This window comes from Kitasatospora sp. NPDC127035, assembly GCF_042726075.1.
GTDB lineage: Bacteria > Actinomycetota > Actinomycetes > Streptomycetales > Streptomycetaceae > Kitasatospora.
Window position 1 is genome coordinate 1 of the sequence record NZ_JBHXDN010000082.1, and the last position, 42571, is coordinate 42571.

At 75.1% G+C, this 42571-nt stretch carries 34 protein-coding genes and 1 pseudogene; 13 read left to right on the top strand and 22 right to left on the bottom strand.

The window, feature by feature from the left end; genetic code table 11:
• Nucleotides 1-167: 167 nt before the first annotated feature.
• From ACFWIC_RS35605 to ACFWIC_RS35640, 8 genes are all read right to left on the bottom strand, one after another.
• Entirely contained in the window at nucleotides 168-410 is a 243-nt protein-coding gene (locus ACFWIC_RS35605) for a hypothetical protein (protein ID WP_380363707.1), read from the bottom strand.
• A 96-nt stretch (nucleotides 411-506) separates the two neighbouring features.
• Nucleotides 507-2327 carry a carbamoyltransferase gene (locus ACFWIC_RS35610; protein WP_355408049.1) on the bottom strand — a complete coding sequence of 607 codons (1821 nt, stop codon included), beginning with the start codon at nucleotides 2325-2327 and terminating at the stop codon, nucleotides 507-509.
• Between the two features lie 11 nt (nucleotides 2328-2338).
• Nucleotides 2339-4699, bottom strand: a complete 2361-nt coding sequence (locus tag ACFWIC_RS35615; protein WP_380521079.1) for an iron-containing redox enzyme family protein — start codon at nucleotides 4697-4699, stop codon at nucleotides 2339-2341.
• 157 nt (nucleotides 4700-4856) lie between these two features.
• Nucleotides 4857-5891 (bottom strand): IopA, encoded by a 1035-nt coding sequence (locus tag ACFWIC_RS35620; protein ID WP_380521081.1) that lies wholly within the window; start codon nucleotides 5889-5891, stop codon nucleotides 4857-4859.
• Between the two features lie 171 nt (nucleotides 5892-6062).
• Nucleotides 6063-7325 carry a sensor histidine kinase gene (locus tag ACFWIC_RS35625; protein WP_380521084.1) on the bottom strand — a complete coding sequence of 421 codons (1263 nt, stop codon included), beginning with the start codon at nucleotides 7323-7325 and terminating at the stop codon, nucleotides 6063-6065.
• A gap of 302 nt (nucleotides 7326-7627) precedes the next feature.
• Nucleotides 7628-8278, bottom strand: coding sequence for a hypothetical protein (locus ACFWIC_RS35630; RefSeq protein ID WP_380521086.1), 651 nt, complete (start codon nucleotides 8276-8278; stop codon nucleotides 7628-7630).
• A gap of 53 nt (nucleotides 8279-8331) precedes the next feature.
• Nucleotides 8332-8550 carry a hypothetical protein gene (locus ACFWIC_RS35635; protein ID WP_380521087.1) on the bottom strand — a complete coding sequence of 73 codons (219 nt, stop codon included), beginning with the start codon at nucleotides 8548-8550 and terminating at the stop codon, nucleotides 8332-8334.
• A gap of 411 nt (nucleotides 8551-8961) precedes the next feature.
• The gene (locus ACFWIC_RS35640) at nucleotides 8962-10077 is read right to left on the bottom strand and encodes a GlxA family transcriptional regulator (RefSeq protein ID WP_380521088.1); all 1116 of its coding nucleotides are present in this window, start codon (nucleotides 10075-10077) and stop codon (nucleotides 8962-8964) included.
• A gap of 156 nt (nucleotides 10078-10233) precedes the next feature.
• On the opposite strand from ACFWIC_RS35640, the gene ACFWIC_RS35645 reads away from it, so the two are divergent.
• Nucleotides 10234-11061 carry a S1 family peptidase gene (locus tag ACFWIC_RS35645; protein ID WP_380363323.1) on the top strand — a complete coding sequence of 276 codons (828 nt, stop codon included), beginning with the start codon at nucleotides 10234-10236 and terminating at the stop codon, nucleotides 11059-11061.
• A 180-nt stretch (nucleotides 11062-11241) separates the two neighbouring features.
• On the top strand, nucleotides 11242-12219 hold the full coding sequence (locus ACFWIC_RS35650; protein ID WP_380521090.1) for a GlxA family transcriptional regulator: 978 nt from the start codon (nucleotides 11242-11244) through the stop codon (nucleotides 12217-12219).
• 264 nt (nucleotides 12220-12483) lie between these two features.
• Here the strand turns inward: ACFWIC_RS35650 and ACFWIC_RS35655 are convergent, their stop codons facing one another.
• A complete protein-coding gene (locus ACFWIC_RS35655) occupies nucleotides 12484-13713 on the bottom strand; it encodes an LLM class flavin-dependent oxidoreductase (RefSeq protein WP_380521092.1) in 1230 nt (409 codons plus the stop codon).
• Nucleotides 13710-15062 carry an NtaA/DmoA family FMN-dependent monooxygenase gene (locus ACFWIC_RS35660; protein ID WP_380521093.1) on the bottom strand — a complete coding sequence of 451 codons (1353 nt, stop codon included), beginning with the start codon at nucleotides 15060-15062 and terminating at the stop codon, nucleotides 13710-13712. The genes ACFWIC_RS35655 and ACFWIC_RS35660 overlap by 4 nt, the downstream gene beginning before the upstream one ends.
• A gap of 302 nt (nucleotides 15063-15364) precedes the next feature.
• Between ACFWIC_RS35660 and ACFWIC_RS35665 the strand changes: the two genes are divergently transcribed.
• Entirely contained in the window at nucleotides 15365-15802 is a 438-nt protein-coding gene (locus ACFWIC_RS35665; RefSeq protein ID WP_329950199.1) for a hypothetical protein, read from the top strand.
• A gap of 174 nt (nucleotides 15803-15976) precedes the next feature.
• Here ACFWIC_RS35665 and ACFWIC_RS35670 read toward each other — a convergent pair whose 3' ends face one another.
• The 3 genes from ACFWIC_RS35670 to ACFWIC_RS35680 all read right to left on the bottom strand — a co-directional run bounded on the left by ACFWIC_RS35670 (nucleotide 15977) and on the right by ACFWIC_RS35680 (nucleotide 19833).
• Nucleotides 15977-16129, bottom strand: coding sequence for a hypothetical protein (locus ACFWIC_RS35670; RefSeq protein WP_329878077.1), 153 nt, complete (start codon nucleotides 16127-16129; stop codon nucleotides 15977-15979).
• Between the two features lie 236 nt (nucleotides 16130-16365).
• Nucleotides 16366-19323: an AAA family ATPase gene (locus ACFWIC_RS35675; protein WP_380521095.1), complete on the bottom strand. Its 2958-nt coding sequence runs from the start codon at nucleotides 19321-19323 to the stop codon at nucleotides 16366-16368.
• Nucleotides 19324-19434: 111 nt separating this feature from the next.
• The gene (locus ACFWIC_RS35680) at nucleotides 19435-19833 is read right to left on the bottom strand and encodes a hypothetical protein (RefSeq protein WP_329950201.1); all 399 of its coding nucleotides are present in this window, start codon (nucleotides 19831-19833) and stop codon (nucleotides 19435-19437) included.
• A gap of 499 nt (nucleotides 19834-20332) precedes the next feature.
• Between ACFWIC_RS35680 and ACFWIC_RS35685 the strand changes: the two genes are divergently transcribed.
• Nucleotides 20333-20827, top strand: a complete 495-nt coding sequence (locus ACFWIC_RS35685; protein ID WP_380521097.1) for a hypothetical protein — start codon at nucleotides 20333-20335, stop codon at nucleotides 20825-20827.
• Between the two features lie 117 nt (nucleotides 20828-20944).
• Here ACFWIC_RS35685 and ACFWIC_RS35690 read toward each other — a convergent pair whose 3' ends face one another.
• Nucleotides 20945-21928 carry a phosphotransferase gene (locus ACFWIC_RS35690; RefSeq protein WP_380521099.1) on the bottom strand — a complete coding sequence of 328 codons (984 nt, stop codon included), beginning with the start codon at nucleotides 21926-21928 and terminating at the stop codon, nucleotides 20945-20947.
• Nucleotides 21929-22419: 491 nt separating this feature from the next.
• Between ACFWIC_RS35690 and ACFWIC_RS35695 the strand changes: the two genes are divergently transcribed.
• The 7 genes from ACFWIC_RS35695 to ACFWIC_RS35725 all read left to right on the top strand — a co-directional run bounded on the left by ACFWIC_RS35695 (nucleotide 22420) and on the right by ACFWIC_RS35725 (nucleotide 33871).
• Nucleotides 22420-25236, top strand: a complete 2817-nt coding sequence (locus ACFWIC_RS35695) for a BTAD domain-containing putative transcriptional regulator (RefSeq protein WP_380521101.1) — start codon at nucleotides 22420-22422, stop codon at nucleotides 25234-25236.
• A 231-nt stretch (nucleotides 25237-25467) separates the two neighbouring features.
• Complete coding sequence (locus tag ACFWIC_RS35700; RefSeq protein ID WP_380521102.1) at nucleotides 25468-28266, top strand: BTAD domain-containing putative transcriptional regulator; 2799 nt, start codon at nucleotides 25468-25470, stop codon at nucleotides 28264-28266.
• A gap of 199 nt (nucleotides 28267-28465) precedes the next feature.
• Nucleotides 28466-29527, top strand: a complete 1062-nt coding sequence (locus ACFWIC_RS35705; protein ID WP_329950206.1) for a phosphatidylinositol-specific phospholipase C domain-containing protein — start codon at nucleotides 28466-28468, stop codon at nucleotides 29525-29527.
• Nucleotides 29528-29925: 398 nt separating this feature from the next.
• On the top strand, nucleotides 29926-30894 hold the full coding sequence (locus ACFWIC_RS35710; protein WP_380521104.1) for a hypothetical protein: 969 nt from the start codon (nucleotides 29926-29928) through the stop codon (nucleotides 30892-30894).
• Nucleotides 30895-30978: 84 nt separating this feature from the next.
• Nucleotides 30979-31812 carry a hypothetical protein gene (locus tag ACFWIC_RS35715; protein WP_380521106.1) on the top strand — a complete coding sequence of 278 codons (834 nt, stop codon included), beginning with the start codon at nucleotides 30979-30981 and terminating at the stop codon, nucleotides 31810-31812.
• Nucleotides 31809-32723: a hypothetical protein gene (locus tag ACFWIC_RS35720; RefSeq protein ID WP_380521108.1), complete on the top strand. Its 915-nt coding sequence runs from the start codon at nucleotides 31809-31811 to the stop codon at nucleotides 32721-32723. The genes ACFWIC_RS35715 and ACFWIC_RS35720 overlap by 4 nt, the downstream gene beginning before the upstream one ends.
• A complete protein-coding gene (locus tag ACFWIC_RS35725) occupies nucleotides 32720-33871 on the top strand; it encodes a hypothetical protein (RefSeq protein ID WP_380521110.1) in 1152 nt (383 codons plus the stop codon). Before ACFWIC_RS35720 ends, ACFWIC_RS35725 begins: the two co-directional genes overlap by 4 nt.
• A gap of 76 nt (nucleotides 33872-33947) precedes the next feature.
• Here the strand turns inward: ACFWIC_RS35725 and ACFWIC_RS35730 are convergent, their stop codons facing one another.
• Nucleotides 33948-34490, bottom strand: coding sequence for a hypothetical protein (locus ACFWIC_RS35730; protein ID WP_380521112.1), 543 nt, complete (start codon nucleotides 34488-34490; stop codon nucleotides 33948-33950).
• A 492-nt stretch (nucleotides 34491-34982) separates the two neighbouring features.
• Between ACFWIC_RS35730 and rox the strand changes: the two genes are divergently transcribed.
• On the top strand, nucleotides 34983-36419 hold the full coding sequence (gene rox, locus ACFWIC_RS35735; protein WP_380521121.1) for a rifampin monooxygenase: 1437 nt from the start codon (nucleotides 34983-34985) through the stop codon (nucleotides 36417-36419).
• Nucleotides 36420-36491: 72 nt separating this feature from the next.
• Here rox and ACFWIC_RS35740 read toward each other — a convergent pair.
• A pseudogene (locus tag ACFWIC_RS35740) lies at nucleotides 36492-36605 on the bottom strand (carboxymuconolactone decarboxylase family protein); the annotation flags it as partial.
• Between the two features lie 199 nt (nucleotides 36606-36804).
• Between ACFWIC_RS35740 and ACFWIC_RS35745 the strand changes: the two are divergent.
• A complete protein-coding gene (locus ACFWIC_RS35745; protein ID WP_380521114.1) occupies nucleotides 36805-36984 on the top strand; it encodes a hypothetical protein in 180 nt (59 codons plus the stop codon).
• A 61-nt stretch (nucleotides 36985-37045) separates the two neighbouring features.
• On the opposite strand, the gene ACFWIC_RS35750 is transcribed toward ACFWIC_RS35745, so the two are convergent.
• The 6 genes from ACFWIC_RS35750 to ACFWIC_RS35775 form a co-directional block, all read right to left on the bottom strand.
• Complete coding sequence (locus ACFWIC_RS35750) at nucleotides 37046-37732, bottom strand: ribonuclease H (RefSeq protein WP_380521116.1); 687 nt, start codon at nucleotides 37730-37732, stop codon at nucleotides 37046-37048.
• Nucleotides 37733-37883: 151 nt separating this feature from the next.
• Nucleotides 37884-38486 (bottom strand): restriction endonuclease, encoded by a 603-nt coding sequence (locus ACFWIC_RS35755; protein ID WP_380363886.1) that lies wholly within the window; start codon nucleotides 38484-38486, stop codon nucleotides 37884-37886.
• A 141-nt stretch (nucleotides 38487-38627) separates the two neighbouring features.
• Nucleotides 38628-38828 (bottom strand): hypothetical protein, encoded by a 201-nt coding sequence (locus tag ACFWIC_RS35760; protein ID WP_329883774.1) that lies wholly within the window; start codon nucleotides 38826-38828, stop codon nucleotides 38628-38630.
• Between the two features lie 292 nt (nucleotides 38829-39120).
• On the bottom strand, nucleotides 39121-40035 hold the full coding sequence (locus tag ACFWIC_RS35765) for a GNAT family N-acetyltransferase (protein ID WP_380363883.1): 915 nt from the start codon (nucleotides 40033-40035) through the stop codon (nucleotides 39121-39123).
• A gap of 165 nt (nucleotides 40036-40200) precedes the next feature.
• Nucleotides 40201-41991, bottom strand: a complete 1791-nt coding sequence (locus ACFWIC_RS35770; RefSeq protein ID WP_380521119.1) for an ABC transporter ATP-binding protein — start codon at nucleotides 41989-41991, stop codon at nucleotides 40201-40203.
• A gap of 204 nt (nucleotides 41992-42195) precedes the next feature.
• Entirely contained in the window at nucleotides 42196-42333 is a 138-nt protein-coding gene (locus ACFWIC_RS35775) for a SapB/AmfS family lanthipeptide (RefSeq protein WP_329883777.1), read from the bottom strand.
• Nucleotides 42334-42571 lie beyond the last annotated feature (238 nt).

The window sequence follows — 42571 nt, forward strand, 5'->3', positions numbered from 1 at the left end:
GCCGGGTTCGAGTTCACCAGCACCACCCGCAGACCCTCGGCCCGCAACACCCGGCACGCCTGCGTACCCGAGTAGTCGAACTCCGCCGCCTGACCAATCACGATCGGGCCGGAACCGATCACCAGAACGGACTTGATGTCACTGCGCTTAGGCACGCCGGCCCTCCGTCACGAGGTGATCCAGTAGCTGGCGGCGGACCGGTCCACGGCGCGGTCGAGCGGGTCGCGGACCAGCCGGGCGACCAGCCCCACCGGTGTGAACACCAGCAGGTAGACGAGCAGGAGCAGCAACTGCAGGCCGGTCCGGCGCGCGGCGTCCAGGCGTTCGCCGTCGGTGCGTGCGGTCCTGCGGGCTTCGGCGCCGTGAGGTTCGGTGCTGGGACGTGCGGTGCTGGGACGTGCGGTGCCCATCGGGGTCGTCCTTCCGGAGTCCGGGAGTCGGGTGGTGCGGAGGAGGGTGGTCGGGGCCGGGCGGGTGGTCGGGGGTCGGACGGCGGGGGCGGGTGGTCAGTCGAGCGGGATCTCGTCGCGCCAGTCGCCCTCCTCGGTCCAGGCCGGCTGGTCGGCCTTGGCGAGCAGGAAGCCGCCGATCGCCAGGGTGTCGATGTCGGTGCGCATGAAGCAGCGGTAGGCGTCCTCGGGGGTGGCCACGATGGGCTCGCCGCGCACGTTGAAGGAGGTGTTGACCAGGACGGGGCAGCCGGTCCGCTCCTTGAAGTCGCCGAGCAGCCGGTGCAGCCGGGGGTCGGCCTGCGCGGTCACCGTCTGGATCCGCGCGGAGTGGTCGACGTGGGTGACGGCGGGGATGGTGGAGCGGGCGGTCCTCAGCCGGTCCAGGCCCCGGGCGTCCCCGTCCGACTCCAGCCGCTGCTGTTCGGCCACCTGGGCGACCACCAGCATGTACGGGCTGGGCTGGGAGAGCTTGAAGTACTCCTCCGCGTCCTCGGCCAGGACGATCGGCGCGAACGGACGGAACGACTCCCGGAACTTGATCTTCTGGTTCATCACCGACTGCATCGCCGGGTTCCGGGGGTCGCCCAGGATCGAACGCCCGCCGAGTGCCCGGGGGCCGAACTCCATCCGGCCCTGGAACCAGCCCACCACCTTGCCGTCGGCGAGCTGGTCCGCGACCCGCCGGGACAGCTCCTCGGAGCTCAGCCGGGTGTAGGGGATGGCGTGGGCGTCGAAGTACGCCCCGATCCGCCGGTCGTCGAAGCCCGGGCCGAGCCGGGAGGAGCGCATCGCGTCCCGGCCCTGCCGCGGGTGGCGGCGCGGGGCGCGCTGGGCCAGCAGGGCGGCCCCGAGGGCACCGCCGGCGTCCCCGGCGGCGGGCTGGATCCAGACCTCGTCGAAGATCCCCTCCTCGACGATCCGGCCGTTCGCCACGCAGTTGAGCGCGACGCCCCCGGCCAGGCAGAGCCGGCGCTCGCCGGTCCGCTCGCGGGCGGTGCGGGCCAGCCGGACCATCACCTCCTCGGTCACCTGCTGGACGGACGCGGCGAGGTCGAACTCCCGCTCGGTGAGCGCGGCTTCGGGCTCCCGGCGAGGACCGCCGAACAGCTCCTCGAACCGGCGCCCGGTCATCACGTGGCCGTGCAGGAACTCGAACCAGTCGGTGTCGAGGTGGAACGAACCGTCCGGCTTCAGGTCGATCAGCCGCTCCCGGATCAGCCGTGCGTAGACCGGCTTCCCGTACGGGGCGAGGCCCATCAGCTTGTACTCGCCGGAGTCCACCTTGAAGCCGCAGAAGTAGGTGAAGGCCGAGTACAGCAGACCGAGCGAGTGCGGGAACCGCAGCTCGGCGAGCGGTCGCAGGCCGTCCCCGGTGCCGTGCCAGAGCGAGGTGGTGGCCCACTCGCCGACGCCGTCGACGCAGAGCACCGCGGCGGACTCGTACGGGCTCGGGAGGAAGGCGGAGGCGGCGTGCGACTCGTGGTGCCCGAACCGCCGGACCGGGGGGACGTCGCCCAGCCCCAGCCCGCGCAGTTCCTTGCGCACGGTGTCCAGGGTTCGGGCCTTCCACCCGAGCCAGGCGGGCATGACCTCCCGGAAGGAGCTCCAGGTGTGCGGCGCGGTCGCCGCGTACGTGGCGAGCACCCGGCGGAACTTGCGGGCCGGGTCCTCGTAGTAGGCGATCGCGTCGACGTCGTCCAGCGTCATCCCGGCCTCGTCGAGGCAGTACCGGACGGCCTGCGCGGGGAAGGCCGGGTCCTGCCGCCGCCGGCTGAACCGCTCCTCCTGGGCGGCGGCCGCGATGCCGTCCGCGCCGACCAGCGCGGCGGCGCTGTCGTGGTAGTAGGCCGCGATGCCAAGCACTGTGGTGGCCACCGGTCAGCTCCTCAATTCCTCTTCTTCAACGTGACGTTCAGTGCCGCGTACAGGTCGGGCACGGTGCCCTCCGGGGGGTTGAGGGACCGGTACCCGGCCCGGACGCGCTCCCAGACGGTGCTCTCCTGCTGCGGGCCGACCACACCGGGGAGGTCGGCCATGTAACTGTCGATCGCGTCCGCGGCCCAGGCGGAGTGGCCGGTGGCGACGTTGTCGATGGTGTTGTGCAGGTCCACGAACTGGGTGCTGAAACCGTGGTGCCGCAGGGCCGCCCGCGCGCTCCGGTAGCTGCCGCCGACACCGGAGAGCTCCATGGCGAGGTTGAGGCCGAGGATCTCCGGCTGGAAGCGCTGCGGGAAGCGGGAGACGCTCAGCCAGTAGACCGGCAGGGCGAAGGAGTCGTCCCGGAGCCCGGGCCACCCGGCGAACCCGGCGGAGTCGGTGGGCGGCAGTTCGACGCCCATCGTGGCGAGCAGGTCCCGGTAGATCTTCGGGTGGTTCAACTCCCTTTCGCCGTTCCCGAGTTCGTCCCAGTATGTGCGAAAGAGGAACTGGCCGCAGCGGGAGGAGGCCAGCCGGTAGTCGGTGAACCCCTGCAACCAGCCGCCGTCGATCATGATCAGTGGTGCCAACTGGAGCGTGGAGTCGATGAGTTCCTCCCGGCTCGGGATCGGCACGCGGTTCTCGGTGAACTCCGTGCCGTGCCGGTCGTGCGCCTGGTCCAGCCACTCCCGCAGGCCGTTCTCGCCCGCCCAGGCGGCCGGCAGCTGCTGAGGGGCGCGGTCGAGGCCGTAGCGGGCCCGGGCCAGCCAGCGGCGGGCGTAGTCGTACGCGTACCGCCGCAGGCCGGGGGTGTCCTTGCGGGCGAGCAGCGCGCGGTACGCCGCCCGGACGTCGAGCCGGGGGAGCGGGGCGCCGTCGGGGGCGGACGGCGCCGGGGCCGGACGCTCCTGGTGCAGGTACCAGGAACGCTGGGCCCGGTGCAGGGCCCGGCGGTCGTCCGGTCGGCCGGGGCCGTCGCCGTCCGTCGCCGCGTCGCCCGCCGCAGCGCCCTCGGCCGCACCGCCGTCGACCGAACTGCCGTCGACCGAACTGCTCGCCGCCCTGACGCCGTTCGCCCCGGGGGCGCCGTCGGTCGGCAGACCGGCGATCCAGCGGCGCAGGACGGCGATCTCGGCCGGTGTGAAGATCCGGAACATCGGACCCTTGGGACCGATCAGGCCGCGCAGCAGCGGGCTGGCGTCGGGCCTGCCCGGCCGGACCAGCGGGCTGGCCGCCAGCGCGTCGAGGAACGGGCCGGGCCCGCTGCCGACGTCCGCGAACCACGCGCCGAGCGGCCGGCCCGCGAGCTTGAACCGGGAGTGGTAGACGGCGGCCTGCCGGGCCCGGGTGCAGATCATCCGCCACACCTCGTAGTCCGGGTGCCGGGAGATCAGCGCCTCGTCGAGCAACGCGTCGCACCAGCGCCGCAGTTCACCGAGGGCCCAGTGGAAGCCCCGGCGCAGCCGCTCCGCACCGGCCGGCCCGTTCTCCGCCAGGTACTGGCGGGCGGCGGCGGCCGACAGGTCCAGCGCGGTGGCCGTCGGCTCGCCGCGCGCGGCGCCGAGGTCCAGGGCCAGGACGTCGTCCCGGTCCAGGACCTCGGGTCCGAGCCCCGCGAGCGGGGGCGGCAGGCCGACCGACCGCAGACAGAGGTCGGCACCCAGCAGTTCGGGCAGGAAGGCGCCGGGCTGCCGGCTCATGGCGAGCAGCAGCGCGGGCAGCCGGAAGCTGAAGCCCTCGACCCGCTCGTTGGCGGCGAGCCGGATCCGGGCGATCGGCTCCTCGATCCGGTGCCGGTGCAGGACGCGGCTGTAGTCGGAGCCCCGGTCCGCCTCCGGGTAGCCGACGCCGACGTCTGCGGCGTACAGGGTGAGCACCCGCAGGGCGAGCTCGGTCTCCGCGTTGCCCGAGCTGGACAGCCACTGGAGCCACGCACCGGCGGACAGGGCCAGTGGCGCGCAGTTCAGCAGGACGCACCGGACGGCCGCGCCGTTGTCCGGCCCGCCGGTCGGGCGGACGTCCGGTCCGTCGTGCGGGCGGACGTCAGGTCCGGACAGGACCTTGCGGAACCGTTCGCCGACCTCGGCCGCCCAGGTACGGGCGAGCCCGGTCAGCTCCTCGAAGTCCGCTTGCCCGTCGGTGGGTTGATCGCCGGCGGGTTGTTCGCGGGCAGGTTGTCCGGTGCGCCGGCCCTCCGGGCCGGCGGCGGCGAGCGCCGCCCGCACCGGTTCCAGGTCCGCCGGCCGGAGCGGCAGGTCCCCCTCGGGGTCGAGCGCGCGCAGGTACAGGATGCGGTGGTCGGGCTCGGGCTGGACGGCTGTGTTCCTCATGGCGTACCGCGCACCTCCGTTCGGGCGTGGGGATCAGAACATCGGGTAGATGGAGCTGTCGTTGCGGCGCTTGCGACGGCGGCGGCGGAACAGCGCGACGATCTTCCGGAACATCGGTCGGCTCCCTACTGCTGAGGTGGTCGGCGGGTGGTGCGGCTCAGAGGTCGAGCGCGGTGCGCATGAGCTCGGCGGTCACCTGGTGGCCCCGGTCGGTGAGGTGGACCTGGTCGACGAAGAGCCACTCACCGGCGGCCGGTGACGCCGCGATCGCCGCGTTGGCGTCGAGGAACGGAACCCCGAGTTCCTGGGAGACGGCCGCCAGGCGCTCGGCGTACGCGCGGTGCACGGCCGGGTCGAGGACCGGGGCGAAGAGGTTCCACATGCCCGCGCGCTCGTTGCCCGCTTCCGCGATGAGTGCCCGCTCCTCGGCCGTGAACGGCTTGCGGGTCCAGGCGGCGGTGGGCTGCAGCACGTAGTGGAGCCGCGCTCCGAGCGGGGTCACCAGGTCGGCGAGCGCCCGCAGGTCGCGGGCCACGTGCCGGACGGCGGTGTCGATCCGCTCGGCGGGGTCGGGCACGGCGGTCCCGCCGTCCGCAGGCTCGTCCTGCCGGCCGAGCCGTTTGGCGACCCGGCCGAGCCGGCCCCGGGCCCACCCCGGCTGGCCCAGCCGCTGCCCGAGGTCGGGCGTGCCGAGCTGGCCGAAGAAGTCGCCCGAGAAGAAGAACTGCGGGTAGTCGTCGTCGGCCTGCGGCAGACCGGCCACCACGAGGTTGTTGAGCCCCGAGAAGACCAGGACGTCGCGCACCGCCGGCAGCCGGTGCCGGTGCAGCAGGAAGAGGAGGACCTCCTGCGTGGAGTTGAAGGCCGGCGCCGCCAGGTTGAGCCAGGGCCGGGCGCGCGGGCCCCGGGCGAGCAGCGAGGGGATCGTCCAGGCGTCACCGCCGGCCCCGAAGCCGAAGGCGGGGGAGGCGCCCAGGACGACCCCCACCGGTTCCTCGGGAACCGTCCCGTGCAGGGAGACCGGCCCGGCGGTCCCGTGGGAGACGCGGAACCCTCCGGCGTCGGTGTTCACCGTCGAGGAGCGGTAGCCCGTCCGGTTGAAGAACGTCACGTGCGGCAGCCAGCGCATCTCGCCGGTCGCGAAGTCCTCGTACTGCCTGATCTGCGGCGTCAGCCGGTGCTGCGCTTCCACTGCGGCGCCTCCGATGTACCGGTGGGTCTCTTCGACCACCGAGTCTTCGAGGCGTGCCTCGAATGCCGCTCGAACCCCGTCGGAGCCCTGTCCCGGAGCCCTGTGCCGGGCCCGGCACAGGGCCCGCCCGCCCCGGGCGCAGGGCGGTCCGGGGCGGGCGTCGGTCCAGGGTCAGGCGGCGGCCTGACAGGGGTCCTCGGCCGAGCCGGCGGACCCGGCAGAGCCGGTGGACCCGGTCGAACCGTCGGCCCCGGTGCCGGCCGTCCCCGGGTGCACCGGGCACTCGGCGTACAGCCAGAACCAGTCGCCGCAGCTGGTCGTGGTGACGGTCCCGCCGCTCAGCGCGAGCCGCGCGCGGAGGTTGTTCAGCCCGATGCCGCGCCGCACGGAGGCGGTCTCCGGTGAGGCCCGGACCCCGTTGTTGGCCACCGACAGATGGACCCGGCCGGCCCGCTCCGCGATGATGACCGTGCACCGGGTGGCGTCGCTGTGGCGGAGCAGGTTGGTGACGGCCTCCCGCATCACGATCGACAGGTTGGTGCCCACCTGTTCGTCGAGCCGTTGTGGCGGCTGCCCGTCGATTCTGAGGCTGACCCCGGCGGTCTCCAGGGTCCCGCGCACCACTCTCAGCTCCCGGGCCAACGACATGGCCTGCGGCCCGGTGGCCACCGCACGTACGTCGGCCAGTGCCTGACGGGCGATCAGAAGAGTGTCCCGGAGCTCGGACTGGGCCCGGCCGTCGTCGGTGCCGACCAGGCGCTGGATCAGCTCGATCTTCAGGGTGATCGCCGAGAGGCTGTACCCGAGGAGGTCGTGCAGGTCCCGGGAGAACCGCAGCCGCTCGCTGGAGACGGCGATCCAGGCCGCCCGCTGCCGGGCCTCGTGCTGGCGGTGCACGAGGTCGCACAGTGCGCTCAGGCCGTAGGTGAGCAACCCGACTGCCAGCGAAGACAGTTCGAGGTACATCGGCGCGAGCCCGTCGTGCTGGCGCGTGGAGAGCGCCAGCAGGGCGACGTTCACGAGCGCGTACAGCGCCCAGGCCAGCGGTCTGCCGCGCAGCGCGATGAGGATCGCGCCGCCGAGGAAACCGCTCAGGCTGCCCGAGAGGACATCGGTGAGCGGCAGGGTCAGGAAGGTCAGGACGGCCTGGAGGCTGAGCAGCCAGGCGGTGTGCTTGCGCGGCGCTCGGAGCGCCCGGGGGTGGCAGTTGTAGAGCTGGAGGAGGAAGCAGCAGGTCACGATCAGCAGGGCGCTCACCAGCCCTGGTCTGTCGTGGGTGCGCTTCGCGAGATTGACGGCTCCGATGATGCTGAGCCCGAAGGTGACCGCTCCTACGAGTGCGTAGGCGAACCGTGGCGGCATGGTCTCGCCGTGGGGTTCTTCGGTGACCGGTGCGGAGACAAAACGGTGGGGACTCTTTGTGGGGATGTTCATGCCCTCGCCCTTGATCGGTGTACGGCGAGTTCATACACGGGGTGCCTGGGTGTCATGCACAGGGCGGCCAAGTTGGCCGAAACGCTGACGGGTTCGGCGGACCGGTCAACACCCCGGTCCGCCGAACCCGCGGCACCGCGCCCGACACGGGTCACGTCCGCCCCAGGTCGATGCCGGGAGACCGGCTCCTCCCGAAGGGGGGACAGGTCGCCCGTGAGCTCGGTCGGCACCCGGACTTCGGCCGCCCACAACAGGCCGAAGAGCACCGCACAGGCGATCGCCGCGTCCTTGCGGGGGCGGGCTCAGAACTCGTCCGGCAGGCACTCCTCGTGCAGTGCCCCGCCGAAGGCGTGGCGGGCGTGCTCGCGCATCCGCGGGCCGTAGGTGCGGTCGTCCGCCAGGTCGGAGTAGCCCTCGCCCCGGAGGGTGATCAGCCCGGCGGTGTCGGCCAGGTAGACGTCCAGCCCCGGGTACATCAGCATGATGCACGGGATGTCGTCGACGTCGAGGGCGAACACCGGGTACTCGCCGTGCGCGTCGGGCTCGCCGGTCGCCAGGACACGGCGCGAGTCGGATCCGCCGGGGAGCAGGAAGCATTCGTCGAAGCGGTCCGACAGCGCGGCGAAGCAGGAGCCCCACGGCTCGCCGAACTCCTCGTCGGCGAGTTTCCCCATCGGGCGCGGAGTGAAGTCGCCCTCCGGTCCGAACCAGTCGAACCGGCGCAGCAGGCTCGTGTCGTAGGCCAGCCAGCGCCGCAGGCTGGGCGGGAGCGGGCGCCCGCTGGGGAAGGTGATCCCGGCCAGGACGTCGGCCGGCAGCGGCTCCGGAGCGCCCGTGAGCCAGGGGCCGACCCAGGGGCTGTAGCCGAGGACGAGCCGGTGCGGATCGGCCTCGACGGAGGCGACGACGCGGTCGGTCAGTGCGGTGCCGTGGTCGGCGGTCGGGGAGGTCATCGGTCTCGGCGTCCTGTCCGTGGGTGGCCGGGTGCTGCTCGGTCGCGCCGAATCTACGACCGGCCTCTGACAGTTCGGCGGTCGGGGACGGGCGGCCGGACGCCGGTGCGGGGTCGGACGGAGTCGGCGTAGCGGTGGCCGGCGAAGGCCCGGACCGCGTCGGGGACGGCCACGCCCCGGTCCGGCAGCCGGTCCAGGCGCAGCAGCAGCGCGGACACCTGGTGGCCGGCCCGGAGATGGGTCCGCCGGATCCCGAGTTCGGCGCCCGGCACCGCGTACACGGTGAGCCACGGGCGCCGCGTCCGGCCCGGCAGCGGACCGCAGGTTACGGCGGAGAGCTGTTCCCGGCGCACGAACACCTCCTGACCCCCCGCTCCCGCACCGCGAGGCCGGCCGGGCCCACCCGGAGCCGCAGCGGACGCCGCCGACGCCGGAAGGAGCGCACCGACATCCAGCACCCGAGGACCGCGAGGAGCGGCCGGACGTCGACCAGCTGGTCCGGCCGGGTCACCCCGTCGCGCCTCAGGTACGCGACCGTGAACACCAGGACGACGGCGGTGACGGCCGGCGTCAGGAGGGTGAACGACGGGCCTCGGGTGGGGTTGTGCGGCGCGGTGCGGCACGGAACGGCGCGGTGGGCAGGGCGCGGCAGTACGGAAACCCGGCCCGTCGCGCCCGGGCACTCAGGGGCGGTGCGGCACGCGTTCCCCGGGGGCGTCGGGCCCGACGCTCCCGGCCGCCCCCTCCTGCGACCACGTCAGGGTGGCGACGACGGAGCGGAACGCGTTGCGGTAGACGCTCGGGCTGCTGCCCGTGTACCGCTGGAAGTGATGGCGGAGGTTGGCGGGCGTCCCCAGCCCCGTACGGGCGGCGATCCGGGCCACCGGCTCGTCCCCGCGCTCCAGGAGGCGCTGCGCCCGCTGGATGCGGGCGCGCAGGAGGTACTGGAGCGGCGGCAGGCCGGTCTCCGCCCGGAACCGGCGGGTCAGACCGCGGACGGTGAGCCCGGCGTGCCGGGCGATGTCGTCCAGGGTGAGCGGGCGGTCGAGGTGGGCCTCCATCCACCGAAGGGTCGGCCCGAGACCGGACCCGGCCGGTCCGGGCGTCCCCGGTACCCCACGCGCGGTCACCGGGTCCGGGCAGTCCGTGCCGTCGGTGCCGTCCGCGCCCGCCGGCCCGGTGACCGCGCCGCCGCCCGCCGGCCCGGCCGGGCCGTGCAGCTCCAGGAAGACCTGCCGCTCCGTCTCGATAGCGACGGGTACACCGTGGTCGAGGGTGATCAGGCGGAGGCAGAGGTCGAGGCCGCCGAGCACCCCGGCCGCGCTGTAGAACGGGTCGGCCTCCACCACCGCCCCCTGCGGGTCGACCTCGACCCGGGGGTGGCGTGCTGCGAGTTCCGCCGCGTGCCGCCGCCCGGTGGAGGCCCGGCGGCCGTCCAGCAGCCCGGCCGCGGCGAGGGTGAACGTTCCTGTGCCGACCGACCCGATCCGGCAGCCCCGGGCGGCCGCGGCCCGCAACGCCTCGGCCACCCCGGTCGGCGGCTCGTCCAGGTAGCCGTCGTGCCCGGGCACCAGCACGGTGTCGCCGGTCCCCAGCTCCGCCAGACCCTCCGGACCCCACGGGGTGTCCAGCCCGAACGGGGCCGCGCCGCCGGTGCCGCGGAACCCCGGCGCCGCGCAGTACCGCACCTCGTAGTCCACCTGCGGGTGGCAGCGGGCGGCCGTGCCGAAACAGATCCCCGGTGCGGTGAGCTGGTGGCCCGGCACACCGTCGAGCGCGAGGACGGCGATCACTGGCATGTCCAGAATTTAGCCCAGGGTGACACCGGTGCTGCTGTCGGCCCCCGGCGCCGGCGCGAAGGATGGAGCACACGGCGCCGCAGGCCAGAGGCCTTCCGGCAGCCGGTTCCGACCATCCCGCGGCGCGCGTCGGCGCGCCTGACGAACGGATCCCCTGTGTCCAAGCCGAGTACCCGCCTGCGCCGTGCGGCGCGCACCGTCGCCGTCGCGCTGGCCGTGGCGGCCAGCGCCGCGACCATGACCGGCCCGGCCGAAGCCGTCGTCAACGGGCAGAACGCCGAAGGGCGTTACCCGTTCATGGCGTCGATCCCGATCACCGTCCCCGACCTGAAGTTCGACGACGGCGTCTGCGGTGCGACCCTGATCCACCCCCGCTGGGTGCTGACGGCCGCCCACTGCGTCGACACCCGGCTCGTGAAGCCCGACGGCATCGTGCGCATCGCCTCCGACCGCCGCACCTCCGGCGGCACGGTGCGCGGCATCGAGCGGGCCGTGACCCACCCCGGCTACGCGCTGGGCGTCGACGGCGCACCGAACGAGAACGACCTCGCGCTCGTCCGGCTCGACCGGCCCGCCCCGCAGACGCCGATCCGGCTGGCCGACCGGCCGGCCCCGCCCGGAACGCCCACCCGGATCCTCGGCTTCGGCACCGTCGTCGACACCACGGACATCACCCGGGCCGCGTTCGCGAACCGGCTCCAGCAGCTCGACACCCGCCGGGGCGCCGTCGACGAGTGCTCGCCCGGCCGGGCGGGGCTGACCCGCCTGTGCACCGTCAGTCGGGTGCCGGGGGCGATGGCCTGCATCGGGGACTCCGGCGGCCCGCAGATCCAGCGCGGCCGGGGCGGACGCTGGGAGCTGGTCGGCGCCACGTCCGGGGACGGCGACACCGACCCCACCTGCTCGACCGGCCCCGGGCTCTACAGCAGCGTGCCGGCCTACGCGGGCTGGATCCGGTCGACCATCCGCACCTACGAGGGCTGACCCGCCGCCCGCCCCACCCCGCCGCCCGCTCCTGCTCGCCGCCAGCTCCTCCCCGCCGCCCGCTCCTCCTCGCCGCCCGCCCGGTGCTCCGGATCCCGGTCCGGGGCACCGGGCGGTTCCCCGCCCCTGCCTCCCACCCTCCTCGTCCGTGTCCGAACCCTCCCGGAATATCCTCCTCCCATGCCAGTGATCGCCGTCCTCGTCCCCGACCGCCTGCCCGGGCACCACCTCACCACCCCCGGCCTGGTGTTCGGCACCGCGGCCCGCGACCACCCCGGTGTCGCCTACGACGTCCGGCTGTGCGCCGCGGGCGACGGCCCCGGGCCGGGCAGGATCGGGCTGCCCGCGCCCGCCGCGATCACCCTTCCGTGGGGCCTGGCGGGCGCGGCCGACGCGGACGTCGTCCTGCTGCCCTCGCGCGAAGCCCTACCCGTCCACCAGGGCCTCCCTGCAACCGAGTCGGCCGAGGTCCTGCACGCCGCCGCCGCGCGCGGCGCCCGGATCGCCGCGGTCGGCACGGGGGTGTTCGACCTCGCGGCCACCGGCCTCCTCGACGGCCGCCGGGCCACGACCGGCTGGCGCCACCAGGAAGAACTGGCCCGGCGTCACCCCCGCGTCGAGGTCGACCCCGCCGGGACGCTCGTCGGCGACGGCCCGTTCCTCACCTCGGCCGGGATCTTCGGCGGGCTGGACGTCTGCCTGCGCGTGCTGGCGCAGGACCACGGCGAACAGGTCGCCGGCGACACCTGCCGGGAACTGCTCAGCCCGCTCGTGGTCCACGCGGAACGCGTGCGCGAGGGCATCGACCGCGGACTCGCGGACAGCAGCGGCCTCGACGACACCCTGGTCTGGCTGGACAGCAGGATCCACCTGCCGCTCACCCCGGCCGACATCGCCGCGCACGCCGGTATCAGCGTCAGCAGCCTCAACCGCCGCTTCCGCGCGCGCACCGGCCTCAGCGCCCAGCGCTACCTGCTGCGCCTGCGCCTGCAGCGGGCCCGTGAACTGCTGGAGGGCACCGACGACCCGGTGGAGTCGGTCGCGGCCCGCGCCGGCTTCACCTCCCCGGCCGGACTGCGGCACCACTTCGGGCAGCTCACCGGCACCACCCCCCGCGCCTACCGCGCGCGCCACCGCACCACGGCGCCCGGTCCCTGAAGGCGCCTGCGTGAGCGGCGGCGCGCGGGCGTGAGCTGCCGGACGTGCGGCCGGTGCGGATCCCCGGCCTCCCCGCCCCGGTCGAACTCCCCGGGCGTGCCGACCGAACAGGCCCTGCCGATTGCCGAGTTCACGCCCCGGACGGCTGCCGGACGCTGTCTGACGTGCCTGACCCTGCCGGTCGGACCGGCCGGAGACGGCGGCCGCCCGACCGGCAGGGGGCTGCCGGGCCGTCCGGTCGGCCCGTCCGGACGCCCTGTCAGGTCAGCCCGCCCGGTCGGCCGTGTAGCGACTGGCGGGCCGGGGGAGGCCGAGGTGGCCGCGCAGGGTCCGTGCCGTGTACGCCGTCCGGAAGGCACCGCGCCGCTGGAGCTCGGGGACGAGCCCGCGGGCGACCGCCACGAGGTCGTGCGGCAGCCGGCCGGGGCGCAGCCGGAACCCGTCGAGCCCGGCCGTCCGCCGGTCGAGGAGGAGGTCGGCGAGCTCCGCGGGCGTCCCGGTGAAGATCTCCGCGTCGGAGCGCAGCGGTTCGCCGTTCAGCTCGTCGAGCCGGTCCCGTTGACGGGCGGCCTCGCCGGGCCGGTCGTCGAGGAACACCAGCAGGTCCGCGAAGACCTTGAGGGGCCGGTCGGGGGACCGGCCGACCGCTGCGCCGGCGGTGGCGACCTCGGCCAGGATCGCCGCGGTGCCGGCCGGGGAGTGCGGGGTGACGAAGACCAGGTCGGCGCCCTTGGCCGCGAGTTCGTACGGGATCCGGGCGTGCGCGAGGACGGCGACCGGCGGCTGTCCCTGCGGTGGGCGCGGGGTGATGGACGGGCCGCGGACGGCGAAGTGCTCGCCGTGGAAGTCGATCGGGTGGAGGCGGTCGCGGTCGAGGAACCGGCCGGTGGCGGTGGAGCGGATCTCCGCGTCGTCCTCCCAGCTGTCCCAGAGCCGTCGTACGACCTCCACCACGTCGGCGGCCTCGTCGAAGAGGGGCGCGAGACGCTTGGAGATCGCGTCGGAGTCCTGGACGTCGTCGTGGGTGAGTCGCGGTGTGGTGCGGCGCCCGAAGTGGGCGGCGTCGTCGGCGCGGGAGGAGAGCTGCGGGCGCCAGCCGGCCCGGCCCTGGCTGGTGAAGTCGAGGGTGGCGAGGGCGGTGGAGAGGTGGAACGGCTCGGTGTGGGTGACGTTGGTGGTCGGCACCAGTCCGATCCGCGAGCTGAGCGGTGCCACCCGGGAGGCGACGAGGACGGCGTCGAGGCGGCCGCGGACCTGGTCGGTGCGGTCGTCCGGGGTGGTGGGGTCGGCGGACTGGAGCGCGAGGGTGTCCTCGAAGGTCACCAGGTCGAGCAGGCCGCGTTCGGCCTCCGCGACGAGGTCGGCCCAGTACCCGGCCGTGAACAGCTCGCCGGGGCGGGCGTCCTCGGCGCGCCAGGCGGCGGGGTGCCAGCCGGCGCCGTCGAGCGCGACGGCGAGGTGCAGCGGCGGCCGGTGCGACTCGGTGGGGCTCATGCGGTGGCCTCCTGCGCCGTTCGGCGGGCCTCCGGCAGCCCGAGGTGTTCGCGGAGCGTGCTGCCGGAGTAGTCGGTGCGGTACACGCCCTTCTCCTGGAGCAGCGGTACGACCCGGTCGACGAGCTCGTCTAGCCCGCCCGGGGTGAGGTGCGGGGTGATGACGAAGCCGTCCGAACCGTCGCTCTGCACGAACGCGTCCATGGCGTCGGCGACTTCGCGGGGCGTGCCGATGAACGTCTGCCGGCCGGTGACCTCGGTGACGAGCTCCCGGATGCTCAGGTTTCGTTCCCGGGCCAGCGTGCGCCACTGGCGGGCGGTCGCGGCCCGGTCGATCCGGAACAGGGCGTGGCCCTTGAACAGCAGGCTGTCGGGGTCGGGGTCGATGTCCGGGAGCGGGCCGTCCGGGTCGTAGCCGGAGAGGTCGCGTCCCCAGACGCCTTCCAGGTGGGCGATCGCCGTCCCGGGGCCGATCTGGGCCCGGCGGATCTCGGTGGCCCGCTCCCGGGCCTCCTCGGCGGTGTCGCCGAGGACGTACGAGACGGCGGGCAGGATCTTCAGCTGCTCCGGTGCGCGGCCGTGGCCCGCCAGCCGTCCCTTGACGTCGCGGTAGAACTCCTGGGCCTCGGCGAGTCCGGCGTACCGGCTGAAGACCACGTCGGCCGCGGCGGCGGCGAACTCCCTTCCCTGGGGGGACTCGCCGGCCTGGATGACCACGGGGTGGCCCTGGGGCGGGCGGGGCGTGTTGAACCGCCCGGTGATGTCGAAGTGCGTGCCCCGGTGGGTGAAGGACCCGGCGCCGGGGCGGACGAACCGGCCTCCGGCCGCGTCCGCGAGGACGTCGCCGTCGGCCCAGCTGTCCCACAACTCCCGTGCGGACTGGAGGAATTCGGCGGCCCTGGTGTACCGGTCGGCTTCCGGGAGGAAGCCCCCGCGGCGGAAGTTCTCCCCGGTGAAGTCGTCCCGGCTGGTGACCACGTTCCAGGCGGCGCGGCCCTCGCTGAGGTGGTCCAGCGCGGCCAGCCGCCGTGCCACCTCGTACGGTTCGTTGAAGGTCGAGCTGACGGTGGCGGCCAGTCCGATCCTGGAGGTGACGGCCGCCAGCGCGCTGAGGACGGTCAGCGACTCCGGGCGGCCCGCGACGTCCAGTTCGTAGATCTCGCCCTTGTGCTCGCGCAGGCGCAGGCCCTCGGCGAGGAAGAAGAAGTCGAACTTGCCCCGCTCGGCGGTCCGCGCCACGTGGCGGAAGGTCTCGAAGTCGATCTGGCTGCCGGCGCGCGGGTCGGACCAGACGGTGGGGTTCCCGATCCCGGGAAGGAACACGGCGAGATGGATCTGTTTTCCTGACACGACGAACGACCGCCTCCCGTCAGCCCGTTGGCCGGGCCTGCCCATCCTGCGCACCGCCGGGAAGCGGGGGCAACCGTCGCAACCAACTGTTCACGGGCGGACATGGGGCGCCATGCGGGGACACCCGACCGGCGGGTTTCGGACAGACAAAGGCTGAAATCAGAAAATGGCTTCGAAATGAAGGCTGGAATCAAATATTCCGCTTGAATCCATGGCAGTATGTGGGGTGTGAAGCGTGAAATGTCACATGGCTTCCACCTGACTTCCACCTGACATTCCTACCTACGAACGGGAAGCACCCGATGAATCGGCTCCTCGCCATTCTTGCCGGCAGCACCCTCCTGACCGTCGCCGGCGCCGCCCAGGCCACCGCCCAGGCCTCCGACGAGGCCGCGTCCGCCGTCGTCACGAGGACCTGCGTCAGCAGCTACCGCGGCGTCGTGGTCAACGAGCTCTGCGCCGTCGTCTACGGCGACCAGGTCACGTTCACCGGAACGGCCACCCCGAGCAGCGTCGCGTGGTCGCCGCGGGCCGTCCCCTTCCGCTTCACCGCCTCGGTGGTCGGCGGTCTCCAGCTCGGCGCGCTGAAGCCGGCGCCGGTCGTCAGGCGCAGTGCGACCGAGGTGGGCACGATCTCCGGTGTCGTCCCCTGCGGCTCGACCGCCGAGGCCACGATCGAGGCCACCGAGTGGGGCTGGCCGCCGTCGATCGCCACCCTCGCGGTGCCGGCGAACTGCTGACCCCGCTCGGGTGGGAAGGGCCCTGCCCGGCCGGTCGGGCAGGGCCCTTCCGCGGCTCCGGTCCCGGTCGCCCGCCTCGCACGGCGCCTGCGGGGCGGGAGACCGCGTCACCGGCTGCCGCGCGCGGTCACCGGCGCTCCGCCGGCGCTCCGTCGGCGACGAGGGGCACCCGGGTCAGGCGCGGCTCAGCCTGGCCAGCCGCACCAGGGCGAGCGGGTGGTTGGCGGCCTTGCGCGGGGAGGGCGAGATCCACACCGTGGCGCGGACCTGGTCCGAGGCGCACAGCGGCGCGGTGGGCGGGTTCAGCGAGCGGTGACGTGCACTCATGTCGTCGGAGCCTTCCTGGTGGGGGGCGCGGCGGTCCTTCTCTCCGGCCACTCCAGGGAACCGGTCCGGCCGGGCCGGATCAATGCGGAGGACTACCTATCGACGCGGGTGAACGCTGGGGGAGCCGTCCGCGAAGGCGCCGTCCCGCCGGCCGCACCGCCCGTCGCCCCGTCCGCCGCCCCGTCCGCCGCCCACCCGCCGACCGCAGGTGCCCGACGTGCTTCGGGCGCCGCAGGTCAGACCTGCACGCCGTCCGCCGAGCCGCCCCCGATCCCGTCCGCGTCGGCCTTCGCGAGCGCCCGCGCCGTCTCGGCGCGACTCGTTCCCAGCTTGTGGAGCACGTTCGCCACATGGTGCTCGACGGTCCGGGGCGAGAGGAACAGGGCCTGGGCGATGTCCTGGTTGACGGCGCCCTGGGCGAGGAGTTCCGCGACCTGCCGCTCCCTCGGTGACAGGCGCTTGCCGTAGCCGCGGCGTCCCGGCGAGCCGGTGTTGCCGAGGTCGAGGTCCCGGCGGAGCTTCTGACAGCGGGCGGTGTCGGAGGTCGCCGCGACGTCGAGGTAGACGCGTTCCGCGGCGGCGATCCGCTCGGTAGCCCGGGCGCGGTCGTGGGGGGCGAGCGCGGCGGCGATCCGCTCGTCGGCCCGTGCCGCCTCGTACGGCCGGCCGATGTCGTGCCACTGGTTCCGGGCCCGGGTGAACGCCTCGTCGGCGCCGGGCTCGCCGCTCGCGCTGAGCAGGAGTCCCCGGGCGAGGTCGAGGGCCGCCGAGACGGCGGGCGCGGCCCGGCCGGTGAGGGCGTCCGCGGCCTCCTCGGTGACGTCCGCGGCGCGGGCGTGGCCGCCGGTGGCGATGAGCGCCTCGACGGCGACCGGCAGCAGTTCGGCGGTCCGGGCCCAGGCATCGGCCTGACGCGCGGTGGTGAGGGCGGGGCCGACCGTGGCGGCGGCGGCGACGGCGTCGCCCTCCAGCAGTTGCAGGCCCGCGAGGCCGGCGGCGGCGCGCAGGGCGGCCGTGACCTGGGACTCCCGCTGGCCGTACCGGCCGGCGATCTCGAACTCCTCGCGCGCCAGGGCCAGTCGGCCGCGGGCGGCGGCCAGCCGTCCGAGCAGCAGGGAGCGTTCGGCCCCGGCCATCGCCAGGTCGTCGAACTCCGCGCCCAGGGTGTCGAAGCGCTGCTCCAGCTCCTGCCAGCGGCCGGCCAGCATGTCCAGCCGGATCAGCGCGAGGCGGCTGTAGCACTCCAGGTACGGGATGGCCGCCTGCCGGGCCAGTCGCCGGCTCTCGGCCAGCAGGTGTGCGGCCCGGCGGTCGTAGCCGAGCTCGATGCCGATCTCACCCGTGTTGTAGAGCGCCCGGGTGGTCTGCCGGACGACCTCGGGGCGTTCGGAGGACCGGGGCAGTTCGTCGAGCCGGTCCCACACCGCCGGGTCGCCGTCCCGGGCCATGAAGGTGAGCGAGGTGGCCCGCACCGCGGCGGCCACGTCCTCGTCCGGACTGGTTGCCAGGAGGCCGTCGGCCCGCGCCAGCCAGTCCGCCGCGTGCCGGCCGGCGCCGTCGCGCTCGTCCATGGCGATCGCGACCATGGCCCGGGCGGCCCGGCTGGGGCGTTCCTCCAACTCCTCCAGGGCTTCCCGGATCCGGTCGAACCCGGCCCGGTTGCCGCTGTGGACGGCGGTGAGGAAACCGAGGGCGAGACGGATCTCGCCGCGGTCCGCGACCGGCAGCCGGGGATCGGCGACCATGCCGCTCAGGACCTGGATGCTGGCCGCAGGGTCCACGTCGTCGGCCGCGATCCGGGCCAGGGCCAGCGCGGCCCGCCCGCGCCGCTGCGGGTCGAGCCCCGGCTCGTCCAGGAGGCTGCGCAGCATCGCCCGGGCGCTGCCCGGGTCGCCGAGGGCCACGGCCTGGTCGGCGGCGGCCTGCGCGAGGTCCTGCCAGGCGGGGCGGTCGCCCATGGCCAGCGTGTGGTGGGCGATCTGGACCAGCGGCCGGGGGGCCCGGGTGTCCAGGGCCTCGACCGCCCGGCGGTGCAGGACCCGGCGCTGCGGCCCGGGGACGCGCCGGTAGGCGACCTGCTGGGCCAGCACGTGGCGGAAGGCGTAGCGGTCGGGGGCGCTCTCCTGGAGGACCGCCGCGTGCAGGGCCTCCGTCAGGCCGTTCGCGCCGTCGGCGGGGCCGAGGCCGGCGACGGCGGTCAGCAGGTCCTCGTCGGCGGGGACGGCGAGGACGGCGGCGGCGGCCACGACGGCGTCGCCGGCGCCGCTGAGACGGGCGAGCCGTTCGGTGACGGCGTCGCGCAGGCCCTGCGGCACCTCGCGCCGGGCCAGCCGGGCGGCCAGGTCGGCGGCCGGGTCGGCCCCGCCCGGCCGGCTGCCGGTCCGGGTCTCGGCCCGGCTCTCGGCCCGGGGCCGTTCGGCGATGGCGAGCAGGTCCTCCTCGGCGGTCAGGGGGAGGCCCTGACTGCGGTCGAAGAGCACGCGGGCGAGGTCGGGGGTGGCGCGCGGGCCGAGCGCGGCGCGGGCGAGCTCGTGGACGTCCGGCTCGGTGAGGGGGCCCAGCCGGATCAGCGCACCGGCCACGCCGGGCGGGCGCCGGTAGGCGGCGCCGAAGGCCGGTGCGTCGGGCGGCATGTCCTCGGCGCGGTAGGTGACCGCGAGGGAGAGCCGCGGCGGCATGTCGCGGGCCAGCTGGAGCAGCAGGTCGCGGGTGGCGTCGTCGGCCCAGTGCAGGTCCTCGATCACCAGGACGGCGTCGTCGAGTGCGCCGAGCAGCGCGCGCAGGCCCTGGACCAGCAGATGGCGCCCGGAGAGCAGGCCCTCGCCGCCGGACGGTGCGGGGGGCAGGTGCGGGGCCAGGTCGGGCAGCACCCAGCGCAGCGCCCCGGCGCTGGGCGGGAGGTCGCCGGGCGGGGGCAGCAGGGCGGCGGCGTCCCGCAGGGCGTCCACCACGGGGCCGAACGGCAGCGGTTCGCGCAGCGGGTGGCAGAGTCCGCCGAGCACGGCACGTCCCGTCCCGGCCCGGGCCGCGACGGCCTCGGCCACCAGTCGCGACTTGCCGATGCCGGCCTCGCCCTCGACGACGAGCACGGCCGGCGGGCGGGACAGCGCGTCGCACGCGAGGGCGAGCTCGTGGTCGCGGCCCACCAGGGCGAATCCGGAGCCGTGGGCGGCCGGCGGCTGGGGCCGGCTCATCGCCGTGCTGCCGCGGGGCGGGCGTGGCGCTCGGCGTATCCGGTCTGGGCTGGCATGACCCCTATGATGCCTCCGCCCCGGTCGGGCGCGTCGGGTGGGCCCGGGTGCACGTCACCCCGGCAGGCCGGCCGGGACGCCGCCGGGGGTCCGGCGTCCGGGGCGCACGACGCGTCCCGGTGTCTCGACGACCTCGCAGCCCGCGCGGGCCAGCCGTGCGACGGTCGCCGCGGCGGTGCGGTCGTCGAGCGAGAAGACGAACGGCCCGGGGACGAGGACGACGTCCACCCAGCCCTGCTCGGCCGCCGTCACCAGCTTCTCCAGGGCGGGCAGCGGGCCCCTGGCGGAGCGGCCGTGGTCGGCGTAGACGTCCGGGAACGGCAGGGCCAGCCGGACGGCCAGCATCTCCATGGCGGTGCGCACGTACTCCGCCTCGCGGGTGTCGTAGGGCTGGCACCGCAGGTACATCGCGGGCCGTCGCACCGGTCCCACCGGCGTGCGGGCGTCGTCCATGCCGTTCACCTGGCCTTGTTGTCGTGGAGCGCGTCGTGGGGCGTCGGGACGGGACGGCGGTGCCGGGCGTGCGATGCCGTCGGTGGCCCGGCAGGCCCGTGAGCCCGTGAGCCTGTGAGCCCGCCACCTCCTGACTCGTGTCCGCGCCGACCGCAGTGGCCACGGTGACCGCTGTGGCCGGTGCGACGCCCGGGGCGATGATCCAGCGGACCTCCGGAATCGTGCGGAGAACAATGCGGGGGAGTACCCATCTCTCGCTCCGTGTCCTGGTGGGCGGAGGTTCCCCGGGCCGGCGCTCCGACCCCGCCCGCGGTCGCACCCGGTGGTTTTCGGTCACGCATGCGGTGCCCGGTGACCGTTTTTCCGGCAGGGGAGGCGATGTGGGCGGTCGGCGCCGGTTTCCGTGGCAGTATCGACGTTGCGATGTGACATATCACATTGTGTTCGAAGGGTGTCGGCCCCACACGGCATGCCTAGCCGACCCTCAGGAGAGAAACCCGTGAAGCGAACCGCCCTCGTCCTCGCCACTGCCCTCGCCCTCGCCGGTCCGCCGGCCGCCGCGATGGCCGCCCCCGCCACTGCCACCACTCCTTCTGTCGGCGCTTCGGCCCCGACGGCCGCCGGTCAAGCCTCCGGGACTGCCGCCGGCCCCGCCGCGGTGACGTCCGGCTGCGGGCCCGCCGTCATGATGATCAACAGGCTGAACTCCGTCTGCGTGACGGTCGACGGCACCTCGGTCAGTGTCTACGGGAGCAGCGCGCAGCTGATCCCCGGGCCCGGACGGAGCTTCCTCTACACGGTCTCCCTGGCCGTCGTCGACGGAGCGGGGCTGGGGACCCGCAGCGGCTCCACCTACCTCGGCGCCGGAACCGGCTACGTCAGTGGCCCGAAGGCCGAAGCCCCGTGCGGGTCGACGGTCCGGGCGTCCTTCTCGCTGACGGACTTCGGCACCCCGCCGCCCGCGTCGACCGTGGACGTCCCCGTCACCTGCTGATGCCCCGCGCTGCGCCCGGGTCGCCCCGGTCCGCCGCCGCGCGGCCACCGCGCGGCCCGGGGCGCCGGGGTCCGGACCGCCGCCGCCCGGGACCCCGTCGGCCCCTGCGGCGGCCCGTCACCGCCCGCGCGGACCCCGACCCCGACCGGGGCCGGGGTCCAGTCCGGGGAAGCGGTCGGACGTGCGGAGGCCGGACGCGTCGAGAAGGCCGCGGAGCAGCGGAGCGAACCGGGGGATCACGGCGTCGGGCGGCCGGGGCCGGTACGCGACGGTGTCGTGGACGCGGACGGCGACGCGCAGGGCGGGCCAGAAGCTGTCGGACACCTCCGCCGTCGCCCCGTACCCGGCGGCGGCCGCGTCGACGAGCCGCTGCCAGGCCTCCGGCGCACCCGCGCCGAGCGACCACCGCAGCCCGATCAGCTCGCCCACGAGCCACCCCAGGTCGGTCGTCGGCGGGGCCAGACAGAGATCCTCGCCGATGAACACCGCGGCCGCGCCTCCCGGCCCGCCGGGCAGCAGTGAACCGAGTCCGGGTGCCCCGTGGCAGAGCACCCCGTCGTCGCCCGGGGCCAGGGCGGCCGAGCACCCCCGGACCAGGGTGTTGTGGCGCCGTGCGCCCAGTGCGTCGCGCAGCAGTTCCGCGCCGGGAACGGGCGAGTCGTCGGTGAGCCAGGCGTGCAGCCTGCGCAGGGCGCGGGAGGGGGCGGGCGGCGGGGTCCCCGGCGGCAGCGGTGTGCGGTGCAGACGGGCCAGCAGCGCGCCCAGGCCGGTGACGGCGTCCACGAGGGCGGTGGGCGGAGCGCCGTCCGCCCTCCGGTCGCCCGGCAGCAGGAGCCGGGCCGCGCTCAGCGGGCTCCGCGCGGAGTAGTGGCGGTGCCCCCGGCCGTCCTCCTCCCCGAGGAGCCAGCCGGTTCCGGCGGCCCGGCCGGTCCCGGGGACCGCGGGCAGGCCGGCGAGCAGCGCGGCCGTTCCGGGGGAGACGGCCGCGAAGGGGGACGGCGCGTCCGGGCCCGGCGCGCGCGACCAGCGGTAGCCGTGCACGGTCCGGCGCACGGTGGTCCGGAGCAGGCCCGTACCGAACTCGACGGCTTCAGCGGCCACGGCCCGCCCCTCGGGCCGCGCCGGACGCTCCGTCCGCCGCGAGGGGCGGGGCGCCGGCGGCACCCCCGTGACCGCCGGCGTCCCCACCCCCGCGGGGACCGGTCCCCCCGCCGGGCCCCGTTCCTCCGTGGGCACCGCCCCCGTCGGCGCCCACGCCCCCGCCACCCCCGGACGAGTCCGGGCCGCCTCCGCTCCCGCCACCCAGCCGCCCCTGTCGTCCTGGACGGTGAAGGCCGTTCTGCACGGTTTCCTCCTGTGGTGTGCGGGGCGGTCGTCCGGCGCCTCGACGCGCGCCGCCGGACGGTGGTGCGACCGCGGTCCCGGCCGGTGCGGCAGATCCGAATCTCGCAGCCGGGACTTGCCCGGACCTTGCGAGGGGTGTTGAACCCGCAGGTCAGCGCCGATGTCGCGTTCCGGCGGCGATGGCTACGCTTGCCACGGGCGGCCCGCTCCCCGCCCTGATTCCGCTCGAAAGCAAGGAGATTGACGACATGTCAGTTCGGATCCGCTTGCTCGGGGGCGTCGAGGTGCTGATCGGCCGGAGGGCCGTCGACCTGGGGCACCCGCGCCAGCAGTGCGTGCTGGTAGCCCTGTTGGCCGATCGTGACGCCTGCGTGACCGCGGAGCAGCTGCTCGAACGGGTCTGGGGCGAGGCCCCGCCCCGTGGTGGCCGGAGCACCCTCTACAGCTACCTCTCCCGGCTCCGGCAGGCCCTGGAGGGGTCCGACGAGGCCAGGATCGAGCGCCGGGGCGGCGGGTACGCGGTCGACGTGGACCCCCTGGCGGTCGACCTGTACCGCTTCGCACGCTGGACGGGCGAGGCGCGGACCGCCGAACCCTCCCGCGCGAGGCTCCTGTTGGAGCAGGCGGTGGCGCTCAGACGCGGCACGCTGCTGCCCAGGATCGACACGCCCTGGCTGAACGAACTGCGGACGCGACTCGACGAACGGCACCGTACCGCCGAGGCCGACCTGATGGACCTCAGACTCGACTGCGGCGAGCACGCGGAGGTGCTCGCCGACCTGCAGCGACTCGTGACGGGCCACCCCCTCGACGAGGGCCCGGCGGGCCGGTTCATGCTCGCCCTGTACCGCAGCGGACGCCAGGCGGACGCACTGGAGCACTACGAGCGCACCCGGAGGGAGCTCGCGGAACAACTCGGCGTCGAGCCCGGTCCGGAGCTGCGCCGTCTGCACCTGCGCATTCTGGCCGCCGATCCCGCGCTGGAGGCGCCGAGGACGGAGTCGGCCCCGGTGGCCGCCGCGCCGCCGTCCGCCGAACCGGGGTTCGTCGTGCCGCGCCAACTGCCCCTGCCGCCGGACCGGTTCACGGCCCGGGAGGCGGAGCTGGAGCGGCTCGGTCCGCGTCGGGGCGAGGGCGCCCGCCCCGTCCTGGCGGTCACCGGGGCGGGAGGGATGGGCAAGACCTGGCTGGCTCTGCGCTGGGCCTACGACAACCTGGACTCCTTCCCCGACGGCCAGTTGTTCGTCAACCTGAAGGGCTTCGATCCCTCCGAGCCCCCGATCCGGCCGCAGACCGCCCTGCGCGGCTTCCTCGAAGCACTCGGGGTCGCCCCGCACGCCGTGCCGACCGACCTCCACGGGCAGACCGGCCTCTACCGCAGCCTGACGGCGGCGAAGCGGATCCTCGTGGTGCTGGACAACGCCCACGACACCGAGCAGGTCCTCCCCCTCCTGCCCGGCGGCCTCGGCTGCACCGCCCTGGTCACGAGCCGCCGTCGACTGCCCGGCCTCGTCGTGGCGCACGGAGCGCACGTGCTGACGCTGGGCGCGCTGTCCGGTGAGGACTCCGCCCGGCTGTTCGGCAGCCACCTCGGACACCCGCGTCCGGAGGCCGAACGGGCCGCCACCGACCGGCTGCTCGCGCTGTGCGGAGGGATGCCCCTGGCGATCGGTGTCCTCGCCGCGCGGGCGGCCGACCGGCCCGAACTCGCCCTGTCCGCGCTGGCCGAGGACCTCGGCAGGGTGCGCAACACCCTCGACGCGTTCGGCGCCGGCGACGGTGACACGACCGCCGACGTCCGGGCCGTCCTCACGTCCTCCTACCGGACGTTCGGCGGGTCCGCGCAACGGCTCTTCCGCCTCCTCGGCGCGCACCCCGGCCCGGACGTCTCCCTCGCCGCAGCCGCCGCGCTCGTCGGCGAGCCGGTTCCGGACGTCCGTCCGGTGGTCGCCGAACTCGCCCGCGCCCACTTCCTGACCGAGGACCGCCCGGGCCGGTACACCCTCCACGACCTGGTCCGGGCCCACGCCCTCGAACTCGTCGCGGGGGACGCGGACCGCGACGGCGCCTTCGACCGGCTGGTCGACCACTACCTCCACACCGCGCTCGCCTGCGACAGCCTGCTGAACGTCCACCAGGACACGCCGCCGCTGCCGCCGCCGCAGCCCGGCTCGGGCCCGTGGCGGCCGGCCGACGAGCGGGCCGCCCATGCCTGGTTCGCCGCCGAGTACCCGGTGCTGGGCACGCTCGTGCAGCAGGCCGGCGGCATCCGGTCGGGCATCCGGCCGGGTGCCCCCACCTGGCAACTCGCGAGCACCCTGAGCACGTTCCTCGGCAGGGGAGCACGGTGGCACGACGTGCTGGCCGTGTTCGAGGCGGCGCTCGACGCCGCCACGGCCGCCGGCGACCGGGCCGAACAGGCCCGCGCACACCGCGAACTGGGCTGCGCCACCATGGAACTGGGCCGCCACGACGAGGCCCTCGCCCACCTGGAGGAGTCGGTCCGGCTCTGCCGGGCCCTCGGGCGGCCGGAGGCCGAGGGGCATGCCGAACTGCACCTGGGATACCTGTGGGAGGTCCGGGGGGACCAGGAACGGGCCCTGCGGCACGACCTGCTCGCCCTCGACCTGTTCGACACGGCCGGCGACGGCATCTGCCGGGCCAGGGCCCTCAACGCGGCGGGCTGGGACTACGCGCAGCTCGGCCGCTACGCCGAGGCGGCCGACACCTGCCGCCGGGCGCTGGACTACCACCGGGAGGTGGGCGACCACCGGGGCGAGGCCAACGCCCTGGACAGCATCGGATTCGCCCTGCAGGGCCTGGGCCGGTACCCGGAGGCCGCCGACTGCTACGAGCGCGCCCTGGTCATCAACCGCACCATCGGCCACCGCTCGAACGAGGCGCAGAACCTCGAACACCTCGGTGACGCGCACCACGCGGCGGGCCACGTCGCCGACGCGCGCGCCGCCTGGCAGGAGGCGGCCGAGGTCCAGACCGACCTCACCCACCGGCTGGACGACGTGGCCCGGCTCGCCGCCAAGATCCGGGACTGCGTCCCGGCCTGACCCGCACGACCTCCTCCCCGCACGACTCTCCTCCTCGCACCCCGATCCAGGGCGCCCCGATCCAGGGCGTCCCCGACCGACGGCCGCCGCCGTCACCCCGACCCGCCGCACCGTCACTCCGCCCCGCGCCCCGCCCGCGGCGGAAAACGTCGGGGCCGGGCGGAGAACCCGGGCGTTCCCGGCACGGGCCGGGGGCGCCGGGCTAGGGTTCCGCCGGAGGGGGCGGTCGGGATGACGGTGGAGTTCGGGGTACTCGGCACGATCGAGGCACGCGTCGCTGGCCGCCCCGCCGACGTGGGACACCTGCGCCAGCGCTGCGTCCTGGCCGCGCTGCTCGTGGACGCCAACCGGGCGGTGCCCGCCGACGAACTCGTCGAACGAGTCTGGGCGGGCCGGGCCCCGCAGCGGGCCATGGGCACGCTGTACAGCTACCTGTCCCGGCTGCGCCGGGCGCTGGACGGCGCGGGCACCGAGGTGCGGATCGGACGGCAGGCCGGCGGCTACGTCCTGGAGGTGGAACCGGGCGCCGTGGACCTGCACCGCTTCCGTCTGCTCGCCGCGCGGGCCAGGGCGTCGGACGGCGAGCAGGCGGCGGAGCTGATGCGGCAGGCGCTGGAGCTGTGGCGGGGGGAGGCGTTCGCCACCGTCGACACCCCGTGGTTCCACGAGCTGCGCCGCAGCCTGGAACAGGAACGCTTTTCGGCCGAACTCGACGGCACCGACCTCTCGCTCCGCAACGGCCTGCACGGCGAGGTGCTGCCCGCGCTCACCGCCCGCACCGCACAGCACCCGCTGGACGAGCGGCTGGCCGGTCAGCTGATGCTCGCGCTGTGCCGCAGTGGCCGCAGCGCCGACGCCCTGGCCCACTACCGGAGGCTGAGGCGCAGACTCGCGGAGGAACTGGGGGCCGATCCCGGCCCGGCGCTGATGCGGCTGCACCGGCAGGTCCTCACCGACGACCCCGGGTTGGCCGCCCCCAGGCCGGCCCCGCGCCCCGGCCCGCCCGCCGTCCCCGTGCCGCGCCAGCTCCCCGCCTGTCCGTCCTGGCTGACCGGCCGCGACCGGCAACTCGCGGAGCTGGACGGGGCGCTGTCCGCGCCGCACCCGCCCGGCGACGCGGTGGCGGTCTGCGCGGTCGGCGGCAGCGGCGGGATCGGGAAGACCTGGCTGGCCCTGCACTGGGCGCACCGGAACCTCGACCGCTTCCCGGACGGCCAGCTGTACGCGGACCTGCGCGGCTTCGACCCGTCGGGGGAGCGACTCGCGCCGACCGTGGCGGTGCGCGCCTTCCTCGACGCGCTGGGGGTGTCCTCCGACGCCGTGCCCGCGGCCGCGCAGGCACAGGCGCGCCTGTACCGGAGCCTGGTCCAGGGCCGGCGGATGCTGATCGTGCTGGACAACGCCGCCGACGCCGAGCAGGCCGCCGCGCTGCTGCCGGGCAGCGCCACCTGTGCGGTGCTGGTCACCAGCCGCCGTCGGCTGGCCGGTCTGGCGAGCGCCCACGGCGCCCGGCTGCTGACCCTCGACGTGCTGGCCCCGCCGGACGCCCGCGCGTTGATGCTCCGCCACCTGGGGCCGGCCCGCGCCGAGGCCGAACCGGCGGCCGTCACCGCCCTGCTGGAGCACTGCGCGGGCCTGCCGCTGGCGATCAGCGTGGTGGGTGCCCGGGCGGCCGCGCACCCCGGCTTCCCGCTGGCTGTGCTGGCCGAGGAGCTCAGGGACGAGTCGGCGCGACTGGACGCCCTGGACGCGGGTGACCTGACGGCCGACGTGCGGGCGGCGTTCACCGTCTCCTACCGCGCCCTGGGTGCCGGGGCGGCCGAGGTGTTCCGGCTGATCGGCCTGGCCCCGGGGCCGGAGATCGGGACGGCCGCGGTCGCGGCGCTGACGGCCTGGCCGGCCGGCGCCGTACGGACCGCGCTGCGGGAACTGGAGAACGCGCACCTCGTCCGGCAGCCCGCGCCCGGCCGCTACCGGCTGCACGACCTGGTCCGCCTCCACGCGGCCGAACGCGCACGCCAGGAGCCGGACGGCAACGACCGGGCGCTGCTGCGGCTGATGGACTTCTACGTGCACACCGCCGGATTCGCCGCCGAGCGGCTGGATCCGCACCGGGACCGGGTGAGCCCGGCGCCCGCCGGGCCCGGCGTCACCCCGGAGGAACCGGCGGACCACGGCGCGGCCCTCACCTGGTTCACGGCCGAGCACGCCGTGCTGCTCGGCGCGATCGACCGCGCGGTGTCGGCCGGTCTGGACGCGCACGCCTGGCACCTGGCGTGGGCCCTGGAGACGTTCTTCGACTTCCGCGGACACTGGCACGACTGGGCGGCCACCCAGCGGACCGCGCTGGAGGCGGCCCGGCGGCTCGGCGACCCGGCCCGGCAGGCGGGGGCCCACCGCAGCCTCGGCAGCGTGCACACCCAGATGGGTCGACCGGACGAGGGCCACGGCCACTTCCGGCACGCCCTCGACCTCTACCGGCTGCTCGACGACCGTACGGGCCAGGCGCACACCCACCGCGGTCTGGGCTGGGTGCTCGTCCAGCAGGACCGGCAGCGGGAGGCGCTCGGCCACGTCGAGCAGGCGCTCGCCCTGTACCGGCAGACGGGTCACGCGGGGGGCCAGGCCCGGGCCCTGAACAACGTCGGCTGGCTGAACATCATGCTCGGCGACCACCGCACGGCCCTCGACCACTGCGTCCAGGCGGTGCGGCTCAACCGGGAGATCGGCGACCGGCACGGCGAGGCGGGCGCCTGGGACAGCCTCGGCCACGTGCACCACCACCTCGGCGACCACGCCCAGGCCGTCGACTGCTACCGCCGGGCCCTGGAACTGGACCGGGGCTTCGGTGACCGCTACGGCGAGACGGAGATCCTGGGCCACCTCGGCGACACCCACCTCGCCACGGGAGACCCGGACGCGGCCCGGCAGACCTGGAGGCAGGCCCTGACGATCGCCGAGGAGATCGGCCACCCGTCCACCGACGAACTCCGCGGCAAGCTCGCCGGCCTCCCCGCCGCGCAGCCCTGACGGCACCCGGACCCGACCTCCCGCCCCACCGCCGCACCGCCGTACTGGCGCCCCCCGCCCACCATCCGCGCCGCCGCGGATGGTACGGTGCGCAATCCTCACGAACGTGTCGTGCCCCCTTCACCTCGGTGCCGGCCGGATGCGTCATGCTCACTGCGGCGGGGCGTCCGCCGACGCGCTCTGACAAGGGGACAGACACGTGGCCGACCGCCGCTCCCTCACCGGCACCTTCTTCACCGGCCTGCTCGTCGCGGCCGCCGTCCTGCTGCCGGTCCGGCCGGTCACGGCCGCGGTCGGTCCCGGCGACCTCCCGTTCGGCTCGGCCACCACCGTCGGCCTGCACAACACCTACGACCCGGCGGCGTTCGGCTTCCTCGCCCAGGGACTCGACACCGGCACCGGCATGATCGAGCTGGACGCCTGGACGGACACCGTCACCAAGGAGTGGAAGGTCAGCCACTCCAACCCGCTCGGCAACGCCAACAACTGCGTCAGCGCGAGCACCCCCGCCCAGCTCTACACCGGCGGGGGTGACAAGAACCTGGAGACCTGCCTGGACGACGTCCGGGTCTGGCTCGGTGCCCACCCCGGTGCCGGCCCGCTCGTCATCAAGCTGGAGCTCAAGGCGGGTTTCGCCGGCAACCGCGGCATGGGCCCCGCCCACCTCGACTCGCTGATCGCCGCTCACCTGGGCGCCGCCGTCCTGCGCCCGGCGGACGTGCTCGCCAAGCCCGGCGGCGGCTCGTACGCGACCGCCGACGAGGCGGTGCGCGCGGGTAACTGGCCGACCAGGGCGGCGCTCGCCGGGCGGGTGCTGGTGTACGTGATCCCCGGCTCCTTCGAGGAGGGCAACCCCTTCGACACCCTGCCCACCGACATCGAGTACGCCCGCCACCTGCGCGACCTGGCCGCGGCGGGCCGGACCGGCGAGGCGCGGATCTTCCCCGCCGTGCACGGCGCCGCGTCCGGCGACCCGCGCACCAAGTACGCGGAGACGTCGATCCGGCCGTGGTTCGTGGTGTTCGACGGTGACGCCGCCGCCTACGCCGGCGGGATCGACACCTCCTGGTACGACGCGCGCCACTACCTCCTGACGATGACCGACGCCCACAAGGTCGCCCCGGCCATCAGCGCCACCGACCCCACCGCCGACCAGGCCCGCACCCGGACCGAACAGCTCGCCCGCGCCCACGCGAGCATCGTCTCCGGCGACTGGCGCAGGCTGCCAGCCGTCCAGTCCCTCGTCCTGACCCGCGGCTGACGGGTCCGGCGGTCGGCGGCCCACGCCGGCCGCACGCCCCGGATCCGGCCGGGTGCGCGCACTCGCCGGAACGGTCCTGTTCCGCAGGTCCCGCAGGTCCCGCAGGTCCCGAAGTCCCCGCGTGTCGCCGGACGGACGCCCCGCCGAACCGGTCGGGTGCCGCGGTGAGGGGGCCGGACGGGGGCGTGCGACGGGCGCCGTCCATTTCGGTTCGGTCACGGCGTGTCCCATTGGTTGATCATTGGGTGGGAGTGCGGTGATTGATCTTGTTGGCACCGGACTGGACCGACTCTCATAATTTCGGCTGAGACGCGTCACGGGCGGCCTGAAGTGCGCTGCCGGGGGCGGCCCGCGAGGCGCCGACGCGCGACATTCCGCTGTCTTCCTGGGGGAGTCCCTTGTCCGCGCCCGAGAGTTCGCCGTCTGCCGCCGACCAGGCGCAGCAGGGGGCGCTCGATCCCGCCGCCGTGCCCGGCCCGGGGTCGTCCGATCCCGCCCTGCCCGATCCTGCCGCGTCCGGCCCCGCCGCCTTCGACCCTGCCCCTGCCCCTGCTCCTGCCCCGGTCGCCCGGCGGACGCTGCCGCGCGCCCTCGGGGTGACCCTGGCCGCCGCGGGCCTGATCGCCGTGACGGCGACCAGCGCCGCCGTCACCGTGGCCGTCGGCAGGCCGGACCCGGAGGCAGCCGTCGCGGCCGGCACCGCGGCACGTCCGGGCCCGGCCGCAGCCACCTCGGCGCCGCGCACCGCGTCGCCCTCCGTGTCCGCCCCGGCGTCCACGGCGGCACCCGCCCCCACGGCGGCACCCGCCCCCACGGCGGCACCCGCCCCCACTGCGGCTCCCAAGCCGGCGAGCACCGTCAGAGGGACCGTCAACGGCGGGAAGCACGAGGGCGATCTGCGCTACTTCCTGCTCCCGATCCCCGAGGGCGGCGAGTCCTACGGACCGGCCGACGGCATGGCGCTGACGGACGAGGAGGTCGCGGACGAGTTCAACAACCGGGACACCATCATGCGGATCCTCCGTGCGTACGGCTACAAGGACGCCGCGACCCGGACGTACCGCACGGCGGACGGCAAGGCCGAAGTCACCGTCACCCTGCTGCGCTTCGGCTCCGCCGGGGACACGAAGGAGTTCGCCGAGGGCTACACCATGAGCCTGGAACCGATGGAGATCACCGGCGACCCCGGTGCCCGCGGCTACGTCCGCACACCCAAGCAGCAGGCCTACACCGGCTCGATGACCGGGATCTCCAGCCAGGGTGACGTGCAGTACACGATCGACGTCGACGTGAAGGGCACCCCGGACAAGGCCCTGCTCAGCGAGCTGATGCGGCGCCAGCGCGCCTGGCTGACCTCCGGCGGCTGAGTCCGCCCGAGTGCCGCCCGCGTCCCGCCTGATTCCCGCCGCCCGCGTTCTCCGCCGCCTCTTCCTTTTCCCAGGAGCCACCGCGTGACCACCGAACCCCTGGCGCCGGCACCCGCCGCCGCCCTCCCTCCGGACCGGCCCGCCGAGTTCCGGCCCCCCGAGGACCCGTCCGCCGGGCACCCGGCCCCCGAGCACCCGGCCGCCTTCCCCGCGCCCGCCGCCGCTCGCGTCCGCGCGCCCCGCCGGCCCCGGCCGGTCCTGCTGCTGGTCTCCGGCCTGGTGCTCGGCACCGTGGCCGGCGGGGCCGTCGGCTACGGGATCCAGGCGCGCCGGCCGCCGACGCCGCTGCCGCCGATCCAGGTGGCGCTGCCGTCCTACCCGGCCGAGGCGGTCGACCCCGCAGCCGTCGCCGCGGCTGCGCCCGCACCGCTCGCCATCGACGGCGACCTGCGGAAGCTGCTGCTCACGGCGCCGGCCGGCAGCTCGGCCTGGGACGACTACCCCGGCACGCCCAGCTGGATCTCGATCGGCGAGCTCGCCGAGCGCAGCGGCCCGTCCGCGGGCGCCTTCAGGGACCTGGCCGAGCGGGGCTTCCGCCGCGCCGTCGAGGTCGACTGGAAGCAGGGCGACCTGAAGGTCCGGGTCTCGCTGATCCAGTTCTCCGACGACTTCGCCGCCCAGGCCGGGAACCGGGTGAGGGGCTACCGGCTGGAGCCGTTCGCGGCCGAGGCCAACGGCGGCTACCGGGTGGAGAAGGAGCCCTTCTTCTGGGCCGAGACCACCGAGAAGTTCTACCAGGGCACCGCGGCCGCGCAGCGCGGCACGGTGGCGATGGAGGTCAAGGTCTTCGGGCTGCGGCCGGTGGACGCCGAGCTCGTGAAGAACCTCGCCAAGCAGCAGTGGGAGCGGCTGGTATGAGCGACGACACCGTGATGAGTGACGACACCGTGACCGGCTCCCCGAGCACCGGGCCGCACGTCGCGCCCGCGGCCGGAGCGCCGTCGGCCGGAGAACCGTCGGCCGAACGCGCCCCCGCCCCGCCGCTCGCGCCGTCTCCCGAGCCCGTCCCGTCCGACCTGCTCGCGCTGCCGTCGGTCTCCCGCCGGCTCCTGCGCGCCACCGGCGCGACCGTGGCCGCCGCCCTGGTCGGCGTGGTCATCGGCGTCGGCATCATCGAGGTCCGGTACGACGACCCGGCGCCCGTCGCCGCCGCCGCGCCGGCGCCCGCGCCGCCCACCCCGGGCGCCACCCCGACGCCCTTCGGGGCGAAGTCCAACGGCAACCACTTCGGCTCGCTGCGCGACCTGCTGCTGCCGGTCCCCTCCGACTACGGGCTCGGTCCGGACGAGGGCGGCTACGGCAACGACGTCGAACTGACGGCCGCGCAGCTCTCCGCCGAACTGGACGAACTCCTCCAGGTGCCCAAGGAGCAGCAGGAGAAGCTCCGCGCGTACTGGGAGGGCCTGCACGTCAAGGCCACCGGTATCCGCACCTACGCCGAGCGGAAGGGCGGCCTGGTCATCGGCATGAGGCTGCGCCAGTTCAACCAGCAGGAGGTGCAGCGGATGAACGAGTACACGGCCGTGTTCACCGGTGACACCGGGCTCTTCCGCACCGGCCCCGCCGTCCCGGGCCACCCCGAGGCGCACTGCTACCTGATGCCCGCCCCGCCGTCCGCGCCGATCGACTACCTGGAGTGTTCGGCCGCCGAGGGCGACCTCCTGGTGGTCATGAGCGTCGAGGGTGTGGCGCCGCTGCCCAAGGACAAGATCGTCGCCTTCCTCTCCCAGCAGCTCGACCGTCTCGCCACCCCGGGAGCGTCCGCATGACCGACAGCACCATGCCGTACGACAGTACCGCCCCCGGGGCCGCCCCCACGGGCCCCGCCGCCCCGGAGGGCCCCGGTACCGCAGAGGGCGACGTCACGGCGTCCGCCACTCCTGAGGCGGTCACGGACTCCCCGGCGTCCCCGGCGCCCCCGGTGCCGGCCGCGTCCGACCGCGCCCCCGGGGACGACGCCGGGGACGGCCCCGGCCCCGGCGAGAACCCCTGGACCGCCCCCGGTGCGACGGTCCCGGGCCCCGTCGAACCGCCGAGCGCCGAGGAGCTCGCGGCCCGCCGCACCCGCCGGCGCAAGGCGGCGCTGCGGTGGGGCGCGGCGGTGGTGGTCTGCGCGCTGGCCGGCACGGGTTCCGCGCTGGCGGTCACCGCGCCCGAGCGCACCGACCTCCCGGGCCTGGCCACCGAGAGCGACGGCCGCTACACCTTCCCGGCCCTGGTGCTCCCGCCGCTGCCCTCCGGCAAGCCCGTTCCCCGGGAGAACAAGAGCCGGCACGCGGCCGACCTGCGGTACCTCCTCCTCCCCGCCCCGCAGGAGGCCGGCGGTTCGCTCGCCCCGGTGGTCTTCCCGACCCCGACCCCGCCTCCGACCGGGAGCCCGACCGGGGGCCCCACCGGAACCCCGGCCGCCGCGAGCCCCACCACGTCCGCCGCTCCGCCCCCGTCGACCGCCTCCACCCCGCCTGCCACGGCCCCCCTCGCGGACTGGGTCACCTGCGACGCCGTCGCCGCCGAGCAGAAGGACCCGGCCGCGGTGCGTTCCCTTCTCCTGGAGAGCGCCTGCCGGGCCGCCACCGTCCGGGAATGGACGGCGACCGACGGCACCCGGACGCAGATCCGTCTGCTCGCCTTCGGTTCCTCCGCCGCGGCCTGGGACGTCTACCGCGAGCTCCGCGACGGGGACCAGAAGGACCCCGGCTCCCGGACCACTCCCATGGAGGGCTGGGACACCGTCTTCGGCGTCGCCGTCGAGACCCGGGGGACCCCGGCCACCACGGCCGGCACGGCCCTCACCGCCCGCCTGGCCTACCTCTCCGCGGGCGACCTCGTGGGCGTGGTCACCATGACCAACCCCGGGGGCGTCCCGGCCGAGGCGTTCCGCCAGGTCGTCACCCTCCAGTCCGACCTGCTGGCCTGACCCCCCGGGCGGGCGGCGCCTCCACGGCGCCGCCCGCCCGCTCACGTCGTCGTGCCCGGCCGCGGGGTGCTCCTCCTCAGGCGGGGACGCCGCTGGTGTCGAGGGTCAGCCGGACGGCCTCCCGGTGGAGGGCGGTGCCACTGACGACCGCGATGCTCTCCTCGCCGCGCTCCTCGCCGCTCGCGTCGGTTCCCGCGGCCCCGATCACGGCGAGGGTCGCCGTGTAGGCGCCCCACGTGAGCCGCCGTGCCGCCATCGCCGTGCCGTCCACGACGAGCCGGCCCGCTCCGAGGACGGGCCCGGACGGCAGGGGGATCGGTCCGTCGGGCGAGGAGTTGACGAGGAAGTCGCGCAGGAGGGCCTCGGGGTCCAGCGTCGGGAACACGCGGACGTGCGCCGGCAGGCGCCGCTGGGTGCTGACCTGCACCAGCAGGGTGCGCCCCTCGTGGTAGCCGAGGTCGAGTCGCTGGAGGAGCCCGTCGGTCGACCCCTGGCCCACCAGGCACTGCCATCCGGGCCGGGGCGCGTCGAGCAGGGCCGCGGGGCGGCCGAACGACCGCAGGAGCTCCGGCCAGGTGGGATCGACGGGTCGCCCCGGGTGGGCGGAACTGTGGAACACGGCGGCCCTCCGGACGGTCGCGGGTGTGCTGGGCGCTCTCCATCCTGACAGAGCGTCAGCCGTCCCGGACCGGAACGTCGGTGGCGGGCAACCGGGGGAGGGGCCGTACCGCCGGAGCGCCGAGCAGGAGGGAAGTCCACGGCGTCGCCCCGGGGACCCGGGGGCGGGTCGGGGCCGAGGCCACCGGCTTCCGGTGGGCCGTCACCCGGTCCGGGTCGGTGAACACCGACTCCTCGCCACTCCCAACGTATAGCGCACCGGGGGGCTTGCGGCAAGGCCCCGGTGGGGGAACACAATGGTCGGCCACGGCCGATATTCCGGAAAAGACAGATTTGCCCCCTACGTCCCGCTTCGTCGACGTGCGTGCTGCGCGGGACGTCGCGGGTGGGACTCGTCGCGCGGATTCGTCGCGCCGCTCCGGCGTCCCCCGCCGGAGCGCGGGGGCACACGTCGGGGCCGGCCGGAATCCACTCTCGTTGAATGGGCGTTGTGATGATTGACGTGATCGTGGTCGGCGGCGGACCGACCGGCTTGATGCTGGCCTGCGAGCTGCGGCTGCACGGTGTGCACGTGGTCGTGCTGGAGAGGTCGACCGAACGGACGAGGCGGTCCCGCGGGCGCGGCCTGCACACGCGCAGCGTCGAACTGATGGACCAGCGCGGTCTGTTGGAGCGGTTCCTCGCGGCCGGCGAGAAGTTCCGGGTCGGCGGCTTCTTCGGCGGCATCCACAAGCCCTGGCCGGACGGGCTGGACACCGCGCACCCGTACGGGCTCACCACTCCGCAGGCGGTCACCGAGCGGCTGTTGGAGGAGCGTGCGCTCGAACTCGGTGCGGAGATCCGGCGCGGCCGGGAGCTGGTCGGGCTGAGCCAGGACGAGGACGGAGTGACCGCCGAGACGGCGGACGGTACGCGGCTGCGCTCCCGCTACCTCGTCGGGTGCGACGGCGGCCGCAGCACGGTGCGCAAGCGGATCGGTGTCGGCTTTCCCGGCGAGCCCTCCAGGGTCGAGACCCTGCTGGGCGACATGGAGGCGACCGAGGACCCGGCGACGATCGCGGCCGTGGTCGCGGAGGTCCGCAGGACCGAGCTGCGCTTCGGCGCCGTGCCCGACGTGGACGGGAACGCGGGGGTGTACCGCATCGTCGTGCCCGCCGACGGCGTGGCCGGGGACCGCACGACCGCCACGACGTTGGACGAGTTCAAGCGGCAGCTGCGGGCCGCCGCGGGCACCGACTTCGGCGTGCACTCGCCCCGCTGGCTGTCCCGGTTCGGCGACGCCACGCGGCAGGCCGAGCGCTACCGGCTCGGCCGGGTCCTGCTGGCCGGCGACGCGGCCCACATCCACCCGCCGACCGGCGGGCAGGGGCTGAACCTCGGCGTGCAGGACGCGTTCAACCTGGGCTGGAAGCTGGCCGCCGCCGTCGACGGCCGGGCACCGGAGGGGTTGCTGGACAGCTATCACACCGAACGGCACCCGGTGGGGGCCCGCGTGCTGGACAACACCCGCGCGCAGATCACGCTGATGGGGACCGATCCCGGGGCGGTCGCCCTGCGGGAGCTGCTCTCGACGCTGATGGACTTCGAGGAGGTGAACCGGTACGTCACCGAGATGATCACGGCGGTCGGCGTCCGCTACGACTTCGGCGAGGGCCATGAACTGCTCGGCCGGCGGATGCGGGACGTCACGCTCAAGCGGGGCCGCCTCTACGAGCTGATGCACGGCGGCCGGGGCCTGCTCCTCGACGCGACCGGCGGGCTCTCGGTGGACGGCTGGGAGGATCGGGTCGACCACGTCGTCGACGCCGCCGAGGAGCTCGACGTGCCCGCGGTCCTCCTGCGGCCGGACGGTCACGTGGCCTGGGTCGGCGAGGACCAGGACGCGCTGACCGCCCGGCTGCTCACGTGGTTCGGCGCCGCCACCCGCTGACCGCGCCCCCACCCGTCCCACCCCCGCGGCCCGGAACGTTTCCCGGCGTCGGGGCGCCGCGGCTTCCGGGGGTCAGCCGGCCGTGACCGGGAGGAGGCCGCGCTCGCCGAAGACCTTCTTGGCGACGAAGGTCGCGTTGAGGGCCTTGGGGAAGCCGCAGTAGGCGGCGGAGTGCAGCAGTGCCTCGACTGCACTCAAGCTCAAGTCCGACACCGGCTACGCGCTGCGACCTGCGGTTCTCGCCCCGGAGTACCCCGCCCCGTCATCCGCGCGGACTCGGCTTGCGGGCGCCGCCGGCGGGGGCTTGAGTGGATGGGTGGTCCCCGGGCACCGGCAGCCGGCGCAACGGAACCCTGCGACGGCGCCGTCCGGACGAGGAGGAGCCATGGCACACCACAAGTCCAACAAGCAGGTCGAGGGCGACCCCGACACCGGGCACGGACGCGGCCTGCCGCTTCGGCCCGACGAGGACGAGCTCGAGGAACGCACCGAGGAGGACCGTGAGGAGGCCGGTCTTCCGCCCGACCCGCAGGCCGCGCCCGACGAGGAGGGCGGGCGCGGCTGATCCGCGCCGGCACCGGTGCCACCGGCCCCGATGACGCGGGCCCCGGTGCCGGGCGTGGGCGTCAGGCGTGGGCGCCCGCGCACTGGGGGTGCCCCCAGCTGCTGCCGACCTTGGTGATCGTGTCGCCCTTGGCGTAGGCGCGGGTGCACGGGCACGTGCCCGCGTAGCGGGCCTTGAGGGTCCGCGTGCCACCCGCCGGACGCTTCCCGGCCGCAGGCGCGGCGGAGGCGCGTCCGCTCCGCGCCGACGTGCCGGTGACCGGTTCGGGCTGGGGCAGGTCGGAGGCCGTCCCGGCCGCCGCTTCCTGGGTGCGGGCGGCGTCGCTGGCGGCCTTGTCGGCGATGGCGTTCAGCGGGTCGCCGTCCACCTGGTGGGCGGGAACGTACACGAAGGTGACGTCCCGCCCCTCCAGGAGTGCGTCGATCTGCTGGATCAGCTCGCGGTTGGCCACCGGCTTGCCGGCCGCGGTCTTCCACCCGTTGCGCTTCCACGCCACCAGCCACTTCGTCGCCGCGTCGCGGGTGTACGTGCTGTCGAGGCGGACCTCCAGCGGCACGGCGGGGTCCGTGGCGAGCAGCAGCTGCTGCAGCGCGGTCAGTTCGCCGATGTTGTTGGTGCTGTGTCCGAGCGGACCGGCCTGCCAGCGCTGCGGGATCCCGGCGCTGTCGGCCACCACGTAGGCCCAGGCCGCCGGCCCGGGGTTGCCCTTGGCCGCTCCGTCACAGGCGGCGATGACTCGTTCGATCATGGACCGATCATGCCAGGGCCCGGCCCGTGCGGTCCAAGACGGCGTCGGCCACCCCGCGCGGGAGAGCGTGCCCGCCCCGCCGGCCCGGAGCCCGGCCGGCGCGACCGCGCCGAAATGACGCGTCGTCATATGTTCGTCACCACGGACGGATTCAGCTGAGCCGCCCGTTGCGTGGTGCGGGGACGCGGGGCAGGACGTCCCACAGGGGCCGCCCCTCGCTCGCCCACCGGGCCAGAGCGGCCCGGTCCACCAGAAGGACGCCCTGCTCCGCGCCCCACCTCACCGAGTCGCGGGAGAACCGGCCGTTGGTGACCACCACCGCCACCTGCGCGGCGTGGACGCGCTGGAACGTCCCGGCCAGGGCGTACAGCACCCCGACCCCCACCGGCTTGCCGCCGACCGGGTCCTGCTTGTGCTTGCACTGCACCGCCCACCGCCGCCCCATCGGATCGTCCGCGAGCACGTCCACGCCCTGGTCGTTGGAGCGTCCGACCTTCTCCGCGCGGCAGCCGTCACGGGCCAGCAGGTCCCGCACCGCGTACTCGAACCCGTCCGGACTCATGTGGTCGATGCCGCCGGGGCCGCTCAACGCCATGCGCAGACCGGCGAGTCGGCGCCGCCGCTCCCGAGCCGCGACGACTCGCGCCCGCCCCACCGCGGCGGCGACCGCGCCGGCCACCGCCAGGAGCGCGACCGGCACCCACCAGTGCGTCGCCAGCCACCGCACCGCGGCGGTCACCGCACTGACCGCCACGGCTCCGACCAGCACGACCGCCGGCCACGTGCCCTCGTCGCGCCGAGCGCCCCGCCGTCCGCCACGTCGCCGGGCCGCGGGCCCGCGTCGCCTAGCCACCCGCTGCCCCCGTCCTGCCGGTCCGCGCGACCCGTCCGGTTCTCAACCGAGGGCCTGGGCGACGACGCCGACGAGCCGGAGGATCGCGTCCCCCCAGGGCGTCGCGGCGATCAGGACGCCGAACACGACGCAGCTGAACGCCGTGATCCGCTCGTCGTTGCGGCTGCGGGCCTCGGTTCGCCGGGAGAGTCGGATGAGGATGATGATCCCCAGGAACACGGAGGCGCTGATCGTGTACTGCAAGGTCCACCCCGGACACTCGGTTCGCTGTGCGTGAGACCCCGGTGACACGGGGTCAGGACTGTCCGGCAGAGCATGCCAGAGGCGCGCCCGGGCCGAGGTGGGTTTCGAAGAATTTCAGCCGCACCCGAACAAGTCCCCGCCGGTCCTGTGCGCTCTCACTCCGGACGGGCAGGCCGCCGCCCGATCCTGGCCGACCGGCGCGAACTCCCGCGCACGCCCAGGGAGAGAGGCGCGCGTCTCCCGCTGTGCTCCTGTGTCGCGCACCCCGGTCGACCTGCCCGGCCGGTGACCTTCACCGCAGGTGGACCACCATGGTCAGCGAGTCCTCGCCCTCGTCCCGGCCGTGCAGACGGAAGCCTTCGCGGGTGTACAGCCCCACGGCGGGGTTGTCCCGCCCGACGCTCAGCGAGACGCGTTCGATGCCGGCCTCGCGGGCCGTGCGCAGCAGGCGCCGGATCAGCACGGTCCCGGTGCCCCGGCCCCGCTGCGCCGCGTCGACGCCGATGCTCAGTTCCGGCACGTCGTCGCCGACGAAGCCGTAGCCGGGATCGTCCTCGGTGAAGTGCCGCAGCCACGCCGCGCCGACCGGAGTCGGCTCCCAGCGGTCGACCTCCCGGGTCGCGAGCGCCACGAGGCCCAGGTCGCCCGGCCGGGGCCAGCCGTCCACGTAGTGGGCGTTGCGCGGATCGGACAGCACCGCCTCGCGGGGAGCGGCAGGGCCGGGCCCCCAGTTGACGGCGGCGACCACCATGTCGCGGAGCAGCTCGACGTCGCCGGCGAGGGCGAACCGCGTGTGGATGTCCGGCGGGCCGCCCGCGGGCCGGACCTCTTCCTCCCGGCCTTCGGGGGCGATCTGCCGCAGCAGCGGGCCGTGGAACATCCACACCCGGAAGGAGGACTGTTCCTGGTCCGTCACGAACAGTTGGACGAACTCGGGCTGTCTCCACGCAAGGCGTTCGACGTGCGCGATCAGCCCGGCCAGGTCCGCGTGGTCGAGCGCTCCGGCGTAGACGTCGCATTCCGGGAACTTGCCGCCGCCCCGGCGGGTGTCCTTGCCGGTGGTCTCGCCGAGCGATCCGACCCGGCCGACGGCACCGGGCCCGTGGCCGCGCAGCGGGGCGGACGTCTGCAACCACCGGCTCAGCGATTCGACGGTCGGTCGATCGTCCGGATCGACGGAGATCATGATGTTGGCGACGTGGCTCACAGCGGGATTCAACCCGTTCACCCGTCGCTCCGCCACCGGGTTCCCGCGCGACGGGGCGGAGGGAGGGCCTCCCGGATCGCCGTGCCCGCATCGCCGTGCCGGCACCGCCGTGCCCGCCGCGTCGAGGTCGCCGCGTCGAGGTCGCGACCGAAACCGACCGCCTGATCAGCCGGGAAGGCGGAGTCGGCGGTCCCCGAGGAGGGACGGGCCGGCCTGGCTGGCCACGAGCTCGCGGTACGGGACGCAGCGGGTGAGCAGTGTGGTGTGGTCCGCGGCGTCGACGACGGTCCCGCGGTTCATCATGATCACGTGGTCGGCGTGCTGGACCGTGGAGAGCCGGTGCGCGACCACCACCACGGCCCGACTACGGGCCAGTTGCTCCACGATCGTGCGGAACCGCAGCTCGTTGAGGCCGTCCAGCTGGCTGGTGGGCTCGTCGAGCAGCACGATGTCGGCGTCGGTGAGCAGCGCCCGGGCCAGTGCCAGCCGCTGGCGTTGGCCGCCGGAGAGGTCGGACTCGCGGCCCAGCACGGTGTCGAGGCCCTGCGGGAGCCGCGCGACGTCCTCGGCCAGGCCGACGGCGGCCAGCGCCTCGGCCAGCTCGCCGTCCCCCGCCGACCCGGCCCGGCCGAGCTGGAGGTTCTCCCTCGCGCTGGCCTCGACCAGGGTGAACGCCTGGTCCACGTAGGCGATCCGGGCGCGCAGCGCTCCCAGGGGCCAGCTCCGGACGTCGTGGCCGAGGACGCTCACCGAGCCGGCGGAGGGCCGGACGAACCGGCCGACGAGCGAGAGGGCGGTGCTCTTCCCGGCGCCCGACGGGCCGACGACGGCCGTCAGACCGGTGCGCGGGATGCCGAAGGACACGGCGTGCAGGGCGGCGTCGTCCGACCCGGCGTGGGTGTAGGACACGGAGCGGAAGACGACCGCCGGGGCATCGGGGGACGGGGTGGGGGTGGTCCGGTCGGCGTCGTCCGGGTCGGCCTCCGGCGGTACCGCGAGCAGTTCGTTGCAGCGGTCCCGGGCGGCCAGCCCGGCCTGCAGCCGCCCGAAGCCGGTCGCGAGCGTGTTCACGGCCGGGACGGTCTGGAGCAGGTAGAGCAGGAACGCGGCGAACGCCGCCACCTGGAGGTCGCCGGCCGCCAGCCGGGCGCCGCCGGTGAGGATCACCGCGATCATCGCGAACTGGTTGCCGAGCGTCAGCACCGCGGGCACCAGGGCGCCCAGCCTGGCCCCCGTCAGCGAGACCGCGCGGAGCTTCTCGGCGTCCTCGGCGAGGAACCGGTCGGCCACCGGTTCGGCCCGGTACGCCTTGATGGTGGTGAGGGCCTCCAGGTTGGCCGTGAAGCGCTGGGCGATCTGCCCCACCGCGTCCTGCTGCCCGGTGACGTTGGACTTCATCCGGCGGAGGATCAGCAGCACCAGGACGGTCAGGACGACGAGGGCGGCGACGGTGACCACGGTGAGCACCCAGTCGATCCACACCATGACGACGAGGGTCGCGGCGACGCTGAGCGCGGCCAGCGGCAGCTGGGTCGCCACCTCCACCACCTGACGCAGGAGTTGCGCGTCGGAGGTGACCCGTGCGGCGAGGTCGCCGGTGCCCCGGGCCCGTACGACGGGCAGCGGAAGCCGCAGCGCGTGCGCCATGAGGGCGGTCCGGAGACGGTAGGTCATCCGCTCGCCGATCCGGGCCAGTTGGAGGCCCGAGAGGGCCTGGGCCACGGCCCCGCCGAGGGCGGCCGCACCCATCATCAGCAGTCCGGGGGCGAGGGACCGGTGGGCGGAGAAGTCGCCGACGATCTTCCGGACCAGCAGGGGGAGGGCGATTCCCGCCGCGGTGGCCACCACGGCGAGCAGCAGGGCGACGGCGAGCCGGACGGGCTGGGCGGCGAGTTCGCGGCGCAGCCGGACCACCGGTGAGGCGGGGGCGGGGGCGTTTGCGGGCTGGTCGGCCACGGAACACCTCTCTGCTGGGGCCGGCGGTGGGCGTCCGGGAGGTCGGCCCGGAGGAGCTCGGTGCGGGCGGGTTCCGCGCGCACGTGCTCCGTGCGGACGGGCCGGGCCGCAGCGGTGACCGCTGCGGCCCGGCGACCGACCGGGTGTCCGAGGACTACCGGCCGATCTCCCCGTACGGACCGCCCCGGCGGGCGGCGGTACGGATCAGAGACAGAGGAGCGTGCTGACCGTGCTGGTGCCGCAGTTCAGGACGCTCAGCGAGCTGGTGCTCGCGAGGGTGTCGTCGATCTGCGCCGCCTCGGTCTCGGGCAGCTCCAGGGTCTGGAGGTCGAGGATCGCCATGACGTTCTCCTTCGCTCGTGCGGTGCATCACCCGACCGGACGGCCGGGAGTCGGTGGGGGCGCGGGATCCGCGCCCGGGGTCGGGGGGGGGGGGGGGCCCCCCCCCGGGGGGGGGGGGGGGGGGGGGGGGGGGGGGGGGGGGCCGAAGGAGGAGCGGCGCCGGTCGACAGTGCCATGTCGGGTCGACACCGCTCCCCCGTTTCCCCGGGAAAAGGGATCAGGCCTGCACCATGCAGTC

What these genes read in the sequence shown, in the direction of transcription:
- ACFWIC_RS35605 (WP_380363707.1), bottom strand. Translation starts at nt 410, where the DNA reads ATGGGCACCGCACGTCCCAGCACCGCACGTCCCAGCACCGAACCTCAC.
- ACFWIC_RS35615 (WP_380521079.1), bottom strand. Translation starts at nt 4,699, where the DNA reads ATGAGGAACACAGCCGTCCAGCCCGAGCCCGACCACCGCATCCTGTAC.
- ACFWIC_RS35625 (WP_380521084.1), bottom strand. Translation starts at nt 7,325, where the DNA reads ATGAACATCCCCACAAAGAGTCCCCACCGTTTTGTCTCCGCACCGGTC.
- ACFWIC_RS35630 (WP_380521086.1), bottom strand. Translation starts at nt 8,278, where the DNA reads ATGACCTCCCCGACCGCCGACCACGGCACCGCACTGACCGACCGCGTC.
- ACFWIC_RS35640 (WP_380521088.1), bottom strand. Translation starts at nt 10,077, where the DNA reads ATGCCAGTGATCGCCGTCCTCGCGCTCGACGGTGTGCCGGGCCACCAG.
- ACFWIC_RS35650 (WP_380521090.1), top strand. Translation starts at nt 11,242, where the DNA reads ATGCCAGTGATCGCCGTCCTCGTCCCCGACCGCCTGCCCGGGCACCAC.
- ACFWIC_RS35655 (WP_380521092.1), bottom strand. Translation starts at nt 13,713, where the DNA reads ATGAGCCCCACCGAGTCGCACCGGCCGCCGCTGCACCTCGCCGTCGCG.
- ACFWIC_RS35665 (WP_329950199.1), top strand. Translation starts at nt 15,365, where the DNA reads ATGAATCGGCTCCTCGCCATTCTTGCCGGCAGCACCCTCCTGACCGTC.
- ACFWIC_RS35670 (WP_329878077.1), bottom strand. Translation starts at nt 16,129, where the DNA reads ATGAGTGCACGTCACCGCTCGCTGAACCCGCCCACCGCGCCGCTGTGC.
- ACFWIC_RS35675 (WP_380521095.1), bottom strand. Translation starts at nt 19,323, where the DNA reads ATGAGCCGGCCCCAGCCGCCGGCCGCCCACGGCTCCGGATTCGCCCTG.
- ACFWIC_RS35680 (WP_329950201.1), bottom strand. Translation starts at nt 19,833, where the DNA reads ATGGACGACGCCCGCACGCCGGTGGGACCGGTGCGACGGCCCGCGATG.
- ACFWIC_RS35695 (WP_380521101.1), top strand. Translation starts at nt 22,420, where the DNA reads ATGTCAGTTCGGATCCGCTTGCTCGGGGGCGTCGAGGTGCTGATCGGC.
- ACFWIC_RS35700 (WP_380521102.1), top strand. Translation starts at nt 25,468, where the DNA reads ATGACGGTGGAGTTCGGGGTACTCGGCACGATCGAGGCACGCGTCGCT.
- ACFWIC_RS35720 (WP_380521108.1), top strand. Translation starts at nt 31,809, where the DNA reads ATGAGCGACGACACCGTGATGAGTGACGACACCGTGACCGGCTCCCCG.
- ACFWIC_RS35725 (WP_380521110.1), top strand. Translation starts at nt 32,720, where the DNA reads ATGACCGACAGCACCATGCCGTACGACAGTACCGCCCCCGGGGCCGCC.
- rox (WP_380521121.1), top strand. Translation starts at nt 34,983, where the DNA reads ATGATTGACGTGATCGTGGTCGGCGGCGGACCGACCGGCTTGATGCTG.
- ACFWIC_RS35745 (WP_380521114.1), top strand. Translation starts at nt 36,805, where the DNA reads ATGGCACACCACAAGTCCAACAAGCAGGTCGAGGGCGACCCCGACACC.
- ACFWIC_RS35750 (WP_380521116.1), bottom strand. Translation starts at nt 37,732, where the DNA reads ATGATCGAACGAGTCATCGCCGCCTGTGACGGAGCGGCCAAGGGCAAC.
- ACFWIC_RS35775 (WP_329883777.1), bottom strand. Translation starts at nt 42,333, where the DNA reads ATGGCGATCCTCGACCTCCAGACCCTGGAGCTGCCCGAGACCGAGGCG.